The organism is Neoroseomonas soli (assembly GCF_018129065.1).
Classification (GTDB): domain Bacteria; phylum Pseudomonadota; class Alphaproteobacteria; order Acetobacterales; family Acetobacteraceae; genus Neoroseomonas; species Neoroseomonas soli.
Genome location: NZ_JAAEDM010000043.1, coordinates 1 through 40,691, shown reverse-complemented (window position 1 = coordinate 40,691; position 40,691 = coordinate 1). Strand labels below are relative to the sequence as shown.

The window sequence follows — 40,691 nt, the reverse complement described above, 5'->3', positions numbered from 1 at the left end:
CGACCGGGCGCGGCACGGATGCCTTGCCCGGCCCCAGCCGGGCCGTCCGGCACGGGGCGCCTTGCCAAGCCGCGCCCCCCCGGCGCAAAACCCGATCCATGACGCGCCCCGCCCCCGCTCCCCTCCGCGCGCCGGACGGCCTCGCCGCCGGCGCCGCCCCCGCCGAGACCTTCTTCCATGCCTCCCTCGCCGAGGCCGACCCCGACCTTGCCGCCGCGGTGGCCGAGGAACTGGCCCGCCAGCAGGACGGCATCGAACTCATCGCCTCGGAGAACATCGTCTCCCGTGCGGTGCTCGAGGCCCAGGGCTCCGTCCTGACCAACAAGTACGCCGAGGGTTATCCCGGCCGCCGCTACTACGGCGGCTGCGAGGCGGTGGACATCGCCGAGCGCTTCGCGATCGAGCGTGCCTGCAAGCTGTTCGGCTGCGGATTCGCCAATGTGCAGCCGCATTCCGGCGCCCAGGCCAACCAGGCCGTGTTCCTGGCGCTGCTGCAGCCGGGCGACGCCTTCATGGGCCTCGACCTCGCTGCCGGCGGGCACCTGACGCACGGCTCGCCGGCCAACCTCTCCGGCAAGTGGTTCAGGCCCGTTCCCTACACGGTGCGCCGCGACGACCAGCGCATCGACATGGACGAGGTCGCGCGCATCGCCCGCGAATCGAAGCCGAAGCTGATCATCGCCGGCGGCTCGGCCTATGCCCGCCACTGGGATTTCGCCCGCTTCCGCCAGATTGCGGACGAGGTCGGCGCCTATTTCATGGTGGACATGGCGCATTTCGCGGGGCTGGTGGCCGGTGGAGCGCACCCGTCCCCGTTCCCGCACGCGCATGTCGTGACGACCACCACGCACAAGACGCTGCGTGGCCCGCGTGGCGGCATGATCCTCACCAATGACGAAGCACTGGCGAAGAAGATCAACTCCGCGGTCTTCCCCGGGCTGCAGGGCGGCCCGCTGATGCATGTCATCGCCGCCAAGGCCGTGGCCTTCGCCGAGGCGCTGCGGCCGGACTTCCGCGCCTATGCCGCGCAGATCGTCGCCAATGCCCAGGCGCTGGCCGAGGAACTGAAGTCCCAGGGCCTCGACCTCGTGACCGGTGGCACCGACAACCACCTGCTGCTGGTGGATCTGCGACCCAAGCGCCTGACCGGCAAGGTGGCGGAAGCGGCGCTGAACCGCGCTCACCTGACCTGCAACAAGAACGCCATCCCCTTCGACCCCGAGAAGCCGATGGTCACTTCCGGCGTGCGCCTCGGGACCCCGGCCGGCACCACGCGCGGCTTCGGGACGGAGGAGTTCCGCGAGGTCGGCCGCCTGATCGGGGAAGTGCTGGACGGCGCTGCCGCCTCCAACGCCGACGGCGTGAACAGCGCGGTCGAAACCGCGGTGAAGGCCAAGGTGCTCGAGCTCTGCCGCCGCTTCCCCGTCTATCCGGCCTGAGGCGCCCGCGATGAAGTGCCCCTTCTGCGGCGCCGAGGACACCCAGGTGAAGGACAGCCGCCCGGCCGAGGACGCGGCGGCGATCCGGCGCCGGCGGGCCTGCGCCGCCTGCGGGGCGCGCTTCACGACCTTCGAGCGCGTGCAGCTGCGCGAGATCACGGTCCTCAAGACCGATGGCCGCCGCGTGCCCTTCGACCGGGAGAAGCTGGCGCGGTCCATCCGCGTCGCCCTGCGCAAGCGCCCGGTTGACGAGGACCGGATCGAGCGGCTGGTGAACTCCATCCAGCGCCGGCTCGAGACGGAAGGCGAGACCGAGATCCCCTCCCGCAAGATCGGCGAGATCGTGATGGAGTCGTTGAAGGAGCTGGACCAGGTCGCCTATGTCCGCTTCGCCAGCGTCTACCGGAACTTCGGGGAGGCGAAGGACTTCCAGGCCTTCCTCGGGGAACTCGGGAAGAAGGAATAGCGGCCGGGCCGCCTCGCCCCCACATCGGCCCGGAGCATGGACGACACAGCCCATATGCGCGCCGCCCTGGCGCTCGCCCGGCGGGGTCTCGGCAACGCTTGGCCGAACCCGGCCGTCGGCTGCGTGCTGGTTCGGAACGGCCAGGTGGTCGGCCGCGGCTGGACCCAGCCCGGCGGGCGCCCGCACGCCGAGACGGAGGCGCTGCGCCGCGCCGGCTCCCGCGCCCGCGGCGCCACCGCATACGTCACGCTGGAACCGTGCTCCCACCATGGCCGCACGCCGCCCTGCTGCAACGCACTGGCCGAGGCCGGCGTCGCCCGCGTGGTCATGGCCATGCGGGACCCCGATGCGCGGGTGAACGGGCGCGGCCTCGCCATGCTGCGCGACGCCGGTATCGTGGTGGAGGAAGGACTGCTGGAACGGGAGGCGAGGGCGCTCAACGCCGGCTTCTTCCGCCGCATCCAGTCCGGCCTGCCGGTGGTCACGCTGAAACTGGCGACCACGCTGGACGGCCGCATCGCCACTGCGGCCGGCGAGAGCCGCTGGATCACCGGCCCCGAGGCGCGGCGGGAGGTGCACGCCATGCGCGCCCGCCATGACGCCGTGCTGGTCGGCTCCGGCACTGCCCTTGCCGACGACCCCGACCTGACCTGCCGCATCCCCGGCATGGAGCGTGTGCCCATGCTGCGCGTCGTCGCCGATGCGCGGCTCCGCACGCCGGTCACGGCTGGACTGGTGCGCACCGCGCGGATCGCGCCGACCTCCATCGTGACGGCGCCCGGCCATCCGCCGGCCGCGCTTGCCCCCTTCATCGCCGCGGGGGTCGAGGTAATGACCGCCCCCGCTGCCGAGGCCGGGCTCGACCTTGCCGCCCTTCTTGCCGCCCTGGCCCGCCGGGGCGTGACCCGCGTGCTGGCCGAAGGCGGCGCCGGCATGGCCGCGGCCCTGCTGCGCGCGGGGCTGGTCGATCGGCTGGCCTGGTTCCACGCCGCCGGCGTCATGGGTGCGGAGGGCCGCCCGGCGGCCGAGGGCTTGCACCTTGCCGCACTTGCCGCCATGCCCCGCTTCCGCCGCGTCGCCCTGCGTGCCCTGGGCGCGGATGTCCTGACCGAGTTCGAGCGCATCGAGGAGGTGCCCCCATGTTCACCGGGATCGTGACGGCCCTGGGCACGGTGCGGGAAGTGCAGCCGATCGGCGGCGGGCACGACCTGCGCCTGGTCATCGGCACCTCGCCCGTCTTCCTCGCCGAGCCGTCGCCGGCTGCCCTCGGCGCCTCCATCGCGTGCTCGGGCGTGTGCCTGACGGTGGTGCACCTGGCGGCGGATGCCTTCTCGGTGGATTGCTCGGCCGAAACCATCGCCAAGACCACGGTGGGCGGTTGGAAGCCCGGCACGCGCATCAACCTCGAGCGCGCGCTGCGCATGGGGGACGAGCTCGGCGGGCATCTCGTCGCCGGTCATGTGGACGGGGTGGGGGAGGTGGTCTCGGCCACGCCGGAGAACGCCTCGGTCCGCTGGCGCTTCCGGGTGCCGAAGGCGGTCGCCCCCTTCATCGCGCCCAAGGGCTCGGTCGCCATCGACGGCGTTTCCCTGACGGTCAACGAGGTTGACGGGGAGGTGTTCGGGGTCAACATCATCCCGCACACCGCCTCGGTCACCACCTTCGGCACGCTGCAGCCCGGCGACAAGGTCAACATCGAGGTGGACATGATGGCGCGTTATGTCGCGCGGCTCCGGGAGTACGATCGTTGAGCACGACCATGGCGGGCGGCACCGTCCGCACCTCCTTCGCGGAGTTCATCTCGCCTACCGAGGAACTGCTGGAGGAAGCGCGCCGCGGCCGCATGTTCATCCTGGTGGATGACGAGGACCGCGAGAACGAGGGCGACCTCGTCATCCCCGCGCAATTCGCCACGCCGGACGCGATCAACTTCATGGCCCGCTATGCGCGCGGGCTGATCTGCCTGTCCATGACGCAGCACCGGGTCGATGAACTGGCGCTGCCGCTGATGGCGCAATCCAACGGCACGCGGCACCAGACGGCCTTCACCGTCTCGATCGAGGCACGGGAGGGCGTGACCACCGGCATCAGCGCGGCGGATCGCTCGCGCACCGTCGCCGTCGCCATCAACCCGGAACTCGGGCGCGAGCACATCGTCACGCCCGGCCACGTCTTCCCGCTGGTGGCGCGCGAGGGCGGCGTGCTGGTCCGCGCCGGCCACACCGAGGCGGCGGTGGATTTCGCGCGCCTCGCCGGCCTGAACCCCTCCGGCGTGATCTGCGAGATCATGAATGATGACGGCACCATGGCCCGCATGCCGGACCTGGTGGCCTTCGCCCAGCATCACGGGCTGAAGCTCGGCACCATCGCCGACCTGATCGCCCATCGCCGCCGCACCGAGCGCCTGGTGCGCCGCGTCGAGGACACGGCGCTGGTCCAGGCGGTGGGCGGCGAATGGCGCGCAGTGATCTATGCGAGCACCGTCGCCGCCGGCGAGCACCTGGCCCTGGTCAAGGGGGAACCTTCCGGCGAGGAGCCGGTTCTGGTGCGCGTGCATGCCGCCTCATTGCTGAACGACATCGTCGCCGGGCGCGGCATCGGCGAGCTGCACGGGGCCATGCGCATGATCGCCGAGGAAGGCCGCGGCGTGGTTGTGCTGCTGCGCGACGCGCGCACGCACGACCTTTCCGAGCAACTGCACCGCGCGCGCGCCATCGCGCCCGAACTGCGCGACTACGGCATCGGTGCGCAGATCCTCGCCGACCTCGGCGTGAAGCGCATGATCCGCCTTTCCAACCACCCGCGGCCGATCGTCGGCCTCGAGGGCTACGGGATCGAGGACATCGAGACCCGGCCCATTCCCACGGACAGCACGCCTTGAGCACCCTCGATTCCCCGGAGCGCGGCGCCGCCACCCTGGCCGGCCCCGCGCCCCGCATCCTCGTCATCCAGGCGCCCTATTACCGGGAGGTGGTGGACGGCATGCTGCGCGGCGCGCAGCGCGTCTTCGCCGACGTCAACGCCACGGCCGAAGTGGTCGAGGTCGCCGGCGGCTACGAACTGCCGGCAGCCCTCGCCATGGCGCTGAAGTCGCCGCGCCGCTGGGACGGCTTCCTGCTGCTCGGCTGCGTCGTGAAGGGCGAGACCGACCACTACACCTTCATCTGCGACGCCATCTGCAACGGCGTGATGGATGTCTCGACGCGCAGCGCCGCGGCGATCGGCTTCGGGCTGCTGACGGTGGACACGATCGCCCAGGCCGAGGCCCGTGCGCGCGACGACCGCATGAACAAGGGCGCCGAGGCGGCGCATGCCGTGCTCGGCCAGGTCGCGCTGGCGCGCCGTTGGGGGTTGGCCGGATGAGCATGCGTCCGAAGCCCACGGGCCGCCCGCGCACAGGCGCCCGCGTCGCCGCCGTCCAGGCCCTGTTCCAGTCGGAGCAGACCGGCGAGAGCGCCGAGACCGTCGCCCACCAGTTCATCCGCCACCGCATCGGCGCCGGCGACGCGGCGGCGCAGGAGGCCTTCGAGGAAGGCCGCGTGCCGCTCGCGCACATCCCGCTCTTCGAGGCGATCCTGAAGGCCGCGGCGACGCGCTCCGAGCAGTGCGACGCCGAGATCCGCGCCCATCTGGCGAAGGACTGGACGCTGGAGCGGCTTGACCCCGTGCTGCGCGCGGTGTTCCGCGCCGCGGCTGCGGAACTGCTGAACGGCGCCGAGCCTCCGGCGCGCGTGGTGATCAACGAATACCTCGACATCGCGCGCGGCTTCCTCGACGAGGAGACCTGCCGTTTCGCCAACGGCGTGCTCGACTCCATGGCCCATACGCTGCGGCCCGCGGAGTTCGGGGCAGCGCGGTGAGCCTCCCCGCAGAATTCGCGCTGATCGCCCGCCACTTCCTGCCGCTGGCCGGGGAGGGGGCGCTCGATCTCGCCGACGATGCCGCGGTGCTCGACATCCCGGCCGGGCGCCGGCTGGTCATCGCGGCCGATGCGATGGTCGAGGGCGTGCACTACCTGCCCGAGGACCCGCCGGAGACGGTCGGCCGCAAGCTGCTGCGGGTGAACCTCTCGGACCTCGCGGCGATGGGGGCGGCACCGCTTGGCTACCTGATGACCACCTCCTTCGCACGGGGCATTGCCGACCATTGGATCGCCGGGTTCGTGCGCGGCCTCGCGGAGGACCAGCGCACCTTCGGCCTGAGCGTGCTGGGCGGCGACACCACCTCGACGCCCGGGCCGACCTGCCTGTCGCTCACCATCCTCGGCACCGTGGCGCCGGGGGCGGAACTGAAGCGCGCCGGCGCGCGGCCGGGGGACGATGTCTGGGTTTCCGGCACCATCGGCGATGGGCTGCTCGGGCTGCGCGTGCTGCGGGGGGAAGTGCCGGCCGATGCCGAAGGGCACCTCGCGCGCCGCTACCGCCTGCCGGAACCGCGGCTGGCGCTCGGCCAGGCGATCGCGCCGGTGGCGCGGGCGGGGCTCGATGTCTCCGACGGGCTGGTCCAGGACCTCGGGCATCTCTGCCGCGCGGCGGGGTGCAGGGCGGAGGTCTCGGCGGCGGAGGTGCCGCTCTCGGCCCCGGCGCGGGCCCTGCTGGGGCGGGATCCGGCCCTCCTGCCGGCACTGTTGACCGGCGGGGACGACTACGAACTGCTGTTCGCCGCGGCGCCCGAGGCGGCCGGGGCCGTGCGCGCGGCAGCGTCCCGCGCCGGCGTTCCGGTCACGCGCATCGGGCAGATGGTGCCGGGCGCGCCGGAGGTGGTCGCACGCGATGCGGCCGGCACGCCGCTCGACGTGTCGCGCGGCGGCTGGAGCCATTTCTGAGCGAATCGGCGCGCCGGGGCGTTTCCCGGCGACGCCTGCATTCCTCCGGGCGCGGGATCAACGCCCGCGGGTGATCGATGCCGGGTTCTGCTGCGGGCCGCGGTCCAGACCGGGGCGGCCGATGTTGCCGAACAACGCCTGGAGCAGCGTCCGTTCGGTGCCCGGCACCGGGGTTTCGCGCGAGACCGGGGTGACGCTGCGGCCATCCACCTCGGTCAGTTCCCGCACGCCGGAAACGACGCCGTCGCGGTTGAAGGAGATGGCGACCACGCGGCGGTCCTCGACGTCGAGGTAACGCCCCGGCTGCGTCCGGGTGCGGGCGCTGATGTAGTACCAGTTGTCCTCGTCGAAGGTGCCGCGGGCGGTCGGCGAGCCGAGCAGGGACTCGACGTCGTTGCGCGTCTGCACCCCCGGCGTGATCTGGCTCAGCCGCTCGGCATCGACGCGGTTGCCGCGCTCGATCGGGTCGGGACCGATCCATTCCGACAGCCAGCCGCAGCCGCCCAGCAGGGGCAGGGCGACCAGGGAAACCAGGATTGCGTTGACCGATCGGGGATGGCGGGCCATGTCGCGGCAACCGATAGACAGCATGCCGCCCCCGGGTCAACCGCGCAGGCGGCCGGAGCCATTCCAGATCATGGGTCTCCTCGCCATGTTCCGCCGCCGCCCGCACGAGCGGGCCGGCTTCGAGCTTTACGGCGCAGCCGTGGCCGCGGCGCGTGAGCCTGCCCTCTTTGCCGCGCTCGGCGTGCCCGACACGGTGGAGGGTCGCTTCGACCTCATCAGCCTGCACGTCGCATTGCTGATCCGCCGCCTGCGGAAGGACCCGGACGCGCGCGGCCCGGCGCTGGCGCAGGCGGTGTTCGACGCCATGTTCTCCGACATGGACCAGAGCCTGCGTGAGATGGGCGTGGGCGACCTTTCGGTCGGCAAGCGCGTGCGCCAGGCCTGGGAGGCCTTTCACGGCCGCGCCCTGGCCTACGAGGCCGCCCTCGACTCGGCCGACGACAATGCCCTCGCCGAAGGCCTGGCGCGCAACGTCTGGCGCGGGGACGCCCCGGGCGGCGCGCCGGAACGCCTGTCGGCGGTGGCGCGGGCCCAGGCGGCGCACCTCGGCGCGCAGGGCATCGCCGACCTGGTCGCGGGGCGGGTCGGCTATCTTCCGGCGGAGGGCCTGCTCCGTGACGCCTGAATTCCACCGTCCCATCGCCCTCGCGCGCCTCCCGGAGGAGGGGCGGGAGGAACGCCTCGTGGCCAGCCCGGCCGAATGCGCGGCGCTGGCCAGGCGCTTCGGGATCCAGGCGATCAATCGGCTCGAGGCCAAGCTGCGGCTGCGGCCGGAGCCCGGCGGTTCGGTCGCCGTCACCGGGCGGCTCGCGGCGGAGGTGGTGCAGGACTGCGTCATCACCCTCGAACCCGTTACCCAGGCGGTCGAGGAGGCGGTGTCGCTGCGCATCCTGGCCCCGGGGGAGGAGCCCTCGGAGGACCCCGAGGCGCCGGACGAGGTTCCTGTCGAGGACGACGCCGCGGACCTCGGCGAGGCGATCGCCGAGCAACTCTCGCTCGCCCTCGACCCCTATCCGCGGGCGCCGGGCGCGGTCCTGCCGGGCGGGGAGGAGGGGGAGGAGCCCCCGCCGACCGGTCCCTTCGCCGCGCTATCGGCGCTGCGCCGGCCGCGCTGAGGCATGCCGCGGCGGCGCGCGCTTGCGCCCGGCGGGGGGCGGTGCTAAGCCCCGGCCCTCCCGCTTCCCTGCTTGACTATTTGATGAAAGAGGCTCGGCGCCATGGCCGTTCCGAAGAAGAAGACTTCGCCTTCCCGCCGCGGCATGCGTCGCAGCCATGAGGCGCTCAGCGCTCCGTCCTACCAGGAGTGCTCGAACTGCGGTGAGCTGAAGCGCCCGCATCATGTCTGCTCCCACTGCGGCCACTACGACGGCCGTGAGGTGGTGGCGGCGGAGCGCGTGGGCCAGACCATCCGCGGCTGACGCGCCGTGCTGACGCGCGCGCGCGGGATTCGCTGAGGTGGCCCAGGACGCCCCGCCCTTCGCATTGGCGATAGACGCCATGGGCGGAGATTCGGCGCCTGACGTCGTGCTCGACGGGTTGGAATTGGCGGCCGAGCGGCATCCGCAGGCCCGCTTCCTGCTCGTCGGCGACGAGGCGTTGGTCGCGGGCGGCTTGGCGCGGCGCAAGCGCGCGGCGCGCGCGTGCAGCCTGCGCCATGCGCCGGAACGCATCTCGGGCGACCTGAAGCCGACTGCGGCGCTGCGCGTGCGTGGGTCCTCCATGCGCGTTGCGATCGACTCGGTGGCGGCGGGGGAGGCGGCTGGCGTCGTCTCCGCCGGCAATACCGGCGCGCTGATGGCGCTGGCCAAGATCGTCATCAAGACGCTGCCCGAGATCGACCGCCCGGCGCTCGCCGCGATCGGGCCCTCGGCGCGCGGCGACGTGGTGCTGCTCGACCTCGGCGCCAATGTGCAGTGCGACGCGCGCAACCTGGTCGAGTTCGCGGTGATGGGCGATGCCTTCGCGCGCGCCGTGCTCGGCCTGACCAACCCCACCATCGGCCTGCTCAATGTCGGCTCCGAGGAGCTGAAGGGCGACGACCGCGTGCGCAACGCCGCCGAGGTGCTGCGCGATTCGCATATCGGCGCGCAGTTCCGCGGATTCGTCGAAGGCCACGACATCACCGCCGGCACGACAGACGTGATCGTGACGGACGGCTTCACCGGCAATGTCGCGCTCAAGACCGGCGAGGGTGCGCTCAAGCTCATGCGCGACCTGTTGCGCCAGGTCTTCACCAGCAGCGTGCCGGCGCGGCTCGGCTACCTCCTGGCGCGCCCGGCGCTCGACCGGCTGCGCGAGTGGATGGATCCGCGCCGCTACAACGGTGCGATCCTGATCGGTCTGAACGGCGTCGTCGTGAAGTCGCATGGCGGTACCGACGCCTTCGGCTTCGCCCATGCCGTCGATGTCGCCATGGACATGGTGACGCACGGCTTCAACGAACGCATCCGGGACGGGCTTTCCCGCCTGTCCGCCGCCGGGCCGCGATTCGCGCCCGCATCCCGCTGAGAGTGCCCATGGTCCTGCGAGTGACGATCGACGGCTGCGGTGGCTACCTGCCCGAGCTGCGCCTGTCCAACGATGAACTCGCCGCGCTGCACGGCCTCGAGACCTCGGACGCGTGGATCCGCGAACGCACCGGGATCCGCTACCGCCACGTGGCGGCGTCGGGGGAGACGGCCTCCGACATGGGCGCGGCCGCGGCGCGCGAGGCGCTGTCGCGCGCCGGCGTCGAGCCGGCTGAGGTCGATGCGATCCTGGTCGCGACCTCGACACCCGATTCCGCCTTCCCGGCGACTGCGGTGCGCATCCAGGCGAAGCTCGGCGTCACGAAGGGCTTTGCCTTCGACATCGCCGCCGCCTGCACGGGCTTCATCTACGGGCTGGCGGTCGCGGATTCCCTGATCCGCACCGGCCAGGCGCGCTGCGTGCTGGTGATCGGCACCGAGGTCTATTCGCGCATCCTCGACTGGGCCGACCGCGGCACCTGCGTGCTGTTCGGGGATGGTGCCGGCGCGGTGCTGCTGCGGGCCGAGGAAGGCGCGGGCACGACGGCCGATCGCGGGCTGCTGTCCTGCCACATGCACTCGGACGGGCGCTTCGGCGACATCCTGCACATCGAGGGCGGCGCCGGTTCCACCGGCGGGCCCGGGCTGCTGCGCATGGCGGGCAAGGAGGTCTTCCGCCACGCCGTGACCAAGCTGGCCGCGGTGGTGGACGAGGCGCTGTCGGCCAACGGCCTCGGCCACGAGGATGTGCGCTGGCTGGTGCCGCACCAGGCAAACCTGCGCATTATCAACGCCATGGGCAAGAAGCTGCACCTGCCCGAGGATCGCGTGGTGGTGACCGTGGACCGGCACGCCAATACCTCGGCCGCCTCCATTCCCCTGGCCCTGGCCGAGGCGCACCGCGACGGGCGCATCGGCGCCGGCGACCTGGTGGTGATGGAAGCGATCGGCGGCGGCCTGACCTGGGGCGCGGCGCTCGCGCGGTTCTGACGCCCCTCGGCGCGCGGACCCGAGCCCCGCGCGCTGCCGCCCCGCAATTCGGTTGACGGCCGCTCCGCTTCCCGGTTTTCTCCCTGTATCAAAGGGTTGCGGGATCATCCACGGCATGAACACGGTGACGCGCGCGCAGTTGGCCGAAGCGGTCTACGCCAATGTCGGCCTGTCGCGGAACGAGAGCGCGGCGCTGCTGGAGACTGTCCTGGAGCGCATCTCCGCCGCGCTCGAGGCCGGGGATCCCGTGAAGATCTCGGCCTTCGGCACGTTCCTTGTACGCCAGAAGGGGCAGCGCGTCGGGCGCAACCCCAAGACCGGCGTCGAGGTGCCGATCCTGCCGCGCAAGGTGCTCTCCTTCCGTCCATCGCAGGTGCTCAAGGCCCGCATCAACAACGAGCCGGCCGAGGACGAGGCATGAGCGAGGACCTTCCGCCCGACGAAGGCCGCGCGAAGCCGCGCAAGGCGCCGACGGCCTTCCGCACCATCAGCGAAGTCGCGGACGACCTGCACATCCCGCAGCACGTGCTGCGATTCTGGGAAACGAAGTTCCCGCAGCTCAAGCCGCTCAAGCGCGGCGGCGGGCGGCGATACTACCGCCCGGAGGACATTGCGCTGCTGCGGCGCATTTCCGACCTGCTCTACACGCAGGGCTACACGATCAAGGGCGTGCAGCGGCTGCTGCGCGACGGCACCGACGAAGGGCCGCAGGCCACCGTGACCGGCGAATTGCCGCTCGGCGATCCGCCGCCGGCCGCGGAGGAGCAGGAGACCGCCGCGCTGCGCGAGGCGCTGGCGGAGCTCGAGGCGATCGCACGCGAACTGCACGCGCTCGCGCGCTGATCGCGGGGGGTGGAAACCCGTCGCGGCCGGTGCTACACGGCGCGTCCGGTCGGAGCGTAGCGCAGCCTGGTAGCGCATCAGTCTGGGGGACTGGGGGTCGTGGGTTCGAATCCCGCCGCTCCGACCATTTCGCCTCAGGGCATTCCCGCAAGACCTGTCATCATCGAAGCCACGCGCGACGCCGGTCCGTGGCCGCCGTCGCGCTGGCCGGGTCATTCGCGCCAGAACGGCTTGCTGCACTCGCGCGCGACGTCATAACGATTGAGCCCCGCATCGCGCATATCCCGCTCCGTCATCGTAGCCATGGCGGCGCGGTCTCGGATCCGGTTGAGCCACCGATCCGCGATGTTGCGCCACAGGTCGGGCCGGGCGGCCGCCCGCAGCGCATGGCCAGCGACATGCGCGCTCATGCCACCACCTCCGCGGGAGACATCTGCGCGACGCCGGCCCCGAAGGACCAGTCGATCGCCGCATTCTCCTGCAGTACGACCATGACGTCCTGCGCGCGGATGCCGGCGGCCTTGGCGCGCCGGGCGATGGCGTCGTAGAGCGCGCGCTTCTTCTCGTCGCTGCGGCCGCGACGGAAGGTGATGTGCACCACCGAGGCGCCCGGCCCCCGATCCACGCCGAAATAGGCGGGATCCATGATCAGCCGGTGCGGCGCGTGCTCGGCGATGACCTGGAAGCGGTCTTCGGGCGGCACGTCCACCGTCTCGATGAGGGCGTCGTGGATGGCGTCTCCGAAGGCGGCGATGCGCGCCTCGGGCCAGCCTTGCGGGATATGGATGCGAACCAGGGGCATGGGGAGGCCCTCCTTTCCCCATTCTTCTCGCGCATCGAGGTTCAGGCGATAATCTGCTGCGTTGACAAAAGATTGCTGAATTGGAGTCCGAAATGGGCCAGTCGGACGAGATGGCGGCCTTCCTGCGCATCGTCGAGCGTGGAGGTTTCTCCGCGGCGGCCCGCGGCTCGCCGCTGACGCCCTCGGCCCTGTCGAAGCTCGTGCAACGGCTGGAGGCGCGTCTTGGCGTGCGCCTCCTGACCCGCACGACGCGGCGCGTCGCGCTGACGCCCGAGGGCGAAACCTACGCCGCCCGCGCCCGCGATATCCTCGCCCTCATCGAGGCGGCGGAGACGGAGGTGACTGCCGGGCGCGGAAGGCCGCGCGGCCATCTGCGCGTGAACACCAGCACGGCCTATGCACGGCATCGGCTGATCCCGCTGCTTCCGGCCTTCTTCGCGGAGTATCCGGACATCACCTTGGACCTGACCATCATCGACCGGCCCGTGGACCTGGTGGCCGAGGGCGTGGACGTGGTGCTGCGCACGGGCGTGCTCGAGGACTCGTCCCTGTTGGCGCGCAGGATCGCGAACGGGCGACGGGTGATCTGCGCGGCGCCCGACTACCTGGCGCGGCGCGGCACGCCGCTGCGTCCGGCCGATCTGCTCACACATGACTGCATCGTGCTGCACGGGCTGGCGCGCATGACCGTCTGGCCCTTCCGCGACGGAGATCGCATCGCCGCGCTGAACGTGCGCGGGCCAGTCACCTCGGACAGCGCCGAGGCGCTGCGCGACATGGCGCTCGCCGGCCTCGGCATCATCCGGGTGAGCGAGTTCATGGTGCGCGACGCGATCGACGATGGGCGGCTCGTCGCGCTGCTGGGGGCCGAGCACGCGTCGGAAGACGTGCCCGTCTGGGCCATCACCGCGCCTGGACGGCACCGCATGCCGCGCATCCGGGCCTTCGTCGACTTCGTGGCGGCGCGCGCGGCGGAATGATGCGTCCGGCATCGCTGCCCGGCGTATCCGAAGTCGGGGCCGGTGGGGCGGCCGCGTGCAAGACAAAGGGGGTGCGGGCGGCAGCGACCTTCGACCACGGTTCAGCGATAGCTGCCGCCCGTACGAGCCGGCGCGCGGATCAGCCGCGCGTCACCGCCTGCGGCAGGAAGGCCCCGTTGTAGTAGGGCGTCACCGACAGGGGCTTCCGCGCCGCGTACACATAGGCGGGGTGGTAGATCATGTGGATGATCGCCTCCTCCCCGATGGCGATGTCCGCCGCGCGCGCGAGCAGAGCGTTCCGCTTCGTCTCGTCCATCTCCGTCAACGCCTCGGCCACCAGGGCATCGCCGCGCGGGCTCGAATGCCGCGTGCGGTTGGCAGTGCCGAGGCCGCGCTCGCGGTCATAGGTGTGGACCAGCGCGCGATAGGCGTAGGAGACGTTGTCCGCGCCGTACTGCGCCGCGAAGACGCTGAACTGCTGGCGCGCCGCGGCAGGGAAGAAGGCGGCGTTGGGCAGGGTCGCGACCTCCGTCCGCACGCCGATGCGCGTCCAGAACTGCGCGATCGCCTGCGCCACCTTCTCGTCGTTCGGATAGCGGTCGTTGGTGGCGTGCAGCGTGATCTGGAAGCCGTTGGGATAACCGGCCTCGGCGAGCAGGTGCCGTGCGCGCTCCGGGTCGTAGGGCGTGACACGCAGCGCGGAGGACGTGCCCGGCGTGCCGTCCGGCAACAGGTTCGACGCGACGGTGGCCGCGCCTTCCATAACCCGGTCCACGATCGCCTGGCGGTTGATGGCGTAGGACAGCGCCTGGCGCACCCGCGCATCCTTCAGCGGGTTGCGTGTCATCGGCTGGCCGTTGGCGTCGCGGATATGCGGCGAGGCGTCCCGGTCCATGTCCATCGAGATGTACATCACGCGCATGCCGGCAATCTGCGTGACGTTGACGTTGGGGTCGCGCCGCAGCCGGGGGATGTCCGGCACCGAGACCTCGTCCACCGCCTGGACGTCGCCAGCGATGAGCGCCGCCATGCGACTGGCGTCGGCGGCGATGACCTTGAAGTGGGCGCTGTCGAAGGTCGGTCGCGGCCCGGACCAGTGCGGGTTGCGCTGCATGGCGACGAACTCGCCGAAGCGATAGTCCGCGAGCATGTACGGGCCCGAGAACACCTTCACCGCCTGGCTGTTGAAATCCGCCGTACGGAGGCCGGGGCCGAGGGATTTCGCGATGATCGCCACCTCGGTCATGTCCTCGGCCATGAAGGGGTAGGGGCTCGCGGTATGCAGCAGGATGGTGCGGGCATCCTTCACCTCCGTCCGCGCAATGGCACGGACGAAGATCTGGTAGGCGCCGGCCGAGCCCTCGATGGTGGGCACGCGGGCGATGGAATAGGCGACGTCCTCCGCCGTGACCGGGCTGCCGTCGCTGAACTTCGCATCGGCGCGGATCCTGAATTCCCAGGCCTTGCCGTCGTTCACGGGGCGCCAGGATTCCGCGATGCCGGGTTCAGGCTTGCCGTCGGATGACATGCCGACCAGCCGCGCATGGACCGCCCGCAGGATGTTCTGCTCGCCGGACAGGCGGAAATGCGGGTCCATCGAGGTCGGGCTGAGCTTCAGGCCGGCGCGCAGCATGCCCGGGTCACCCTGGGCGCGGGCGGGGCGCGGCAGGCCCAGCGCCGCCGTCGTCGCGGTCGCGGCCACGGCCGCGAGGAATTCCGAGCGCTTCATGGAACTTGCCTCCCCGGATCGTTTCCGTTCGATCCTTGGGGAAGGCAGCGTCGGAAGCAAGCGGCGTGAGGTCAGCCGCGCTCGGGCATGCCGTAATAGATGGCGACCGTATGTGTGGCTTCGGCGAACATCAGCCATCGCTCGGCGAGCAGGCCGGCCAGGGCCAGGGCCGCGGCGGCGAGTGCCAGGATGCCCCCCGGCACCCCGCCGACCAGCAGCGCCAGCAGCAGCAGCACGGTCGGCGCCGCGAAGCCGGCGAGGCTCGCGATGCCGCGCAGGCGCTTCGCGTGGGCCCGGCCGATGCGGAAGGCCATCTCCCGGAGCAGGTAATTCGTTTCGGTGTGCGGCGGGTCGAGCGGCCGCACCTTGCCGATGAAGCCGAGGCCGGTGGCGCTTTCCGCCGTGGCCACCGGCGGCGTGGCATCGACGCTCGCCCAGTAGGCGCGCTTCAGCGCGAAGGCGAGGGCGCCCAGCACCGCCGCGATCGCAGCCGGCGTCGCCGCCTGGCCCCAGAAACCCGCGAGCATCGCCAGCAGCGCCGCGCCGGAGAAGGCGCCGAAGAGCAGATAGCCCGGCGTCACCAGCGGGTGGTGCCATTGCCGGATCGGCTTCAGCGAGGCGTAGATCATGCCGGTGCAATAGACCGTGACCGCCGCGCCCGCCGCCGAGAGCAGCCCCATCGGTCGCGCCAGTCCTTCATCGCCGCCGATCATGGCGATGAAGAACAGCCCGGCTGGCGCGAAGGTGGCCACCGCCGCGACGCCTTCCCGCGACAGCCAGGATGACCGCCACTGGCTCAGCGCCCGCCAGGCGCGCTCCGGCCGGCCGAGATGGGCGGTGGAGGACAGCAGCCCGAACATGATGAGCACCAGCGCCAGCCCGCACGCGGCCGCGCCGAAGCCCGCGCCCTGCGGCACCTGGCCCAGCGGCCGCAGCAGTCCGAGCCAGAAGAGCAGCCCGTAGCCTGCACCCGAGGCGACGGTGAAGAAGATGATCGAGGGCGCCGGATTCATCGCGAAAGCACCTTGTCGACCCAGCGCAGCAGCGGGTTGGTGATCTGGGAGGGGAGCGGGCTGGCTTCCTTCGCCGGGCCGGCATCCGCCTTCGGCGCGCGGCGCGGCGGCAGGTAGCGGTTGACCGGCTTGTAGCCGAGTTCGGGCATCAACTCGTAGCCGCCACGCTCGGCCACCAGCTTCGACACCGCGCTGTCCGGGTCGCCCAGGTCGCCGAAATGCCGCGCATTGGCCGGGCATGTCGAGACGCAGGCCGGGACGCGGCGGTCTTCGGGAATGGTCTCGTTGTAGATGCGGTCCACGCAGAGCGTGCACTTCTTCATCACGCCGGCATCGTCATCGAACTCGCGCGCGCCGTAGGGGCAGGCCCAGGCGCAGAGCTGGCAGCCGATGCACATGTCGGTGTTGACCAGCACGATACCGTCCTCGGCGCGCTTGTAGGAGGCACCGGTCGGGCAGACGGTGACGCAGGCGGGCGTCTCGCAATGCAGGCAGGACCGGGGGAAGTGGACGGTTCGGCCTTCCTCGCCCTCGCCGGCCTCGTAGGAATGGACGCGATTGAACCACACGCCCTCCTGCCCGGCGGAATAGGGATGCCGATCGGGCAGCGGCGCCATGTGGCCGCTGGTGTTCCATTCCTTGCAGTTGGTCGCGCAGGCGTGGCAGCCGACGCAGGTATCGAGGTCGATGACGAGGCCGAGCTTCTTCGCGCCGGCCTTCGGCTCGGGAAGGGATGTCACGGCTTCTGCCCCCCGGCATTGTAGCGGAGCATGTCGGGCGGTTCCGGCATGTGCGGCGGCGGATCGAGCATGGTGGGGAAGGGATCGGTCACGCCCGCTTCCTCCGGCGCGCATTTCGTCACCTTCACGCGCAGGTCGTACCAGGCGGCTTGCCCCGTCACCGGGTCGGCGTTGGCGAGCCGCGGCCCGGTCTGCGCCGGGAGCCATTCGCTGATGACGTGGTTGAGCAGGAAGCCGCGCTGCGCCTCCGCCGCGCCGGGCGAAAGCATCCAGGCGCCAGCCCGCTTGCCGATGGCGTTCCAGGTCCAGACCGTGTCGCGGTTCACGCCTTCCATCAGCGAGAGCTGCGCCTTCACGCGGCCGTTGCGGCTTTCGACCCAGACCCAGTCGTCCTGAGCCAGACCTTCGGTCTCGGCGCGTGCGCGGGACATGTAGAGCTTGTTCGACCCGTGGATCTGCCGCAGCCAGGCGTTCATCGACCCCCAGGAATGGTACATCGCCATCGGTCGCTGCGTGACGGCCGAGAGCGGGTAAGGCTCCGTGTCGTGCGCCTGCTGCTCGAGCGGCGCGTACCAGAAGGGCAGCGGGTCGCAGTAGGAGCGGACGCGCTCGCGCAGGTGTTCCGGCGGCTGCTTCGCGCCATGGCCCTCGGCAGCGAGGCGGAACTTCTGCAGCGGCTCGGACCAGATCTGCAGCACGACCTGATTGGCATTGCCCATCATCCCCATCGCCTTGGCATTGGCGAGATAGGTCGCGTTGGCGTGCTTGAAGTAGGACTCCTCCGGCGAGAGGTGGTGGCGCCAGAAGCAGCCATTCTCGATGTAGCGGCGGAGCTGGTCGGGGTTCGGTTCGCCGACGCCCTTCTTCGTGCCGTCCGCGCCGCGCCAGCCGGCCAGCGGGCCGACGCCGGGCGTGCGCTCATGGTTCACGATGTAGTCGGGGTAGTCCTTGAAGCGCGGGCTGCCGTCCTCCTTCACGAAGGCGGGCAGGCCGAGACGCGCGCCGAGTTCGATCAGCACGTCCTGGAAGGGGCGCACGTCGCGGTCGGGCTTCACCACCGGCTGGCGGATGGCGTCGCCCGGACCGTGCGAGGAGCCGATCGGGCGATCCAGGATGGAGATCGCGTCCCAGCGTTCGAGGTAGGTCGTATCGGGCAGGATCAGGTCGGCGTAGGGGACGGTCTCGCTGAAGTAGGCGTCGGAGTAGATGACATGCGGGATGACGTAGTCGCCGTCCTCGTCCTGCGCCGTCAGGCAGCGGATCGTCTCCAGCGGGTTCATGGCGCTGTTCCAGGCCATGTTGGCCATGAACATGAACAGCGTGTCGATGCGATACGGGTCTTCCTTCTCGGCATGGCCGATGACGCTGTGCATCATCCCATGCAGGCCGAGCGGCGCTTCCCAGGAGAAGGAATGGTCGATGCGTAGCGGATTGCCCGCATCGTCCACCAGCAGGTCGTCCGGCCCATGCGGGAAGGCGAGCAGGTTCCCCGCGATCGGCGTGTTCGGCGCGCAGGTCTTGCCGGCAGGGCCGGGCCCGGGCGGGATCGGCCGCGGGAAGGGCGACTTGTAGCGCCAGGAACCCGGCGTATCGACCGCGCCGAGCAGCATCTGCAGGATGTGCAGCGCGCGGCAGGTGTGGAAGCCGTTGGAATGCGCGCTGATGCCGCGCATGGCATGGAAGGCCACGGGGCGACCGACCATCGTCTCGTGCTTCCGGCCCCAGACGTCCGTCCAGGGGATGTCCAACGTCAGCGGCTGGTTGAAGGCGACATCGGCGACCTCGGCGGCGAGCCGCCGGATGCGGTCGGCGGCAAGTCCGCAGCGTTCGGCGACGGCCTCGGGTGCGTATTCAGCGCCGAGGTAGCGTTCCGCCATCAGGTGGAAGGCCGGCTGCACGCGCCGGCCGTCGGGCAGGGTGAACTCGCCGACCAGGACCGGCGACAGGTCCACGGTCTCGGCCGGAATTGCCCCGCGTGCGCGGTCCCACGCCAGCGGCTTGCCGTCCGCGTCGCGCGCGAACAGCCCGTCATCCGCTCCGCCCGGGTTCCGAACCACCAGCCAGGGCGCATTGGTGTAGCGGACCAGGAACTCGCCATCCACGCGATCGGTGCGAATCAGTTCATGGATCAGCGCCATCACGAACAGCCCGTCCGTGCCCGGACGGATGCCCACCCATTCGTCGGCCACCGCGGAATACCCGGTGCGGACCGGGTTCACGGAGACCACCTTCGCCCCGCGCTTTTTCAGCGCCGCGAGGCCGGTCTTGATCGGGTTTGAATCATGGTCCTCGGCGACGCCGAAGATCATGAGGTACTTCGCGTGCTCCCAGTCGGGCTCGCCGAATTCCCAGAAGGACCCACCGATGGTGTAGAGCCCGCCGGCCGCCATGTTCACCGAGCAGAAGCCGCCATGCGCGGCGAAGTTCGGTGTGCCGAACTGCGCGGCCCAGAAGCCGGTGAGCGACTGGGACTGGTCGCGGCCGGTGAAGAAGGCGAGGCGCTTCGGGTCCGTCTCTCGCACATGCTTCAGCCAGCCGGTGGCGATCTCCATCGCCTCGTCCCAGGAAATCTCGGCGTATTCGCCCGACCCGCGCGGCCCGACGCGCTTCAGCGGCGCCTGCAGCCTGGCCGGGGAATACTGCGTCATGATCCCGGCGCTGCCCTTGCCGCAGAGCACGCCCTTGTTCACCGGATGGTCCGGGTTGCCCTCGATGTAGCGGACGCGGCCGTCCTTGAGGTGCACGCGGATGCCGCACCGGCAGGCGCACATGTAGCAGGTGGTGGTCTTCACCTCGTCGCCGATCGGCGCCGAGTAGATGATCCTGTCCGTCGCCGCGCCGTCGTCCGGCATCGTCTTCCCCCGAAATCCCGGTCCGGAGTAGTGCATGCTCCGGCCCCGGCGCAAAGGGGGCGGGGTGCGAGCCGCGCCCCCGCCCGCCGTCAGCGCGCGCGGCCCGCCGAGAAGGCCAGCGTCATCTCGTCCGTCCGCGCCTCGTAGGTCACGCCGCGCCGCATCGCCCAGGTGTTCACCTGGAAATAGAGAGGGATCAGCGCGGTCTCGTCGCGGATGGCGCGGCGTGTAGCCTCCTGCGTCAGGCGCGCGCGCGCGGCGTCGTCCATGGTGGTGCGGGCGCGCTGGATCAGCGCGTCGATCTCCGGATTGCTGAACCGGCCGCGATTGGCAGTGCCGAGGCCGAGCACCGTGTCCCACGAATGGATCTGCGTCTCGAGCATCCCGAGCACTTCAGGATTGGGCGAGAAGCCGGCGAGGTTCACGGAATAGCGGAGCTGCGCCGCCTCGGTCAGCCAGACGCCGCGCGGCTTGACCTCGACGCTCGCCTGCAGGCCGGCGCGGGTCCACATCTGCGCGATGGCCTGCACCACCTGCTCGTCATTCACGTAGCGGTCGTTCGGGCCGTTGACCTGCACGGCGAAGCCGCGCGGGAAGCCGGCCTCGGCCAGCAGCCGCCGTGCGCCCTCGAGGTCGAAGGCCGGCGGCGTCAGGTCGGGCGAGGTGCCGAAATAGCCCGCCGGGCCAAGGTCGCCCGCCGCCACCGCCTGGCCCTGGAGCGTGCGGGCCACCAGCGCCTCGCGGTTGATGGCTATGGACAGCGCGCGGCGCACGCGGGCATCGCGGAGCGGGTTGCGCAGCGGCGCGCCTTCGGGGGCGCGGACATGCGGGCTGTCCTCGCGCCCCGAATCGAGCGTCAGGAAGATCAGCCGATTGGAGGGGCTTTCGGCGGTCGCGAAGCGCTGGTCCGCCTTGAAGCGCGTGAACTGGTCGGGCGGGACGATCTCGATCAGGTCCGCGTCGCCGGCCTGCAATGCCGCGACGCGCGCGCCGGCATTGGCGATGGGACGGAATTCGACCGTCGCGTAGGCCGGGGCGGCGCCGGCGAAGGCGTCATTGCGCGCATAGCGCGCCGGCTGGCCCGGCTGCCAGGACACCAGCCGATACGGCCCGCTGCCGATCATCGCCGAGCCGTCATTGAAGGCGGCGGTCGTCACGCCTTCCTGCTTCGGCACGATCATCACCAGCGCCAACTGGTTCAGGAGCAGCGGGAAGGGACCATGCGTGCGGATGCGGATGGTGCGCGGCCCGACGGACTCGACCGCCACGACAGGCCGCGTCGCGTAGCGGAAGGAGGACGGGCTGTTCGGCACATCCCCCGCGCGCTGGATGGTGAAGGCGATGTCCTCCGCCGTGACCGGCCGCCCGTCCGAGAATCGTGCGTTGGGATCGAGCTCGAGTTCCCAGGTGGTGTCATCCACCACGCGCCAGGACCGCGCGATGGCGGGTCGCAGCACCTGGCGGTGGTCCTGCTCGGCCAGCGGCTGGAAGACGTGACGGGCGAAGGCGATGTTGGTGATCAGGCTGGCGTAGTGCGGGTCGAGGCTGGTCGGTCCGGTCTCGACCCCGATGCGCAGTTCCGCACGTTCCTGCGCGACGGCGGGGAGGGCGAGGGCAGCCGCGGCAGCGGCAACGAGCAGGCGCTTCATGCGGCGTCCCTCCGATGGATCAGCGGGCAGAGGTCGAGCGGCGCCGTCCCCGGCCGCGGTACCCAGCCGGCCGGCGTCCGCGCGAAGAGCGGCGTCGCGAAGGCCGCGCGCACGGGGATGTCGGCGGGCCAGGCGGCACGCCAGCGGTCGCCCTGCGCCATCGCGACCAGCAAGCCGGCGGGCCGCACGCCTGCGCGTTCCAGCAGCGCGACCCCGGCCAGCGCCGAGGACCCCGTGGAGATCACGTCGTCCACCAGCAGCGCGCGCTTGCCGGCGAGGCGCGCCAGGATGCGCGGGTCGAGCCACAGGCGCCGCTCGCCGGGCGCGGTGGAGGAGGAGGCGGGAACCGACAGCGTCTCGTCATACCAGCGCTTGCGCGACCAGCCTGGCGCCACCCAGTTCTCCTGGCCGAGCGCCTCGGCGACGATCGGCGCAAAGACCTGGCCGAGCGTCGGCATTCCGACCACCACCTCGGCGCCGAGGGGCCGTGCCGCCTCGGCCATCCAGATGCCGATCCGCTTCGCCACCGCTATGGCCGCCTGGTTGGCGATGAAGCCGGCGACCCCGACATCGCCGTAGTCGCGCAGCGGCAGGATCAGGTGGGAACCGTCCGGCATCGCGGCGGGGTAACGGTCGACGAGGGGGCCCTCAGCGCCGGCATCGGGCTCGAAGGATTGCCAGAATTCCATGGGAGGCCTGTGGTCGGACAGTCTCCAAAGTGCCATTTTCGCCGCACCGCAGCAACGGAGGCCGACATGCCATCGCCGGACGATCTCTCCCCGCTGGCGGAGGGAATGACCGCCTGGCGGCGTGACTTCCACCGCCACCCGGAACTTGGCTTCGAGGAGACGCGCACCGCCGGCATCGTCGCCAGCCTGCTGCGCGCCTGGGGCATCGCGGTCGAGGAAGGCATCGGCGTCACCGGCGTGGTCGGCACGCTGACGGGCACGCGGGCGCAGGGCGGCAATCGCGCCGTGGCGCTGCGCGCGGACATGGATGCGCTGGCCATGCCCGAGGCGACCGGCGCGGACTATGCCAGCGCCACGCCCGGCAAGATGCATGCCTGCGGGCATGACGGGCACACGGCGATGCTGCTCGGCGCCGCGCGCTGGCTGGCCGCCAACCGCGACCGCTTCGGCGGCACCGTGCGCTTCGTCTTCCAGCCCGCCGAGGAAGGCCGCGGTGGCGCCCGCCGCATGGTCAGGGACGGGTTGTTCGAACGCTTCCCCGCCGATGCCGTGTACGGGATGCACAACCTGCCGGGCCTGCCGCTTGGCACCGTCGCCGTGCCGAAGGGCCCGGTGCTGGCGAGTTCCGACACCTGGGAAGTGACCTTCCGCGGCGCCGGGATCCATGGCGCGCGGCCGCACCTCGGCACCGATGCGCCGCTCGCCGCCGCGCAGTTCATCGCCGCCCTGCCCATGATCGTGGCGCGCGAGATCGACCCGCTGCAGGCGGCCGTGCTGTCCGTCGGCCACATGGCCGCCGGCGCGCGCGATGCGCCGAACGTGATCCCGGCAGAGGTCTTCCTCTGCGGCACCGCGCGCGCCTTCACGCCCGAGGTCCGCGATCACCTGGAAGCGCGCCTCGCCGCCGTGGCGCATGGCGTCGCCGCCACCTGCCGCGTGACCGCGGAGCCGCGCTACATCCGGCGCATCTCGCCCACCATCAACCGCGCCGAACAGGCCGCCATCGCCGTGCAGGCCGCGCGTGCCGCGCTCGGCGACGCGCACACCATGGACGACCATCCCCCGCTGACCCCAGGCGAGGATTTCTCGGAGTTCCTCGCCGAGCGCCCCGGCGCCTTCGTCTGGCTCGGCACCGGCGATCCCGCGCATCCCGAGGGCTTCCACCACAACCCGCATTTCGACTTCAACGACGCCGCTCTCGCGCCCGGCGCGGCCTTCTGGTGCAGCCTGGTCGAGACCGAACTCGGATGATGCGCCGCGTCTGCCTGATCGATACCGATCCCGGCACGGATGATGCCATCGCGTTGTGGCTGGCGCTCGCCTCGCCGGAACTGGACCTGCGACTGGTGACGGTGGCAGGCGGCAATGTCGGGCTCGAGCGGACGCTGCCCAATGCGCGCGCGATCCTCGGTCTTGCGCGCAGCGGCGTGCCGGTGGTGGCGGGGGCGGACCGGCCGTTGCTCGGCGCCTTCACGCCGGAGACGCGGGTGCACGGAGCGGATGGCCTCGGCGGCGTGATCCTGCCCGAAGGCCCGCCCTCCGCGCCCGGCATCGCGGCCGATGCGATCCGCGACCTGCTGCGGCGGGAGGAGAGTGTCACCCTCATCGGTATCGGCCCGGCGACCAACTTCGCCCTCGCGCTGGCCACCGAGCCGGCGCTCGCGGACCGCGTCGAGGAGATCGTGCTGATGACCGGCGCCTGGGCGGAGGGAAACATCACGCCCTCGGCCGAGTTCAATGCCTGGTCCGATCCGGAATCGCTCGGCGTGCTGCTGGCGAGCGGCCGCCCGGTGACGCTCGCGACGCTGGAACTCACCGCGCAGGCGCTGGTGACGCCCGCGCGCATCGCGACGCTGCGCGCGCGCGGCGGCGGGGTCTGCCTCGATGCTGCGGCGCGCATCATGGAAGGTGTGCCGACTTCTCGCCGCTTCGACCATCGCGGCCATCCGCTGCACGATCCCTGCGCGGTGGCGTGGCTGCTCGCGCCGGGACTGTTCACGTCCCGCCCGGTGCATGTGCATGTCGATTGCGGCCACGGTCCCTCTCGTGGACGGACGGTGGTGGACCGCTGGGAACGCACGGGCCAGGCACCGAATGCGCGGCTGCTCGAGACCCTCGATGCGGAAGGCTTCTTCGCGCTGCTGGGCGAACGTCTCGCGGCGCTGCCCTGAAACCCGCGGGCTTCACGTCTTCTTAGCCGGGACGGCCGATCATGCGCCTCGGACAGGGATGAGAGAGGCGCGCTGCCCTTCGGTCCCGCGGTCCATGGATCCGGAGGCCTGACATGGTCGACAGTCTTGCCAGGACGCTTTCGTTTCTGAGCGGCGACAAGGCGGGCAGCGTAACGGTTGAATCCTGTCTTCTCATCGCCCTTGTCAGCGCGGCATTGATGGGCGTGACCTCGATCCTGAACAGGGAGGTCGACGCGATGTTCCTGGACCTCGCATCGAGGCTGGCGGCGCTGAGGTAGCGCCGACGGGTCGCTGCGTGCCGCTCAAGGCGGCCGCCCCTCCCTGTTTCCCGCCCTTCCGGCCACGCGCCGCACCGAGCCCGAAACCCGAGGCGGCGCGCCGGCCCGGCCTATGGCCATGCGCCTTGCGGGCTGTTGGCCGCCGCGCTACGGCAATCAGCCAAACCGGGTCCGGGAGAAGAATGTCCATGAATCGCAGGCAGGTCTTGGCGTTGGCGGCCGCCTCAATGGTCGCGCCCGCTGTGGCGCGCGCGCAGGACCAATGGCCGGGCCGGCCGGTCACGCTGCTGGTGCCCTTCGCCGCGGGCGGCTCGAACGACGTCGTGGCGCGGCTGATCGCCCCGGCGCTCGAGCAGAAGTTCGGCCAGCCCTTCGTGGTGGAGAACAGGCCGGGCGGGGGCGGCTCCCTCGGCATGGGCATGGTCGCGCGGGCGCGGCCGGATGGGCTGACGCTGCTGATCTCCTCCGCCTCCAACCACGTCTTCCATCCGCTGGTCTCGGGCGACCTCGGCTACGACACGCGGGAGGCGCTGCCCGCGGCCTGCATGCTGGTGGACGTGCCGAACGTCCTCGCGGTCCATCCCGGCTTCGGCGTGACGAACGTGCAGGAACTGATCGCCAAGGTGCGGGCGACGAGGGGCGGGGTGTCCTTCGCCTCCTCGGGCGTCGGCACGTCCAACCACCTGGCGGGGGAGCTGTTCAGGCTGCGCACCGGCATCGACCTGACTCACGTGCCCTATCGCGGCGGCGGGCCGGCGATCAACGACCTGATCTCGGGCACCGTGCCGATGGCCTTCATGAACCTGCCGACCGTTGCGCCGCCGGCGTCCGACGGGCGCGTGCGCATCATCGCCGTCTGCACGGCCGAACGCGTGTCCATCCGCCGCGACCTGCCGACGGTGACGGAGCAGGGCGTGCCGGATTACGCAGTGCGCTCCTGGACCGGCCTCTTCGCCCCGCGCGGCACGCCGGCTCCGGTCATCGACCGCCTCTCCGCTGCGGTGCGGGAGGCGCTGGCCTCGCCGCAGATCGGCGGCCGCCTGGTGGCGATCGGCAGCGAGCCGCTGTGGATGTCACCCTCCGACACCGATGCCTTCGTGCGCCAGGAATATGACCGCTGGGCGCCGGTGGTGCGCGCCGCCGGCATCACGACGCAGGGCTGAGACGGCATGACGCCCGAGGAACGCACGGCATTGGCCTCGCTGCTGGCGACGGCACGGCGGGAAGATCGGCAGGTGATCCCGCCCGCCGCCCTGCCGCATGACGCGGCGGAAGGCTACGAGGCGGGCGAGGAGGTCGCCGCGATGCTCGGCTGGCCGCGCCGCGGCTGGAAGGTCGCGGCGACCACGCCCGAGATGCAGCGCCGCCTGCGCGCGACGGAGCCGACGCGCGGGCCGATCTACCGGCATCTCGTGCAGGCATCGCCGGCCGCCATGCCCTTCGCGCCGCTGGTCGATCCGATCATCGAATGCGAGATCGTGCTGCGCCTCGGTGCGCCCCTGCCGCCGCGCATCGAACCCTGGACCGCGCCTGAGGTCGAGGCCGCGGTCGGCGCCGCGCTCGGCGGCATCGAGGTGGCGCAGTGTCGCTTCCCGATGGCGTCCCTGCCGACGATGCCGGCGATCCTCGCCGATGGCGCGGGCAATGGCCGCTACGTGATCGGGCCGGAGATCCCGGGCTGGCGGGAGGGCGACCTCGCCGCGCTGCCCGTCTCGCTCGAAGTCGATGGCGTCGTGCGCCGCACCGGCACGGGGGCGGAGGCGATGGGGCATCCCTTCCACGTCCTGCTCTGGCTGGCGGAGGCGCTGCGCCGGCGCGGGCAGGGGCTCGCCGCGGGCGACCTGGTCAGCACCGGAACCTGCACCGGCATGCTGCGGCCCGTCGCGGGGCAGCGCCTGCGCGCGCGCTTCGGCGAGGGTTGCGAGGTCGTGCTTGACCTCGACTGAGGCGCGTTGACGCCTGCGGCCCCTTGCCGCAGCGTCCGCGCGATGAACGGAGGATCGCACCATGAAGCTCCCTGGCCATGGGCGCTACGCCCATAGCGCCATCCCGCAACGGCCGACCTATGAATGGCCGAACGGAACGCGGCTCGCGCTGGTGGTGTGCAACAACATCGAGGCCTTCGCCTTCCGCGCGGGCCTCGGTTCGGACAGCACCGGCGCCGCGGCGCCGCAGGGCCAGCGCAACTACGCCTGGCGCGACTACGGCAACCGCGTCGGGCTGTGGAACATGCTCGACATGCTGGACGAGCTCGAGATCCCCTGCGCGCACAACGTCAACGGCGCGGTGCTCGATGCGTGTCCGGAGATCGCCCCGGCCCTGAAGGCGCGCGGCGACGAGTTCATCGGCCATGGCCGTACCAATGCCGAACGCCAGGACGGCATGTGGGAGGAGGACGAACGCCGGCTGATCGCCGAAAGCCGCGACGCCATCACCCGCCATGCGGGTGTCGCGCCGCAGGGCTGGCTCGGGCCCTACATCGCGCAGTCGGCGGTGACGCTCGACCTGCTGAAGGAGGAGGGATTCTCCTACGTCATGGACTGGCCCGCGGACGACCAGCCCTTCTGGATGAAGACACGATCAGGGCCGATCCTGTCCGTGCCGTATTCGATCGAGTTGAACGACAGCCCGGCGCAGGTCTTCCGCCAGCATACGGGGCGGCAATTCGCCGAGATGGTCGTGGACCAGTTCGACGAGATGCTGGAGCAGTCGAAGAAGCGTCCGCTGGTCTGTTCGGTGGTGCTGCACCCCTTCATCGTCGGCCAGCCATTCCGGCTGCGCGCGCTGCGCGATGCGCTGCGGCACATCCTGTCCCATCGCGACCGCCTGTGGCTCGCGCGGCCCGGCGAGGTCGCCCGCTACGCCGCGTCGCTGCCCAAGGGCATCGTTCCCGGTTCGGAGGCTTTGCCATGACGGACGAGGAAGCCGGCCGCGCCCGCGACTTCATCGGCTACGGCCGCAATCCGCCGGATCCGCGCTGGCCGGGCGGGGCGCATGTCGTCTGCAACTTCGTCATCAACTACGAGGAAGGCGGCGAATACGCCGTCCCCGATGGCGATGCGAACAGCGAGAACGCGCTGACCGAGGGCAGCACCGCACCCTTCAAGGGCCGCGACATGGGCGCGGAGTCCATGTTCACCTACGGCAGCCGCGCCGGGTTCTGGCGGCTGCACCGCATCTTCACGAAGCGGAACCTGCCCTGCACGGTCTTTGCCGTGGCGCGCGCGCTGGAACGCAACCCCGAAGCCTGCGCCGCGATGCGCGAGGCCGGCTGGGACGTTGCCGGCCATGGCATGCGCTGGGAGATGCACAATGCCTTCGACGAGGCGACCGAACGCGCCCGCATCGCGGAAGCGACGGACCTCATCACCCGCTGCATCGGCGAACGCCCGGCGGGCTGGTACACGCGCTACGCGCCGTCGATGCACACGCGCCGCCTGTTGCTGGAGGCGGGTTACGAATACGACAGCGACGCCTATGACGACGAGATCCCATATTGGGTGAAGTGTGGCGGTCGCGACGTGCTGGTGGTGCCGTACTCTCTCACGCACAATGACGTGCGCTTCCCGCGCATGGGCATGACCTCCGGCACCGAGTATTTCGACTACATGCGCGACGCGATCGAGTGCGTGCTGCGGGAGGACCCGCCACGCATGCTCTCCTTCGGGCTGCACAACCGCATCATCGCGCATCCGGGCCGGGCGATGGGCCTGGCGAAACTGCTCGACTGGATCGCCAACCATCCACGCGTCGCGGTGATGCGCCGCGTGGACATCGCCCGCCACTGGCGCAAGGAACATCCGCCGAAATGACGCGTGACCTCCCGACCTGGCGTTCGCTGCTCTATGTGCCGGCGAGCGCCGAGAAGTTCGTCGCCAAGGCCCATGAGCGCGGCGCGGATGCGGTGATCCTCGACCTTGAGGACGGTGTCGCGCCCGATGCCAAGGCGGCGGCGCGCGCGGGCCTGCCGGGCTCGGTTGCCAGCGTGCGGCGGAACGGCGCGGAGGTGCTGGTGCGCATCAACCGCCCGCTGCGCATGGCGGTGCAGGACATCGCCGCGGCTGTCGCTGCCGGGGCGGACGCGCTGGTCTGCACCAAGATGATGGGCGCGGACCATGTGCGCCTCCTGTCCGAACTGACGGCGGAATCGGAAGCCGAGGCAGGACGCCCGATCGGGTCCGTCCGCTTCGTCGTGCTGGTGGAGGACGCGCCCGCGCTCGCCCACGCGCAATCCATCGCCGCGGCTGATCCGCGGGTGGTGGCGCTCGGCGTGGGCGGGGAGGATTTGGCGACGGACCTCGGCGCCGAACCGACGCCGGATGCGCTCGACCTGCCCAAGCGCATGGGGCTGGTGGCGGCGCGGGCGGCGGGCGTGTTGCCGCTCGGCTTCATCGGCACGGTGGCGGGGCTGAAGGATCTCGACGGCTATCGCGCCATGCTGCGGCGGTCGCGCGCCATCGGCTTTGCCTGTGCGTCGTGTGTTCATCCTTCCCAGGTGCCGATCATCAATGAGGAGTACGGCGCGCGACCGGAAGAAGTGGAACGCGCCAAGCGGCTGGTCGCGGCCTTCGAGGCGGCGCTGGCGGAAGGGAAGGGGGCGGTCGCCTTCGAAGGGGACATGATCGACAAGCCGATCGTCGATCGGGCTCGGAAGCTGATCAGCAGGGCGGGCGTATGAATCGAAGCGCGCCCGGACGGTTCGAGGCGCGCGAGGCACGCTGGAAATTCGTCCTGGGGCTCGTCTTCTTTCTCGGGTGCCTTCTCGTTGGCGCTGCAACGACTGCCGTTGCGACGGGGCTGAAGCTGATCGTCGCCTGGGCCGTCGTCGGTTGCTCGCTCATCTTCTGCATTATCGGGATCGCCCGCATTCTGGGGCAGCCCCGCCGCGTCATCATCGACCGTAGCGGGATGCTCGATGAACGCCTCACGGGGCAGGTCGTTCCCTGGAATGCGATCGAGGCGGCACGACTGATGAACATTCGCGGCAACCGGTTCATCACGATGCGGATCAGGTCGCCCGAACGCTTCCGCGTACACGGTGGCTTGGATTGGCCGCGGGGCCTGAAGCGCGCGATGGGTGAACTCGACTTCACGCTCAACCCGACCAACCTGAACCAGCCGTCGCGCAAGGTCATCGCTGCGTTCGAACAGCATTATGCGGCTGCCCTCGGCTTCCCGCCTTGGTGAGGTTTTTCCTCACACCACCGCCGTCATCCCTCCGTCCACGTACAGTAGATGCCCGTGGACGAAATCGGAGGCCGGCGCTGCCAGGAACACCGTCGCGCCGGTCAACTCCTCCACCTTCCCCCAGCGCCCGGCCGGCACTCGCTTGCCCAGCCAGTCCGTGAAGGCCGGGTCCTGCACCAGTGCGCTCGTCAGCTCCGTGTCGTAGTAGCCGGGCGCGACGCCGTTCACGTTCACCCCATGCTTTGCCCATTCGGCGCAGAGCGTGCGCGTCAGCATCCGCAGCGCGCCCTTGCTCGACGCATAGGGCGCGATGGTCGGGCGGCCCAGTTCGCTCTGCACCGAGCAGATGGTGATGATCTTGCCGGCCCCGCGCGCGACCATCCGCTTGCCCGCCGCCTGGCAGCAGAACCACACGCCGTCGAGGTTCACCCCCAGCACCTTCCGCCAGGTTTCGGGCGGCATCTCGACCGAGGGCGCACGCAGGTTGATCCCCGCATTCGCCACCAGGATGTGCAGCGGGCCGTGCACCGCCTCGATCGCGGCGATGCCGGCCTCGACCGCATCCGGGTCGGTCACGTCGAAGGCCGCGGTCTCGGTGGCGATGCCGAGGCCGGCCAGTTTCGCGCAGGCCGCCGCGAGTTTCGCCGGGTCGCGCCCGTTCAGCACCACCTTGGCGCCGGCCTCCGCGAGCCCCTTCGCCAGGGCGTAGCCGATCCCCTGACTCGATCCCGTGACCAGCGCCAGGCGCCCGGTCAGGTCGAACAGCGCACGCGACATCGGCATTTCCCCCTGTAAGATCCTTGCCAAAGGCTAGGGGGGAGACGCTCACATGGACAAGCCGGGCCTGCTGGTGGTGGGCGTATTGCCGGATTGGGACCTCGAGGCGCTGTCGCGCCGCTTCACGCTGCACCTGCTCTACGAGGCACCGGACCGCGCCCGCTTCCTCGCGCAGCACGGGCCGTCCGTCCGCGCCATCGCCACCAAGGGCGAGCTCGGCGCCGACGCTGCGATGATGGATGCTTGCCCGAAAGCGAAGATCGTCTCCTGCTACGGCGTCGGCGTGGACGCGATCGACCTCGGCGCGGCCCGCGCGCGTGGAGTGGCCGTCACCAATACGCCGGACGTGCTCACCGAGGACGTGGCCGACATGGCCTTCGCGCTACTGCTGGCGACCGCGCGTGCCATCCCGGAAGGCGATGCCTATGTCCGCTCGGGCACCTGGGCGAAGCAGGGGCCGATGCGGCTTGCGACGCGTGTCTGGGGCAAGCGGCTCGGCATCGTCGGCCTCGGGCGGATCGGCCGGGCCATCGCGCGGCGGGCGGAAGGCTTCGGCATGGCCATCGCCTACAGCGGGCGGACGCGGAAGGAGGTGCCCTACACCTTCCACCCCAGCCCCGCCGCGCTGGCCCCGCATGTGGACATCCTGGTCGTCTCCGCCGCAGGCGGCGCGGGCACGGTCGGCCTGGTGGACCGCGCGGTCATCGCGGCGCTTCAGCCCGGCGCCATCTTCGTCAATGTCTCGCGTGGGTCCGTCGTGGAGGAGGCCGCGCTCATCGCCGCGCTGAAATCCGGCCGCATCGCCGCGGCGGGGCTCGACGTCTTCCACAACGAGCCGGGCATCGACCCGGTCTTCGCGACCTTCCCGAATGTCGTGCTCTCCCCGCACCAGTCATCGGGCACGGTCGAGACGCGCAAGGCCATGGGGGCGCTGATGCGAGAGAACCTTGAAGCCCATTTCGACGGCCGCCCGCTGCCGACACCGGTGGCGTGATGCGCGCGGTCGTCATCCATCCGCCACACGATTTGCGCGTCGAGGAACGCGCGGTCGCGGATCCCGGCCCCGGCCAGGTGCGCGTGCGCATCCGCGCGGGCGGCATCTGCGGGTCCGACCTGCACTACTACCAGCATGGCGGCTTCGGCACGGTGCGGGTGCGCCACCCGATGGTGCTCGGGCATGAGGTCGCCGGGTTGGTGGAGGCCGTCGGCGCGGGGGTCAGGTCTGTGGCGTCGGGCCAGGCGGTGGCGGTGAATCCGTCCTTGCCCTGCGGCCATTGCCGGTTCTGCCAGGCGGGGGATCAGCAGCACTGCCTCGACATGCGCTTCTATGGCAGCGCGATGCGCGACCCGCATGTGGATGGCGGTTTCCGCGAGGCGCTGGTCTGCGAGGCCGCGCAGGCGGTGCCGTTGCCGGATGGCCTCGATGTCACGACCGCCGCCTTCGCCGAACCGCTCTCGGTCTGCCTCCATGCCGTGCGGCAGGCGGGGCCTTTGCTTGGCCGCCGCGTTCTGGTGACCGGCGCCGGCCCGATCGGCGCGCTGGCCGTCGCCGCGGCGCGGCTCGCTGGCGCGCGGGAGATCGTGGCGACCGACCTGACCACGGCGCCGGAGAAGGTCGCGCGCGCCATGGGCGCGGACCGTTTCGTCGCGGTGGGCGGAGTGCCGGATGCCTTGGCGCCCTTCGCGGCTGAGAAGGGCTGGTTCGATGTCGCCTTCGAGGCCTCCGGCAGTCCGGCGGCGGTGCTGGCCATCCTGCCGGTGCTGCGGCCGCGCGGCACGCTGGTGCAGATCGGCGTCGGCGGCGATGCGACGATGCCGCTCTCGGTGCTGGCCGCGAAGGAGATCACCTGGCGCGGCACCTTCCGCTTCCACGAGGAATTCGTCCTGGCTGTGGAGACGCTCGCCCGCCGCGCCGTCGATGTCGCCCCCCTGCTGACCGCGCAATTCCCTGTCGAGCGCGCCCGCGAGGCCTTCGACCTGGCAGCTGACCGTTCCCGCGCCATGAAGGTCCAATTGTCCTTCTGAAGTTCCCGCAGGGGCCCGGGGAGGCCGTCGCCTCCCCGGCGGGGGTCCGGGGGCGGCGCCCCCGGCCTTACTTCGCCTTCTCGCGCACGACCCCGTCCGCTCGCAGCCGCGCCACTTCCCCGGCCCCGAGCACCGGCGCCAGGATCTCGTCATTGTGCTCGCCGATGCGCGGCGCCGGCCGCGCGAGGATCCCGGGCGTGCCGGACAGTCGCGGCACCAGCCCGTGCATCGGCAGCCATCCGCCGGGCATGTCCTCGTCCGGCACCTCGATCAGCGCCTCGCGCTCGATCGCGTAGCGGTCCCGTTCGAGCATAGCGGTATCCATGATCGGCCCGATGGTCACGCCGGCCTTGTCGAAATGCGCGAGGTTCTCCTCGAGCGTGCGCTCGGCGATCCAGCCGCCGATGATGGCGTCGAGTTCCCGCCAGTGCTGCAGCCGGGCCGGATTGTTCACGAAGCGCGGGTCCGTGATCATGTCCTCGCGCCCGATGGAGCGGAACAGCTTCTCCGTCATGCCCTGGGTCGATGCCGACAGGCACACCCAGCCGCCATCGCTGGTGCGATAGGCGTTGCGCGGGGAAGTGTTGGTGGACCGGCTGCCCGTGCGCGGCTTGCGTTTCTGCGTGATGCGCCAGTTCGCGATCTGCGGCTCCATCACGCTGAACAGCGGCTCGAACAGCGAGACGTCCAGCACCTGCCCGCCGCCGCCGGCCTCCGCGTGGCGCAGCGCGATCATCGCGACCGAGGCGCCATAGAGACCGGCATAGGCGTCGCCCATGAACATCGGCGGCAGGACCGGCTCGCGATCGTCGAAGCCGTTGACGGCGGCGAAGCCGGAATAGCCCTCGACCAGCGTGCCGAAGCCCGGCTTGTGCTGGAAGGGACCGTCCTGGCCCCAGCCGGAGATGCGCACGATCACCAGGCGCGGGTTGATCTCCAGCAGTGCCGCAGGTGGCAGGCCCATCGCCTCCAGCACGCCGGGGCGGAAGGATTCCACGAACATCGCGGCGTCCTTCACCAGCGCCTTCACCGTGGCGATGCCTTCCGGCCGCTTGAGGTCGAGGCAGACCGACTTCTTGTTGCGGCAGATCGTCTTCCACGAGGTCTCGACGCCGCCGACGCGCCAGGCGCGCAGCGTGTCGCCCTCGGGCGGCTCCACCTTTACCACCTCGGCCCCGTGGTCGGAGAAGACCTTGGTCAGGACGTTGCCCGCGACCAGGCGCGAGAGGTCCACGACGCGCACGCCGTCCATGGCGCCGCGTGCGGCGGGGTCGAACTGCTTTCGGTGGATGCCGCCCATGGTCTTCCTCAATCGAGCCGGATGTTCGACATCTCGCCCACCTGTCGCCAGCGGGCGATGTCGGTGCGCAGCAACTCGGTGAACTGGCCGGGCGTGATGGGGGAGGGGCGGGCGCCCTCGCCCTGGTACAGCCGGGCCATGTCGGGGTCGCGCAGCGCGGTGTTGGCCTCGGCGTTCAGGCGCTCGAGGATCGGCGCCGGCAGACCGCGCGGCGCGAAGAGGCCCCACCAGATGTCGACGTCGTAGTCGAGGCCGCTCGCCTTCACGAGCGGCGCCGGCGGCGCCCCTTCCGGCGCACCCTCTGCGCTGTAGGCGAGCAGCCGGACGCGCCCGTCGCGCACCACGCCGGCCGCGCTCGGCATGGTGGTGATCATCAGCTGGATATGGCCGGCGACGAGGTCGGTCACCGCCGGACCCGTGCCGCGATACGGCACGTGGTTCATCCGGATATTGGCGCGCTGCGAGAAGTACTCGGTAACGAAGTGGTTGATCCCGCCCGGCCCGGAGGTGCCGTAGTCGATCGAGCCCGGCCGCTCGCGCGCGATGCGCACCAGGTCCTGCACGCTGCGCACCGGAAGGTCGTTGTTCACGATCACGATGAAGGGCGATCGCGCCAGCAGCGCGACCGGCGTGAAGTTCTCCAGCACCCCCCACGGCACGCGCTGCGCGATCGAGGTCGTGGCGAAGGAGGAGGAGGAGACCATCAGCGTGTAGCCATCGGCCGCCGACTGCGCGACGGATGTCGCGCCGATGGCGCCACCGGCGCCGGCGCGGTTCTCGATCACCACCGGCTGGCCGAGCCGCTGCTGGAGCCGCTCCGCGAGCGGCCGCGCCACGACGTCGTTGGACCCGCCCGGGGGGAAGGGCACGACGATGCGGACGGGCCGGTTCGGCCAGGGCGCCGCCTGGGCGCGGGCAGCCGGCGCGGCCAGCACAGTCGCCGCAGCGGCCAGCAGCGGCCGCCGTCGCAGCGTGATCGGATTCGTCATGGATTTCCTCCCGGATGGTCGTCGCGCGCAGTCTTGCGCATTGGCAGCCGGGCAGAAAGCCGGCGCCGTCAGCAGCGAATTAACCCGGCCATGCGAGAGGACGGGGAAGCACCGGAAGGGGCCGATGGAGACCGACAGGCCGTTCCGCGAATGGCCGCTGGAACAGCTGGCCGAGCAGGCGGCGCTGCATGCGGCTGACCGCAAGGTGCTGGCGGCGCTGTTGGCGGAAGCCGCGCTGCGCCCTGGCCAGCGCGCCATCGCCCTGCGGGCTCGGCTGAGCCGCATGCAGGAGGGCCTCGCGCCCGACGCACCTGCCGGCGAACTTCGCCTGCTGCTGGCCGCCGCGGCCACCGAGATCGAGGATCTCCGGGCGCGCCTGCGGGCCGCCGAGGCCGCCCTCGCGGCACGGCCACCCGCCTGCGAGGCGGTCGGAGAGCCCGGCCCACACCGCCGGGTCTACCTGACCCCGAATGCCCCGGCCTGGCTCGTCGCGGAGGTGCGCCGCGCCTTTCGCCGCCGCTACCATCCCGACGCCCATAACGATTCGGCACGGCGACGCCGGGCGGAGGACGTCTTCAAGCGGGCGGAAGCCGTCTTCGCCGAGATCGAAAAGCTGTCCTGAGGCGAATTTCCCGACGCCTCGCGAATGGACCGCAACCCGAAGCTGCAACGGACCAACCAGGAGTTTCTGGAATCGCGAAGCCGTGAGTGTTACCGATTAAAAATTAGATCAGGGGATCCAAAGTGGCCGTGATGTCTGCATCCGCGCTGCTTTCCAACCGGAAGGCGATGAGCAACTGGCCTTCATCGCGCCTCCTCGAGGTCGCTGAAGCGCATCCCGAGGAATGCGAATTGCTCGAATTCATCCAGGGCGAACTGGACCGGCGCGACGTTGCTGTTGCCGTTTCCGCCGCCCGCCGGGTCGCGCAGTTGCTGGCCTTCGCCCGCACCGGCCCAGGCATCGGCGCCGGGCCGGCGCCGGAGGTGGCGGCGAGCGAGCGCGAATTGAAGATCGTCGCACTGCAGAGCCGGCTCGAGGCCATGGAGCGGCGCGTGCGCGAGGCGGAGGCGCGCGCCTCCGCCGCCGAGCGCGCCTTGGCGACGGAGGCCCTGCCGTCACGCGGAAACGGGCTGTTGCGCCGCGTCCACCTGGCCGAGACGGCGCCGGTCTGGCTGGTGGACGCCGCCCGCCGCGCCTTCCGCCTGCGCTTCCACCCGGACCGCTTCGCCGACCCGGTGATGAAGACCCGCGCCGAGGAGACCTTCAAGGAGGCGGAAGATGTCTTCCGCCAGATCGCCACGGCCCAGGGCCTCAACTGACGACGAGGCCGCCCTACAGGGCGGCCGCGGCTTCCAGCACCTGCGCGGCGTGCGCGTCGGGCTTCACCTTGCGCCAGATCCTCGCGATCTTCCCGTCGGCGCCGACGAGGAAGGAACTACGCTCCATCCCCATGTAGGTCCTGCCGTACATGGATTTCTCGACCCAGACGCCATAGGCCTCGGCGACCGTGTGGTCCTCGTCCGAGGCGAGCGGGAATTCGAGGCCGTACTTCCGTGCGAACTTCTCGATGGGCGGGATCGGATCGGGGCTGACGCCGATCACCTCAAGGCCCAGTTTCCCCAGTTGGGGCAGCGCTTCCTGCACGCCACAGGCCTGCTTCGTGCAGCCCGGCGTATCCGCCTTCGGGTAGAAATAGAGCAGGTAGGGCCTGCCCTTGAGCGCGGTGGAAGACACCTCCCGCCCGCCGCTCGCCTTCATCTTGAACGCGGGCGCCTTGCTGCCCTCGGCCAGTTCACTCATTCGCGGTCCCCTGGATCTCGGGGCGGCCGAGGCGCCGTTCGAACACCGCGCGGACCTCGTTCGCCCGCTCGGCCATCTGTGCCTGGAGCCCGGGGAGGTCAACCGGCGCATCCTCCGGATGCGCGCGCCGGCACGTGTGCAGCAGGGCGGCGGCGACGCTTTCGGGCAGGTTCTCCTCCTTCCAGCGGCCGACGGTCAGGCGCAGCAGACCGCTGACAGTGCGCCAGAGATGCTCGGCGCGGATCAGCGCGGCCGCTTCCTCGGCCGGCAGCACGCCGGCGTCCGCGAGGCGGGAGAGAGCGAGGCGAGTCGTCGTCGCCAACGCCGATGGATGCTTGCGCGCATGGGCCAACTGGAGTGCCTGGGCGACGAATTCCACCTCGACCAACCCGCCGCGGCCGAGCTTCACGTCCCATGGGCCGTCGGGCGGCAGGTCCCGCAGCATGCGGGCGCGCATGGCAACCGCATCGGGGATGGCCTTGTCCACCGTGTCGGCGCGCAGCAGGGCGGCGCGGATCGCTGCCTCCACCTTGCGCCGCAGGCCGGGCGGGGCGGCGACGACGCGGGCGCGGGTCAGCGCCATGCGCTCCCAGGTCCAGGCCTCTTCCGCGTGGTAGCGCGTGAAGGAGGACAGTGAGACGGCCACCGGCCCCTTCGAGCCGGATGGCCGCAGCCGCATGTCCACCTCGTAGAGCTTGCCCTCGGCGCCGGGCGAGGTGATCGCCCCGATCACCTGGTGGGCGAGGCGGGTGAAGTACTGGCTGACCGGCAGCGGCCGGGGCGGCGCCATGCCGCGCTTGGCCTTGCCTTCGCTCATCTCCGCCTCGGCGGCGTGGTCGTAGATCAGCAGCAGGTCGAGGTCGGAACCCGGCAGCATCTCCCGCCCGCCGAGCTTGCCGAGGGCGACCACCGCGAGCGCGCCGCCCTTCACCTTGCCGTGGCGCTCGGCGAAGGCGGCGGTGACGTGCGGCAGCAGCCCGGCGATCGCGGCATCGGCCAGCGCGCTGCGCGCCTCCCCGGCGGCATCGACGTCGATCGAGCCTTCCAATGCTGCGGCGTCGATCTCGAACTTGCCCTCGTGCACCAGGCGTCGGGCGGCCTCGAAGGCTTCCTCGAGGTGGCGGGCATCCTTCAGCAGCGCGGGCAGGGTCGTCGCGGCATTGCCGACCGTGCCGCCGGCGCCGACCAGCAGGCCTTCCAGAGCCGCCGTGTGGTTCGCCAGATGGTCCGCCAGTTGCGGCGCCGCGCCGAGGATCCCCGCCAACCGGTCGAGCAGCGCCGGGTTGCGCGCGATCAGGCTGAGCACCTGCACCCCGGCCGCCAGCCGCATGAAGACGCCGTCGAGTCGCGCCAGCGCTGAATCCGGATCCCGCTGCCTCGCGAAGGCGCCAAGCAGGGAGGGCATCAGCGCCGTCAGCAATTCCCGCGCCCGCTCGCTGCGGGTGGCGCGGGTGTGGCCGTGGTGCCAGCCGCGTACCATGGCGGCGACGCCGGAGGGATTGCCGTAGCCCATGGCGCGCAGGGTCGCGATGGTGGCGGGATCGTCCTCGACGCCGGTGAAGACGAGGCTGCCCTTCACGTCCTCCGAGGCGAGGGTGGGCTCCTCCTCGAACATCCTCCCGTAGTGGCGCTCCACCTCCTCCATGTGGGCGGTGAAGGCGGCGCGGAAGGCCTCGACATCGGGGAAGCCGAGGAAGGAGGCGATGCGCGCCACGCCCTCGGCGTCCTCCGGCATCCGGTGCGTCTGGCGGTCGGCCACCATCTGCAGCCGGTGCTCGAGATTGCGCAGGAAGACATAGGCCTTGGAGAGGTCCTTCACCGCCTGCCGGTCGATCTTGCCGGCGGCGGCGAGCGCCGTAAGGGCACCGATCGTCGTCGGGTTCCGCAGCCCTGGGTCCCGCCCGCCCCAGATCAGTTGCAGCACCTGGGCGGTGAACTCGATCTCGCGGATCCCGCCGCGACCGAGCTTCACGTCATGGCCCTCGACCTGCACGGTTGCGTGAGCACCCTTGGCGCCCTTGTGCGCGTGGATCTGCCGCTTGATGGAATGAATGTCGGCCACCGCGGCGAAATCGAGGTGCCGCCGCCAGACGAAGGGCCTGATCTCGCGCAGGAATGCTTCGCCGGCAGCACGGTCGGCGCCCACCGGTCGCGCCTTGATCATGGCGGCGCGTTCCCAGTTCTGCCCCATGCTCTCGTAGTAGGTGATCGCCCCGGGTATGGAGACGGCGAGCGGCGTCGCCGCGGGGTCCGGTCGCAGCCTGAGATCGGTACGGAAGACGTAACCGTCGGCCGTCCGTTCCTCGAGCAGCTTCACCAGATCCCGGGCGATGCGGACATAGACCGCCCCCGCCCGGTCGGCATGGTAGGCTGCCGCGGCAGGGTCATAGAGCACCATGAGGTCCACATCGGACGAGTAGTTCAGTTCGCGCCCGCCGAGCTTGCCCATGCCAAGCACGACGAGGCCGGAATTCCGCCCGACGATGCGCGGCTCGGCCCGCGACGCGCCGGTGAGGCGGAGTTCGCCTCGCGCCGCCGCGTCGCGGAGCAGGTGCGCGCAGGCGGTGTCGATCGCCGCCTCCGCGAGGTCCGAGAGCGCGCCCGTCACCTGTTCCAGCGTCCAGAGGCCGGCGATGTCCGCGACCGCCGCCGCCAGCGCGCCCTGGCGCTTGGCCTGCCGCAGGGCTGCGGCGATGGCGGGGCGGGGCGTATCCGCCTCGATGCGGGAAAGCGGGTCGAGCGCGCGGGCGAAGGCCTCGTCCGGCCCGCCTTCCGCGAGCGCGAGCAGCGCCTCCGATTCGCGTACCGCGAGTTCCGCCAGGTAGGGGCTGTGCCCGCCCAGCGCGTCGAGCAACGCGGCGCCCGCCGCCGAAGCCGCAAATCCGCGCTCCGCCGGGCCGCGATCCGCGAAATGTTCCCGCGCCACGACAGCGGCTGCGGGGTCGAAGGGGCGCGGCAGGCGCGCGGGGTCGAAACAGGCTGGCATGGCCGGGCAGGGAACAGGTGAGGCGCGCCGCCGGTCAAGCCGGGCGCTGGTTGAGCCGTGTCATGCGTCTGGTCCTCGCCGCCGTGGTGATCGGCGGCCTCGGCCTCGGTGCCCTGGCCTGGCGGCTGGAGCAGGAGCCGCTCTCGATGCCCTGGCTTGCCCGGCAGGTGGAACAGACCCTCAACCGGGGGGCGACGCGACTCGAGATCGGCGATGCCGCCATCGCCTGGGCGGGCTGGCGGCAGGGGCACGCCTCGCCGATCGAGATCACCTTGCGCCAGGTGCGCGCGGTGGACGGGGACGGCTTGGTGCGGGCGGAACTGCCGGACGCCATGCTGTCGCTTTCGCTGCCCTGGCTGCTGCGCGGCGTGGTGGCGCCGCGCATGCTGGAACTGAGCGGCCTCAGCCTCACTGCGGTGCGCGGGGCGGACGGCAGCTTCGCCCTGGACCTCGGCTCGTTGGGCGAGGGGCAGCCGGCAGCGCCGGCCGCGGATGACGGCGGGGCGGTGCTGCTCGCGACCTTTGCCGAGCTGATGCAGCCGCCCTCCGACGACACGCCGCTCGCTGCCCTGCGCCGCGTGCGCCTGCGGGAGACGCGGCTGGTCGTCGCCGATGCGGCGCTGGGCCGCAATTGGACGGCCGATGTGGTCTCGCTCGCCCTGACGCGGCGGGAGGGCGGAGGGCTTGACCTGGCCGGGGTGGGGGCAGTCTCGCTGGCGCAGGAGCGGGTGCCGCTGCGCATCGACGGGATGCTGGATGGGCGGACGCGGCGCGGGCAAGTGACCTTCTCCCTGCCGGCGATCCGCCCGGCGGCACTCGCCCGGGCCGCGCCGCCGCTCGGCCCGCTCGCGGCACTCGATGCGCCGGCCTCGCTGGCGCTGGATGTCAGGCTCGAAGGGCTGCGAATCCCCTCGATGGCGCTGGCGCGGCTGCGCGTCGGCGCGGGGGTCATCGACCTTGGCGATCGGGGGCGCATCCCGCTCGCGGCCCTGGAGGCCGACGCGACGTTCGACGAGGGCACGCTGCGCCTCGAGCGCGCGGTGCTGCGCCCGGCGCCGCCCCGTG

General features: G+C 71.2%; 43 protein-coding genes, 1 tRNA gene and 1 pseudogene. 31 read left to right on the top strand and 14 right to left on the bottom strand.

All coding sequences use genetic code 11. The features are described from left to right. The first annotated feature begins 98 nt into the window (after positions 1 to 98). The 8 genes from glyA to thiL are packed head-to-tail and all read left to right on the top strand — an operon-like array spanning position 99 to position 6,730. Positions 99 to 1,439, top strand: a complete 1,341-nt coding sequence (glyA, locus tag GXW76_RS15405) for a serine hydroxymethyltransferase (RefSeq protein WP_211862969.1) — start codon at positions 99 to 101, stop codon at positions 1,437 to 1,439. 10 nt (positions 1,440 to 1,449) lie between these two features. Next, a complete protein-coding gene (gene nrdR / locus GXW76_RS15400; RefSeq protein WP_211862968.1) occupies positions 1,450 to 1,905 on the top strand; it encodes a transcriptional regulator NrdR in 456 nt (151 codons plus the stop codon). Between the two features lie 36 nt (positions 1,906 to 1,941). Next, positions 1,942 to 3,063 (top strand): bifunctional diaminohydroxyphosphoribosylaminopyrimidine deaminase/5-amino-6-(5-phosphoribosylamino)uracil reductase RibD, encoded by a 1,122-nt coding sequence (gene ribD / locus GXW76_RS15395; RefSeq protein ID WP_246514384.1) that lies wholly within the window; start codon positions 1,942 to 1,944, stop codon positions 3,061 to 3,063. Beyond that, positions 3,045 to 3,656 carry a riboflavin synthase gene (locus tag GXW76_RS15390; protein WP_211862967.1) on the top strand — a complete coding sequence of 204 codons (612 nt, stop codon included), beginning with the start codon at positions 3,045 to 3,047 and terminating at the stop codon, positions 3,654 to 3,656. The genes ribD and GXW76_RS15390 overlap by 19 nt, the downstream gene beginning before the upstream one ends. Before the next feature lie 8 nt (positions 3,657 to 3,664). Further along, the gene (gene ribB / locus GXW76_RS15385; RefSeq protein WP_211862974.1) at positions 3,665 to 4,786 is read left to right on the top strand and encodes a 3,4-dihydroxy-2-butanone-4-phosphate synthase; all 1,122 of its coding nucleotides are present in this window, start codon (positions 3,665 to 3,667) and stop codon (positions 4,784 to 4,786) included. Then, on the top strand, positions 4,783 to 5,268 hold the full coding sequence (gene ribH, locus GXW76_RS15380) for a 6,7-dimethyl-8-ribityllumazine synthase (RefSeq protein ID WP_211862966.1): 486 nt from the start codon (positions 4,783 to 4,785) through the stop codon (positions 5,266 to 5,268). Before ribB ends, ribH begins: the two co-directional genes overlap by 4 nt. Next, a complete protein-coding gene (gene nusB / locus GXW76_RS15375; protein ID WP_246514382.1) occupies positions 5,265 to 5,765 on the top strand; it encodes a transcription antitermination factor NusB in 501 nt (166 codons plus the stop codon). The genes ribH and nusB overlap by 4 nt, the downstream gene beginning before the upstream one ends. After that, entirely contained in the window at positions 5,762 to 6,730 is a 969-nt protein-coding gene (thiL, locus tag GXW76_RS15370; protein ID WP_211862965.1) for a thiamine-phosphate kinase, read from the top strand. Before nusB ends, thiL begins: the two co-directional genes overlap by 4 nt. A 57-nt stretch (positions 6,731 to 6,787) precedes the next feature. On the opposite strand, the gene GXW76_RS15365 is transcribed toward thiL, so the two are convergent. After that, complete coding sequence (locus GXW76_RS15365) at positions 6,788 to 7,297, bottom strand: outer membrane protein assembly factor BamE (protein WP_246514380.1); 510 nt, start codon at positions 7,295 to 7,297, stop codon at positions 6,788 to 6,790. 70 nt (positions 7,298 to 7,367) lie between these two features. Between GXW76_RS15365 and GXW76_RS15360 the strand changes: the two genes are divergently transcribed. From GXW76_RS15360 to GXW76_RS15325, 8 genes are all read left to right on the top strand, one after another. Continuing rightward, entirely contained in the window at positions 7,368 to 7,922 is a 555-nt protein-coding gene (locus GXW76_RS15360) for a ubiquinol-cytochrome C chaperone family protein (protein ID WP_211862963.1), read from the top strand. Further along, a complete protein-coding gene (locus GXW76_RS15355; protein ID WP_211862962.1) occupies positions 7,912 to 8,412 on the top strand; it encodes a YceD family protein in 501 nt (166 codons plus the stop codon). Before GXW76_RS15360 ends, GXW76_RS15355 begins: the two co-directional genes overlap by 11 nt. A 102-nt stretch (positions 8,413 to 8,514) precedes the next feature. Continuing rightward, entirely contained in the window at positions 8,515 to 8,715 is a 201-nt protein-coding gene (gene rpmF / locus GXW76_RS15350; protein WP_211862961.1) for a 50S ribosomal protein L32, read from the top strand. Positions 8,716 to 8,794: 79 nt separating this feature from the next. Continuing rightward, entirely contained in the window at positions 8,795 to 9,805 is a 1,011-nt protein-coding gene (plsX, locus tag GXW76_RS15345; protein ID WP_211862972.1) for a phosphate acyltransferase PlsX, read from the top strand. 8 nt (positions 9,806 to 9,813) lie between these two features. Then, entirely contained in the window at positions 9,814 to 10,794 is a 981-nt protein-coding gene (locus GXW76_RS15340; protein WP_272876079.1) for a beta-ketoacyl-ACP synthase III, read from the top strand. A 115-nt stretch (positions 10,795 to 10,909) separates the two neighbouring features. Continuing rightward, positions 10,910 to 11,215 carry an integration host factor subunit alpha gene (locus GXW76_RS15335; RefSeq protein WP_211862960.1) on the top strand — a complete coding sequence of 102 codons (306 nt, stop codon included), beginning with the start codon at positions 10,910 to 10,912 and terminating at the stop codon, positions 11,213 to 11,215. Beyond that, positions 11,212 to 11,637: a MerR family transcriptional regulator gene (locus GXW76_RS15330; RefSeq protein WP_211862959.1), complete on the top strand. Its 426-nt coding sequence runs from the start codon at positions 11,212 to 11,214 to the stop codon at positions 11,635 to 11,637. The genes GXW76_RS15335 and GXW76_RS15330 overlap by 4 nt, the downstream gene beginning before the upstream one ends. Before the next feature lie 50 nt (positions 11,638 to 11,687). After that, positions 11,688 to 11,764: transfer RNA gene (locus GXW76_RS15325), tRNA-Pro, on the top strand. 85 nt (positions 11,765 to 11,849) lie between these two features. On the opposite strand, the gene GXW76_RS15320 is transcribed toward GXW76_RS15325, so the two are convergent. Both GXW76_RS15320 and GXW76_RS15315 read right to left on the bottom strand, forming a co-directional pair. Further along, entirely contained in the window at positions 11,850 to 12,047 is a 198-nt protein-coding gene (locus tag GXW76_RS15320; RefSeq protein WP_211862958.1) for a DUF1127 domain-containing protein, read from the bottom strand. Then, entirely contained in the window at positions 12,044 to 12,439 is a 396-nt protein-coding gene (locus GXW76_RS15315) for a tautomerase family protein (protein ID WP_211862957.1), read from the bottom strand. The genes GXW76_RS15320 and GXW76_RS15315 overlap by 4 nt, the downstream gene beginning before the upstream one ends. Positions 12,440 to 12,531: 92 nt before the next feature. On the opposite strand from GXW76_RS15315, the gene GXW76_RS15310 reads away from it, so the two are divergent. Continuing rightward, the gene (locus GXW76_RS15310) at positions 12,532 to 13,419 is read left to right on the top strand and encodes a LysR family transcriptional regulator (RefSeq protein WP_211862956.1); all 888 of its coding nucleotides are present in this window, start codon (positions 12,532 to 12,534) and stop codon (positions 13,417 to 13,419) included. 139 nt (positions 13,420 to 13,558) lie between these two features. Here the strand turns inward: GXW76_RS15310 and GXW76_RS15305 are convergent, their stop codons facing one another. From GXW76_RS15305 to GXW76_RS15280, 6 genes are all read right to left on the bottom strand, one after another. Beyond that, positions 13,559 to 15,148: an ABC transporter substrate-binding protein gene (locus GXW76_RS15305; protein ID WP_211862955.1), complete on the bottom strand. Its 1,590-nt coding sequence runs from the start codon at positions 15,146 to 15,148 to the stop codon at positions 13,559 to 13,561. A gap of 71 nt (positions 15,149 to 15,219) precedes the next feature. Further along, the gene (locus GXW76_RS15300; RefSeq protein ID WP_211862954.1) at positions 15,220 to 16,161 is read right to left on the bottom strand and encodes a dimethyl sulfoxide reductase anchor subunit family protein; all 942 of its coding nucleotides are present in this window, start codon (positions 16,159 to 16,161) and stop codon (positions 15,220 to 15,222) included. Continuing rightward, complete coding sequence (locus tag GXW76_RS15295) at positions 16,158 to 16,901, bottom strand: 4Fe-4S dicluster domain-containing protein (RefSeq protein WP_338150970.1); 744 nt, start codon at positions 16,899 to 16,901, stop codon at positions 16,158 to 16,160. Before GXW76_RS15295 ends, GXW76_RS15300 begins: the two co-directional genes overlap by 4 nt. Then, positions 16,898 to 19,753 carry a molybdopterin oxidoreductase family protein gene (locus GXW76_RS15290; protein WP_211862952.1) on the bottom strand — a complete coding sequence of 952 codons (2,856 nt, stop codon included), beginning with the start codon at positions 19,751 to 19,753 and terminating at the stop codon, positions 16,898 to 16,900. The genes GXW76_RS15295 and GXW76_RS15290 overlap by 4 nt, the downstream gene beginning before the upstream one ends. Positions 19,754 to 19,842: 89 nt before the next feature. Next, on the bottom strand, positions 19,843 to 21,402 hold the full coding sequence (locus tag GXW76_RS15285; RefSeq protein ID WP_211862951.1) for an ABC transporter substrate-binding protein: 1,560 nt from the start codon (positions 21,400 to 21,402) through the stop codon (positions 19,843 to 19,845). Next, on the bottom strand, positions 21,399 to 22,091 hold the full coding sequence (locus GXW76_RS15280) for a phosphoribosyltransferase (RefSeq protein WP_211862950.1): 693 nt from the start codon (positions 22,089 to 22,091) through the stop codon (positions 21,399 to 21,401). The genes GXW76_RS15285 and GXW76_RS15280 overlap by 4 nt, the downstream gene beginning before the upstream one ends. Positions 22,092 to 22,157: 66 nt before the next feature. On the opposite strand from GXW76_RS15280, the gene GXW76_RS15275 reads away from it, so the two are divergent. The 9 genes from GXW76_RS15275 to GXW76_RS15235 all read left to right on the top strand — a co-directional run bounded on the left by GXW76_RS15275 (position 22,158) and on the right by GXW76_RS15235 (position 29,748). Next, entirely contained in the window at positions 22,158 to 23,342 is a 1,185-nt protein-coding gene (locus GXW76_RS15275) for an amidohydrolase (RefSeq protein WP_246514378.1), read from the top strand. Next, entirely contained in the window at positions 23,339 to 24,262 is a 924-nt protein-coding gene (locus GXW76_RS15270; protein ID WP_211862949.1) for a nucleoside hydrolase, read from the top strand. The genes GXW76_RS15275 and GXW76_RS15270 overlap by 4 nt, the downstream gene beginning before the upstream one ends. A 113-nt stretch (positions 24,263 to 24,375) precedes the next feature. Continuing rightward, positions 24,376 to 24,561, top strand: a complete 186-nt coding sequence (locus GXW76_RS15265) for a hypothetical protein (RefSeq protein WP_211862948.1) — start codon at positions 24,376 to 24,378, stop codon at positions 24,559 to 24,561. Between the two features lie 188 nt (positions 24,562 to 24,749). Then, entirely contained in the window at positions 24,750 to 25,724 is a 975-nt protein-coding gene (locus GXW76_RS15260; RefSeq protein ID WP_211862947.1) for a Bug family tripartite tricarboxylate transporter substrate binding protein, read from the top strand. Positions 25,725 to 25,730: 6 nt separating this feature from the next. After that, the gene (locus tag GXW76_RS15255; protein ID WP_211862946.1) at positions 25,731 to 26,507 is read left to right on the top strand and encodes a 2-keto-4-pentenoate hydratase; all 777 of its coding nucleotides are present in this window, start codon (positions 25,731 to 25,733) and stop codon (positions 26,505 to 26,507) included. Between the two features lie 61 nt (positions 26,508 to 26,568). Next, on the top strand, positions 26,569 to 27,474 hold the full coding sequence (locus GXW76_RS15250) for a polysaccharide deacetylase family protein (protein WP_211862945.1): 906 nt from the start codon (positions 26,569 to 26,571) through the stop codon (positions 27,472 to 27,474). Next, positions 27,471 to 28,373 (top strand): polysaccharide deacetylase family protein, encoded by a 903-nt coding sequence (locus tag GXW76_RS15245; protein WP_211862944.1) that lies wholly within the window; start codon positions 27,471 to 27,473, stop codon positions 28,371 to 28,373. The genes GXW76_RS15250 and GXW76_RS15245 overlap by 4 nt, the downstream gene beginning before the upstream one ends. Further along, positions 28,370 to 29,239, top strand: coding sequence for an HpcH/HpaI aldolase/citrate lyase family protein (locus GXW76_RS15240; RefSeq protein ID WP_211862943.1), 870 nt, complete (start codon positions 28,370 to 28,372; stop codon positions 29,237 to 29,239). Before GXW76_RS15245 ends, GXW76_RS15240 begins: the two co-directional genes overlap by 4 nt. Continuing rightward, positions 29,236 to 29,748 carry a hypothetical protein gene (locus GXW76_RS15235; protein ID WP_211862942.1) on the top strand — a complete coding sequence of 171 codons (513 nt, stop codon included), beginning with the start codon at positions 29,236 to 29,238 and terminating at the stop codon, positions 29,746 to 29,748. The genes GXW76_RS15240 and GXW76_RS15235 overlap by 4 nt, the downstream gene beginning before the upstream one ends. A 9-nt stretch (positions 29,749 to 29,757) precedes the next feature. Here GXW76_RS15235 and GXW76_RS15230 read toward each other — a convergent pair whose 3' ends face one another. Continuing rightward, complete coding sequence (locus tag GXW76_RS15230) at positions 29,758 to 30,525, bottom strand: SDR family oxidoreductase (RefSeq protein ID WP_211862941.1); 768 nt, start codon at positions 30,523 to 30,525, stop codon at positions 29,758 to 29,760. Between the two features lie 52 nt (positions 30,526 to 30,577). On the opposite strand from GXW76_RS15230, the gene GXW76_RS15225 reads away from it, so the two are divergent. Together GXW76_RS15225 and GXW76_RS15220 are read left to right on the top strand one after the other, a co-directional pair. Continuing rightward, complete coding sequence (locus tag GXW76_RS15225; protein ID WP_211862940.1) at positions 30,578 to 31,519, top strand: 2-hydroxyacid dehydrogenase; 942 nt, start codon at positions 30,578 to 30,580, stop codon at positions 31,517 to 31,519. Then, on the top strand, positions 31,519 to 32,550 hold the full coding sequence (locus GXW76_RS15220) for an L-idonate 5-dehydrogenase (protein WP_211862939.1): 1,032 nt from the start codon (positions 31,519 to 31,521) through the stop codon (positions 32,548 to 32,550). Before GXW76_RS15225 ends, GXW76_RS15220 begins: the two co-directional genes overlap by 1 nt. 67 nt (positions 32,551 to 32,617) lie before the next feature. Here the strand turns inward: GXW76_RS15220 and GXW76_RS15215 are convergent, their stop codons facing one another. Together GXW76_RS15215 and GXW76_RS15210 are read right to left on the bottom strand one after the other, a co-directional pair. After that, on the bottom strand, positions 32,618 to 33,850 hold the full coding sequence (locus GXW76_RS15215; RefSeq protein ID WP_211862938.1) for a CaiB/BaiF CoA transferase family protein: 1,233 nt from the start codon (positions 33,848 to 33,850) through the stop codon (positions 32,618 to 32,620). Positions 33,851 to 33,858: 8 nt separating this feature from the next. Beyond that, positions 33,859 to 34,839 carry a tripartite tricarboxylate transporter substrate-binding protein gene (locus GXW76_RS15210; RefSeq protein ID WP_211862937.1) on the bottom strand — a complete coding sequence of 327 codons (981 nt, stop codon included), beginning with the start codon at positions 34,837 to 34,839 and terminating at the stop codon, positions 33,859 to 33,861. Between the two features lie 124 nt (positions 34,840 to 34,963). Between GXW76_RS15210 and GXW76_RS15205 the strand changes: the two genes are divergently transcribed. Beyond that, a complete protein-coding gene (locus GXW76_RS15205) occupies positions 34,964 to 35,461 on the top strand; it encodes a hypothetical protein (RefSeq protein ID WP_211862936.1) in 498 nt (165 codons plus the stop codon). A gap of 128 nt (positions 35,462 to 35,589) precedes the next feature. Further along, positions 35,590 to 36,159, top strand: coding sequence for a hypothetical protein (locus GXW76_RS15200; RefSeq protein ID WP_211862935.1), 570 nt, complete (start codon positions 35,590 to 35,592; stop codon positions 36,157 to 36,159). 13 nt (positions 36,160 to 36,172) lie between these two features. Here GXW76_RS15200 and bcp read toward each other — a convergent pair whose 3' ends face one another. Together bcp and GXW76_RS15190 are read right to left on the bottom strand one after the other, a co-directional pair. Then, positions 36,173 to 36,640 carry a thioredoxin-dependent thiol peroxidase gene (gene bcp, locus GXW76_RS15195; RefSeq protein ID WP_211862934.1) on the bottom strand — a complete coding sequence of 156 codons (468 nt, stop codon included), beginning with the start codon at positions 36,638 to 36,640 and terminating at the stop codon, positions 36,173 to 36,175. Next, positions 36,633 to 39,626, bottom strand: coding sequence for a bifunctional [glutamine synthetase] adenylyltransferase/[glutamine synthetase]-adenylyl-L-tyrosine phosphorylase (locus GXW76_RS15190; protein ID WP_211862933.1), 2,994 nt, complete (start codon positions 39,624 to 39,626; stop codon positions 36,633 to 36,635). The genes bcp and GXW76_RS15190 overlap by 8 nt, the downstream gene beginning before the upstream one ends. Positions 39,627 to 39,688: 62 nt before the next feature. Between GXW76_RS15190 and GXW76_RS15185 the strand changes: the two are divergent. Next, a pseudogene (locus tag GXW76_RS15185) lies at positions 39,689 to 40,691 on the top strand (hypothetical protein); the annotation flags it as partial.

Excerpts from the sequence above, each read along its gene's own strand:
- glyA (WP_211862969.1), top strand. The coding sequence starts at position 99 with ATGACGCGCCCCGCCCCCGCTCCCCTCCGCGCGCCGGACGGCCTCGCC.
- nrdR (WP_211862968.1), top strand. The coding sequence starts at position 1,450 with ATGAAGTGCCCCTTCTGCGGCGCCGAGGACACCCAGGTGAAGGACAGC.
- ribD (WP_246514384.1), top strand. The coding sequence starts at position 1,942 with ATGGACGACACAGCCCATATGCGCGCCGCCCTGGCGCTCGCCCGGCGG.
- GXW76_RS15390 (WP_211862967.1), top strand. The coding sequence starts at position 3,045 with ATGTTCACCGGGATCGTGACGGCCCTGGGCACGGTGCGGGAAGTGCAG.
- ribB (WP_211862974.1), top strand. The coding sequence starts at position 3,665 with ATGGCGGGCGGCACCGTCCGCACCTCCTTCGCGGAGTTCATCTCGCCT.
- nusB (WP_246514382.1), top strand. The coding sequence starts at position 5,265 with ATGAGCATGCGTCCGAAGCCCACGGGCCGCCCGCGCACAGGCGCCCGC.
- GXW76_RS15365 (WP_246514380.1), bottom strand. The coding sequence starts at position 7,297 with ATGGCCCGCCATCCCCGATCGGTCAACGCAATCCTGGTTTCCCTGGTC.
- GXW76_RS15360 (WP_211862963.1), top strand. The coding sequence starts at position 7,368 with ATGGGTCTCCTCGCCATGTTCCGCCGCCGCCCGCACGAGCGGGCCGGC.
- rpmF (WP_211862961.1), top strand. The coding sequence starts at position 8,515 with ATGGCCGTTCCGAAGAAGAAGACTTCGCCTTCCCGCCGCGGCATGCGT.
- plsX (WP_211862972.1), top strand. The coding sequence starts at position 8,795 with ATGGGCGGAGATTCGGCGCCTGACGTCGTGCTCGACGGGTTGGAATTG.
- GXW76_RS15340 (WP_272876079.1), top strand. The coding sequence starts at position 9,814 with ATGGTCCTGCGAGTGACGATCGACGGCTGCGGTGGCTACCTGCCCGAG.
- GXW76_RS15335 (WP_211862960.1), top strand. The coding sequence starts at position 10,910 with ATGAACACGGTGACGCGCGCGCAGTTGGCCGAAGCGGTCTACGCCAAT.
- GXW76_RS15330 (WP_211862959.1), top strand. The coding sequence starts at position 11,212 with ATGAGCGAGGACCTTCCGCCCGACGAAGGCCGCGCGAAGCCGCGCAAG.
- GXW76_RS15320 (WP_211862958.1), bottom strand. The coding sequence starts at position 12,047 with ATGAGCGCGCATGTCGCTGGCCATGCGCTGCGGGCGGCCGCCCGGCCC.
- GXW76_RS15315 (WP_211862957.1), bottom strand. The coding sequence starts at position 12,439 with ATGCCCCTGGTTCGCATCCATATCCCGCAAGGCTGGCCCGAGGCGCGC.
- GXW76_RS15310 (WP_211862956.1), top strand. The coding sequence starts at position 12,532 with ATGGGCCAGTCGGACGAGATGGCGGCCTTCCTGCGCATCGTCGAGCGT.
- GXW76_RS15305 (WP_211862955.1), bottom strand. The coding sequence starts at position 15,148 with ATGAAGCGCTCGGAATTCCTCGCGGCCGTGGCCGCGACCGCGACGACG.
- GXW76_RS15300 (WP_211862954.1), bottom strand. The coding sequence starts at position 16,161 with ATGAATCCGGCGCCCTCGATCATCTTCTTCACCGTCGCCTCGGGTGCA.
- GXW76_RS15290 (WP_211862952.1), bottom strand. The coding sequence starts at position 19,753 with ATGCCGGACGACGGCGCGGCGACGGACAGGATCATCTACTCGGCGCCG.
- GXW76_RS15285 (WP_211862951.1), bottom strand. The coding sequence starts at position 21,402 with ATGAAGCGCCTGCTCGTTGCCGCTGCCGCGGCTGCCCTCGCCCTCCCC.
- GXW76_RS15280 (WP_211862950.1), bottom strand. The coding sequence starts at position 22,091 with ATGGAATTCTGGCAATCCTTCGAGCCCGATGCCGGCGCTGAGGGCCCC.
- GXW76_RS15275 (WP_246514378.1), top strand. The coding sequence starts at position 22,158 with ATGCCATCGCCGGACGATCTCTCCCCGCTGGCGGAGGGAATGACCGCC.
- GXW76_RS15270 (WP_211862949.1), top strand. The coding sequence starts at position 23,339 with ATGATGCGCCGCGTCTGCCTGATCGATACCGATCCCGGCACGGATGAT.
- GXW76_RS15265 (WP_211862948.1), top strand. The coding sequence starts at position 24,376 with ATGGTCGACAGTCTTGCCAGGACGCTTTCGTTTCTGAGCGGCGACAAG.
- GXW76_RS15260 (WP_211862947.1), top strand. The coding sequence starts at position 24,750 with ATGAATCGCAGGCAGGTCTTGGCGTTGGCGGCCGCCTCAATGGTCGCG.
- GXW76_RS15255 (WP_211862946.1), top strand. The coding sequence starts at position 25,731 with ATGACGCCCGAGGAACGCACGGCATTGGCCTCGCTGCTGGCGACGGCA.
- GXW76_RS15250 (WP_211862945.1), top strand. The coding sequence starts at position 26,569 with ATGAAGCTCCCTGGCCATGGGCGCTACGCCCATAGCGCCATCCCGCAA.
- GXW76_RS15245 (WP_211862944.1), top strand. The coding sequence starts at position 27,471 with ATGACGGACGAGGAAGCCGGCCGCGCCCGCGACTTCATCGGCTACGGC.
- GXW76_RS15240 (WP_211862943.1), top strand. The coding sequence starts at position 28,370 with ATGACGCGTGACCTCCCGACCTGGCGTTCGCTGCTCTATGTGCCGGCG.
- GXW76_RS15235 (WP_211862942.1), top strand. The coding sequence starts at position 29,236 with ATGAATCGAAGCGCGCCCGGACGGTTCGAGGCGCGCGAGGCACGCTGG.
- GXW76_RS15230 (WP_211862941.1), bottom strand. The coding sequence starts at position 30,525 with ATGTCGCGTGCGCTGTTCGACCTGACCGGGCGCCTGGCGCTGGTCACG.
- GXW76_RS15225 (WP_211862940.1), top strand. The coding sequence starts at position 30,578 with ATGGACAAGCCGGGCCTGCTGGTGGTGGGCGTATTGCCGGATTGGGAC.
- GXW76_RS15220 (WP_211862939.1), top strand. The coding sequence starts at position 31,519 with ATGCGCGCGGTCGTCATCCATCCGCCACACGATTTGCGCGTCGAGGAA.
- GXW76_RS15215 (WP_211862938.1), bottom strand. The coding sequence starts at position 33,850 with ATGGGCGGCATCCACCGAAAGCAGTTCGACCCCGCCGCACGCGGCGCC.
- GXW76_RS15210 (WP_211862937.1), bottom strand. The coding sequence starts at position 34,839 with ATGACGAATCCGATCACGCTGCGACGGCGGCCGCTGCTGGCCGCTGCG.
- GXW76_RS15205 (WP_211862936.1), top strand. The coding sequence starts at position 34,964 with ATGGAGACCGACAGGCCGTTCCGCGAATGGCCGCTGGAACAGCTGGCC.
- bcp (WP_211862934.1), bottom strand. The coding sequence starts at position 36,640 with ATGAGTGAACTGGCCGAGGGCAGCAAGGCGCCCGCGTTCAAGATGAAG.
- GXW76_RS15190 (WP_211862933.1), bottom strand. The coding sequence starts at position 39,626 with ATGCCAGCCTGTTTCGACCCCGCGCGCCTGCCGCGCCCCTTCGACCCC.